Origin of the sequence: Collinsella aerofaciens, assembly GCF_005845035.1 — a bacterium.
GTDB lineage: Bacteria > Actinomycetota > Coriobacteriia > Coriobacteriales > Coriobacteriaceae > Collinsella > Collinsella aerofaciens_I.
The window spans coordinates 1-53893 of record NZ_SPFO01000017.1; the positions used below are offsets into that span (position 1 = coordinate 1).

Annotated in this window: 50 protein-coding genes and 1 tRNA gene; 4 read left to right on the top strand and 47 right to left on the bottom strand. The window is 60.4% G+C overall.

Annotated features, from left to right (window positions below; all coding sequences use genetic code 11):
- Positions 1 to 260: 260 nt before the first annotated feature.
- A complete protein-coding gene (locus FGQ67_RS07825) occupies positions 261 to 2264 on the bottom strand; it encodes a fructose-specific PTS transporter subunit EIIC (RefSeq protein WP_138341158.1) in 2004 nt (667 codons plus the stop codon).
- 272 nt (positions 2265 to 2536) lie between these two features.
- Here FGQ67_RS07825 and FGQ67_RS07830 point away from each other — a divergent pair, with 272 nt between their 5' ends.
- Positions 2537 to 3394: a MurR/RpiR family transcriptional regulator gene (locus FGQ67_RS07830; RefSeq protein WP_040358138.1), complete on the top strand. Its 858-nt coding sequence runs from the start codon at positions 2537 to 2539 to the stop codon at positions 3392 to 3394.
- A 59-nt stretch (positions 3395 to 3453) separates the two neighbouring features.
- Here FGQ67_RS07830 and recN read toward each other — a convergent pair whose 3' ends face one another.
- From recN to ileS, 25 genes are all read right to left on the bottom strand, one after another.
- Complete coding sequence (gene recN, locus FGQ67_RS07835) at positions 3454 to 5082, bottom strand: DNA repair protein RecN (protein WP_138341160.1); 1629 nt, start codon at positions 5080 to 5082, stop codon at positions 3454 to 3456.
- Positions 5072 to 5932 (bottom strand): NAD(+)/NADH kinase, encoded by an 861-nt coding sequence (locus FGQ67_RS07840; RefSeq protein ID WP_035138200.1) that lies wholly within the window; start codon positions 5930 to 5932, stop codon positions 5072 to 5074. Before FGQ67_RS07840 ends, recN begins: the two co-directional genes overlap by 11 nt.
- Positions 5929 to 6732, bottom strand: coding sequence for a TlyA family RNA methyltransferase (locus FGQ67_RS07845; RefSeq protein WP_138341215.1), 804 nt, complete (start codon positions 6730 to 6732; stop codon positions 5929 to 5931). Before FGQ67_RS07845 ends, FGQ67_RS07840 begins: the two co-directional genes overlap by 4 nt.
- A gap of 35 nt (positions 6733 to 6767) precedes the next feature.
- A complete protein-coding gene (locus FGQ67_RS07850) occupies positions 6768 to 7007 on the bottom strand; it encodes an exodeoxyribonuclease VII small subunit (protein ID WP_006233978.1) in 240 nt (79 codons plus the stop codon).
- A gap of 2 nt (positions 7008 to 7009) precedes the next feature.
- Complete coding sequence (gene nusB, locus FGQ67_RS07855) at positions 7010 to 7594, bottom strand: transcription antitermination factor NusB (RefSeq protein WP_138341162.1); 585 nt, start codon at positions 7592 to 7594, stop codon at positions 7010 to 7012.
- A 3-nt stretch (positions 7595 to 7597) separates the two neighbouring features.
- A complete protein-coding gene (locus FGQ67_RS07860) occupies positions 7598 to 7960 on the bottom strand; it encodes an Asp23/Gls24 family envelope stress response protein (RefSeq protein WP_138341164.1) in 363 nt (120 codons plus the stop codon).
- Between the two features lie 24 nt (positions 7961 to 7984).
- The gene (efp, locus tag FGQ67_RS07865; RefSeq protein ID WP_006233983.1) at positions 7985 to 8548 is read right to left on the bottom strand and encodes an elongation factor P; all 564 of its coding nucleotides are present in this window, start codon (positions 8546 to 8548) and stop codon (positions 7985 to 7987) included.
- Positions 8549 to 8708: 160 nt separating this feature from the next.
- Positions 8709 to 9839, bottom strand: a complete 1131-nt coding sequence (locus tag FGQ67_RS07870; protein WP_055309495.1) for a M24 family metallopeptidase — start codon at positions 9837 to 9839, stop codon at positions 8709 to 8711.
- Between the two features lie 132 nt (positions 9840 to 9971).
- Positions 9972 to 11081 (bottom strand): dehydroquinate synthase/iron-containing alcohol dehydrogenase family protein, encoded by a 1110-nt coding sequence (locus FGQ67_RS07875; protein ID WP_055309496.1) that lies wholly within the window; start codon positions 11079 to 11081, stop codon positions 9972 to 9974.
- Positions 11078 to 11611 (bottom strand): shikimate kinase, encoded by a 534-nt coding sequence (locus FGQ67_RS07880; protein ID WP_055309497.1) that lies wholly within the window; start codon positions 11609 to 11611, stop codon positions 11078 to 11080. Before FGQ67_RS07880 ends, FGQ67_RS07875 begins: the two co-directional genes overlap by 4 nt.
- Positions 11612 to 11619: 8 nt before the next feature.
- Complete coding sequence (locus tag FGQ67_RS07885) at positions 11620 to 12117, bottom strand: YqeG family HAD IIIA-type phosphatase (RefSeq protein ID WP_118098527.1); 498 nt, start codon at positions 12115 to 12117, stop codon at positions 11620 to 11622.
- Between the two features lies 1 nt (position 12118).
- A complete protein-coding gene (mltG, locus tag FGQ67_RS07890) occupies positions 12119 to 13552 on the bottom strand; it encodes an endolytic transglycosylase MltG (RefSeq protein WP_249934428.1) in 1434 nt (477 codons plus the stop codon).
- Positions 13545 to 13973 (bottom strand): Holliday junction resolvase RuvX, encoded by a 429-nt coding sequence (gene ruvX, locus FGQ67_RS07895; RefSeq protein WP_035138185.1) that lies wholly within the window; start codon positions 13971 to 13973, stop codon positions 13545 to 13547. Before ruvX ends, mltG begins: the two co-directional genes overlap by 8 nt.
- 17 nt (positions 13974 to 13990) lie before the next feature.
- Positions 13991 to 16648, bottom strand: coding sequence for an alanine--tRNA ligase (gene alaS / locus FGQ67_RS07900; protein ID WP_138341166.1), 2658 nt, complete (start codon positions 16646 to 16648; stop codon positions 13991 to 13993).
- 152 nt (positions 16649 to 16800) lie between these two features.
- Positions 16801 to 18210 carry an AI-2E family transporter gene (locus tag FGQ67_RS07905; protein ID WP_138341168.1) on the bottom strand — a complete coding sequence of 470 codons (1410 nt, stop codon included), beginning with the start codon at positions 18208 to 18210 and terminating at the stop codon, positions 16801 to 16803.
- On the bottom strand, positions 18207 to 18998 hold the full coding sequence (locus FGQ67_RS07910; RefSeq protein ID WP_118237452.1) for an RNA polymerase sigma factor SigF: 792 nt from the start codon (positions 18996 to 18998) through the stop codon (positions 18207 to 18209). Before FGQ67_RS07910 ends, FGQ67_RS07905 begins: the two co-directional genes overlap by 4 nt.
- Position 18999: 1 nt before the next feature.
- The gene (locus FGQ67_RS07915; protein WP_171025261.1) at positions 19000 to 19377 is read right to left on the bottom strand and encodes an ATP-binding protein; all 378 of its coding nucleotides are present in this window, start codon (positions 19375 to 19377) and stop codon (positions 19000 to 19002) included.
- A complete protein-coding gene (locus FGQ67_RS07920) occupies positions 19370 to 19960 on the bottom strand; it encodes a hypothetical protein (RefSeq protein WP_138341172.1) in 591 nt (196 codons plus the stop codon). Before FGQ67_RS07920 ends, FGQ67_RS07915 begins: the two co-directional genes overlap by 8 nt.
- 95 nt (positions 19961 to 20055) lie before the next feature.
- Positions 20056 to 21405 carry a replication-associated recombination protein A gene (locus FGQ67_RS07925; protein WP_171025262.1) on the bottom strand — a complete coding sequence of 450 codons (1350 nt, stop codon included), beginning with the start codon at positions 21403 to 21405 and terminating at the stop codon, positions 20056 to 20058.
- Positions 21406 to 21465: 60 nt separating this feature from the next.
- On the bottom strand, positions 21466 to 22713 hold the full coding sequence (locus FGQ67_RS07930) for a deoxyguanosinetriphosphate triphosphohydrolase family protein (protein WP_138341176.1): 1248 nt from the start codon (positions 22711 to 22713) through the stop codon (positions 21466 to 21468).
- A gap of 31 nt (positions 22714 to 22744) precedes the next feature.
- Positions 22745 to 23167 (bottom strand): prepilin peptidase, encoded by a 423-nt coding sequence (locus tag FGQ67_RS07935; protein ID WP_138341178.1) that lies wholly within the window; start codon positions 23165 to 23167, stop codon positions 22745 to 22747.
- A gap of 81 nt (positions 23168 to 23248) precedes the next feature.
- Positions 23249 to 24544, bottom strand: a complete 1296-nt coding sequence (locus FGQ67_RS07940; protein ID WP_022094595.1) for a glycosyltransferase family 2 protein — start codon at positions 24542 to 24544, stop codon at positions 23249 to 23251.
- An 82-nt stretch (positions 24545 to 24626) separates the two neighbouring features.
- A complete protein-coding gene (locus tag FGQ67_RS07945; RefSeq protein WP_138341180.1) occupies positions 24627 to 25640 on the bottom strand; it encodes an RluA family pseudouridine synthase in 1014 nt (337 codons plus the stop codon).
- A complete protein-coding gene (gene lspA / locus FGQ67_RS07950) occupies positions 25640 to 26167 on the bottom strand; it encodes a signal peptidase II (protein ID WP_249934429.1) in 528 nt (175 codons plus the stop codon). The genes FGQ67_RS07945 and lspA overlap by 1 nt, the downstream gene beginning before the upstream one ends.
- 294 nt (positions 26168 to 26461) lie before the next feature.
- Positions 26462 to 29239 carry an isoleucine--tRNA ligase gene (ileS, locus tag FGQ67_RS07955; RefSeq protein WP_212746025.1) on the bottom strand — a complete coding sequence of 926 codons (2778 nt, stop codon included), beginning with the start codon at positions 29237 to 29239 and terminating at the stop codon, positions 26462 to 26464.
- A gap of 509 nt (positions 29240 to 29748) precedes the next feature.
- On the opposite strand from ileS, the gene FGQ67_RS07960 reads away from it, so the two are divergent.
- Positions 29749 to 30837 (top strand): iron-containing alcohol dehydrogenase family protein, encoded by a 1089-nt coding sequence (locus tag FGQ67_RS07960; protein WP_138341186.1) that lies wholly within the window; start codon positions 29749 to 29751, stop codon positions 30835 to 30837.
- A 46-nt stretch (positions 30838 to 30883) separates the two neighbouring features.
- On the opposite strand, the gene FGQ67_RS07965 is transcribed toward FGQ67_RS07960, so the two are convergent.
- On the bottom strand, positions 30884 to 31339 hold the full coding sequence (locus FGQ67_RS07965) for a 2-thiouracil desulfurase family protein (RefSeq protein ID WP_138341219.1): 456 nt from the start codon (positions 31337 to 31339) through the stop codon (positions 30884 to 30886).
- Positions 31340 to 31420: 81 nt separating this feature from the next.
- Positions 31421 to 33313: an ATP-dependent zinc metalloprotease FtsH gene (gene ftsH, locus FGQ67_RS07970; protein WP_171025263.1), complete on the bottom strand. Its 1893-nt coding sequence runs from the start codon at positions 33311 to 33313 to the stop codon at positions 31421 to 31423.
- A gap of 145 nt (positions 33314 to 33458) precedes the next feature.
- On the opposite strand from ftsH, the gene FGQ67_RS07975 reads away from it, so the two are divergent.
- A complete protein-coding gene (locus tag FGQ67_RS07975; protein WP_249934430.1) occupies positions 33459 to 33602 on the top strand; it encodes a cob(I)yrinic acid a,c-diamide adenosyltransferase in 144 nt (47 codons plus the stop codon).
- A gap of 22 nt (positions 33603 to 33624) precedes the next feature.
- Here FGQ67_RS07975 and FGQ67_RS07980 read toward each other — a convergent pair whose 3' ends face one another.
- The 4 genes from FGQ67_RS07980 to thyA form a co-directional block, all read right to left on the bottom strand.
- Entirely contained in the window at positions 33625 to 34974 is a 1350-nt protein-coding gene (locus FGQ67_RS07980) for an MATE family efflux transporter (RefSeq protein ID WP_171025264.1), read from the bottom strand.
- 125 nt (positions 34975 to 35099) lie between these two features.
- Entirely contained in the window at positions 35100 to 36014 is a 915-nt protein-coding gene (locus FGQ67_RS07985) for a TrmH family RNA methyltransferase (protein ID WP_138341190.1), read from the bottom strand.
- A gap of 109 nt (positions 36015 to 36123) precedes the next feature.
- Entirely contained in the window at positions 36124 to 36642 is a 519-nt protein-coding gene (locus tag FGQ67_RS07990; protein WP_138341192.1) for a dihydrofolate reductase, read from the bottom strand.
- Positions 36643 to 36651: 9 nt separating this feature from the next.
- Positions 36652 to 37500 carry a thymidylate synthase gene (gene thyA / locus FGQ67_RS07995; RefSeq protein ID WP_138341194.1) on the bottom strand — a complete coding sequence of 283 codons (849 nt, stop codon included), beginning with the start codon at positions 37498 to 37500 and terminating at the stop codon, positions 36652 to 36654.
- 166 nt (positions 37501 to 37666) lie between these two features.
- On the opposite strand from thyA, the gene FGQ67_RS08000 reads away from it, so the two are divergent.
- The gene (locus FGQ67_RS08000) at positions 37667 to 38431 is read left to right on the top strand and encodes a DUF134 domain-containing protein (RefSeq protein ID WP_138341196.1); all 765 of its coding nucleotides are present in this window, start codon (positions 37667 to 37669) and stop codon (positions 38429 to 38431) included.
- Between the two features lie 116 nt (positions 38432 to 38547).
- On the opposite strand, the gene ffh is transcribed toward FGQ67_RS08000, so the two are convergent.
- The 15 genes from ffh to FGQ67_RS08075 form a co-directional block, all read right to left on the bottom strand.
- Positions 38548 to 40023 carry a signal recognition particle protein gene (gene ffh / locus FGQ67_RS08005; RefSeq protein ID WP_138341198.1) on the bottom strand — a complete coding sequence of 492 codons (1476 nt, stop codon included), beginning with the start codon at positions 40021 to 40023 and terminating at the stop codon, positions 38548 to 38550.
- Between the two features lie 10 nt (positions 40024 to 40033).
- Entirely contained in the window at positions 40034 to 40951 is a 918-nt protein-coding gene (ftsY, locus tag FGQ67_RS08010) for a signal recognition particle-docking protein FtsY (protein ID WP_138341200.1), read from the bottom strand.
- Entirely contained in the window at positions 40951 to 44487 is a 3537-nt protein-coding gene (gene smc / locus FGQ67_RS08015) for a chromosome segregation protein SMC (RefSeq protein ID WP_138341202.1), read from the bottom strand. The genes ftsY and smc overlap by 1 nt, the downstream gene beginning before the upstream one ends.
- A gap of 10 nt (positions 44488 to 44497) precedes the next feature.
- Positions 44498 to 45223 carry a ribonuclease III gene (gene rnc / locus FGQ67_RS08020; protein WP_117716046.1) on the bottom strand — a complete coding sequence of 242 codons (726 nt, stop codon included), beginning with the start codon at positions 45221 to 45223 and terminating at the stop codon, positions 44498 to 44500.
- 3 nt (positions 45224 to 45226) lie between these two features.
- On the bottom strand, positions 45227 to 45469 hold the full coding sequence (locus FGQ67_RS08025) for an acyl carrier protein (protein WP_138341204.1): 243 nt from the start codon (positions 45467 to 45469) through the stop codon (positions 45227 to 45229).
- Between the two features lie 124 nt (positions 45470 to 45593).
- Positions 45594 to 46613 carry a phosphate acyltransferase PlsX gene (plsX, locus tag FGQ67_RS08030; protein WP_055309520.1) on the bottom strand — a complete coding sequence of 340 codons (1020 nt, stop codon included), beginning with the start codon at positions 46611 to 46613 and terminating at the stop codon, positions 45594 to 45596.
- An 87-nt stretch (positions 46614 to 46700) separates the two neighbouring features.
- The gene (rpmF, locus tag FGQ67_RS08035; protein WP_022094017.1) at positions 46701 to 46880 is read right to left on the bottom strand and encodes a 50S ribosomal protein L32; all 180 of its coding nucleotides are present in this window, start codon (positions 46878 to 46880) and stop codon (positions 46701 to 46703) included.
- A 64-nt stretch (positions 46881 to 46944) separates the two neighbouring features.
- On the bottom strand, positions 46945 to 47499 hold the full coding sequence (locus FGQ67_RS08040; protein WP_138341207.1) for a YceD family protein: 555 nt from the start codon (positions 47497 to 47499) through the stop codon (positions 46945 to 46947).
- Positions 47499 to 47996 (bottom strand): ATP synthase subunit B family protein, encoded by a 498-nt coding sequence (locus FGQ67_RS08045; RefSeq protein WP_040358176.1) that lies wholly within the window; start codon positions 47994 to 47996, stop codon positions 47499 to 47501. The genes FGQ67_RS08040 and FGQ67_RS08045 overlap by 1 nt, the downstream gene beginning before the upstream one ends.
- A gap of 68 nt (positions 47997 to 48064) precedes the next feature.
- On the bottom strand, positions 48065 to 48562 hold the full coding sequence (gene coaD, locus FGQ67_RS08050; protein WP_117820276.1) for a pantetheine-phosphate adenylyltransferase: 498 nt from the start codon (positions 48560 to 48562) through the stop codon (positions 48065 to 48067).
- Positions 48555 to 49211, bottom strand: coding sequence for a 16S rRNA (guanine(966)-N(2))-methyltransferase RsmD (gene rsmD / locus FGQ67_RS08055; protein WP_138341209.1), 657 nt, complete (start codon positions 49209 to 49211; stop codon positions 48555 to 48557). The genes coaD and rsmD overlap by 8 nt, the downstream gene beginning before the upstream one ends.
- A complete protein-coding gene (gene recG / locus FGQ67_RS08060) occupies positions 49208 to 51385 on the bottom strand; it encodes an ATP-dependent DNA helicase RecG (RefSeq protein WP_138341211.1) in 2178 nt (725 codons plus the stop codon). The genes rsmD and recG overlap by 4 nt, the downstream gene beginning before the upstream one ends.
- A 10-nt stretch (positions 51386 to 51395) precedes the next feature.
- Positions 51396 to 53057, bottom strand: coding sequence for a DAK2 domain-containing protein (locus FGQ67_RS08065; protein WP_138341213.1), 1662 nt, complete (start codon positions 53055 to 53057; stop codon positions 51396 to 51398).
- Between the two features lie 27 nt (positions 53058 to 53084).
- The gene (locus tag FGQ67_RS08070; protein WP_171025265.1) at positions 53085 to 53474 is read right to left on the bottom strand and encodes an Asp23/Gls24 family envelope stress response protein; all 390 of its coding nucleotides are present in this window, start codon (positions 53472 to 53474) and stop codon (positions 53085 to 53087) included.
- 161 nt (positions 53475 to 53635) lie between these two features.
- A tRNA-Asn gene (locus FGQ67_RS08075) sits at positions 53636 to 53710 on the bottom strand.
- Positions 53711 to 53893: the final 183 nt, after the last annotated feature.

A 53893-nucleotide genomic window follows, 5' to 3' on the forward strand; every position in this document is an offset into this window, starting at 1 on the left:
ACGGTGGCCATTATTCGGTGACCGGGATTGGTCAAAATAGTTTGACTATTAGCGGCTAAAATCGCCCGGCGCTAACACTCGATAGGTAGCCCCCTCTATGCCCTTTTATAAGTTGCGGTGAAATAGGGGCTGAATTTGGGGTTGAATCGTTTAAACAGTCCTTATTTCACCGCAACTTATTTGGGGATGAAAAAGGCGGAGACCCTGGGGAGGGACTCCGCCTTATATACAGGGGGCGATGCTATTCGCGTGTTGCGGGATTAGACCAGACGGGCGTTAATCGTCTTGGCGATCTCGGCGGCGTCGGTGGAACCCTTGACGGTGGCACGGAAGTCCTCGTCCATGAGCGCCTCGGCGACCTTGGACAGGATCTTGAGGTGCGTAGTGCCGGCCTGGGCACCGGGGATGAGCAGGGCGATAGCCACGTTGACGGGAGCGCCGTCCATGGTGTCCCAACCGGTCACGCCGGACTCGTCCTTGACGACGATGACGGCAGCCTCGGTAATGGCGTCGGACTTGGCATGCGGGATGGCGAAGCCCTCCATCATGCCCGTGGTGCCCTCGGCCTCGCGGGCCAGGAAGGCATTCATCACGGCGTCGGCGTCGCTGGCGATACCGGCCTTGACAGCCTGGTTGGAAACGAAGCTCAGAGCCTCGTCACGAGAAGCGAAGTCCTCGGCGACAAAGACATTCTCGACCTTCACGAAGTCGGCAGCCTCGGCCTTGGGGGCCTCGACGGCAGCGGCTTTGGGGGCCTCAACCGGCTTGGCTGCAGGAGCGGCCTTCTGATTCTTCTCGAAGTCGTACTTCTTGAAGGCCACGAACAGGATGCCACCGACCACAGCGCCGATGAGGATCGCGAGGACCCAAAGCGGACCGTTCTCGACAACGGGCAGGACCAAGAAGCCACCGTGAGGCGCCGGATCGTGAACGTTGAACATAATGGTCAGGATCGAAGCGATAGAGGAACCGAGCATCATGATGGGCATGACGGGCCAGATGTTCTTGGTCATGAACGGAATGGCGCCCTCGGTGATGTGGGTGCAACCAAGGATGAGGTTAACGACACCGGCGTCGTGATCCTCCTGGCTGAAGTACTTCTTGCCGACAACGACAGCGAAGGTGGTGATCAGCGGCGGAACGATGCAGGCAGCGGAGACGGCAGCCATGAAGTTGGTGCCGAAGTTGTAGGTATCGGTGCCAACACCGGCGGCCAAAGCCTCGGTGAGCATAGCGGTACCGGTGACGTAAGCAGCCTTGTTGACCGGGCCGCCCATGTCAAAGGCGCACATGCAGCCAATGGCAAGACCCAGGACAACGGCGCCAGAGGCGGACAGGCCCTTGAGGAAGTCCATCATGGCGGTGTTGATGGCAGCCATGGGGCCGGAAATGCCGAGCATGACCAGACCGACGATGGCGGTAGAGAACAGCGGGTACAGGAAGATAGCCTTGAGGCCGTCCAGGTTCTTGGGCAGACCGGCAAAGACCTTCTCGAGCAGCAGGATGACATAACCAGCGAGGAAGCCACCGACGATACCGCCCAGGAAGCCGAAGCCCACGCCAGCGCCACCGGCGTCGATCATGCCGGTCTCGGCGTTAACAGGCAGGCCCTGGATAGCGATCATACCGGCAACGAAACCGGGGACGAGCGCCGGGCGCTTGCCGATGGATTCGGCGATGTAGGCGGAAAGCACCGGAACCATGAGGTTCATGGCGATGCCGCCGATGATCTTGAGCATCGCAGCAAAGCTGTTGTAGTCAGACGCCGTCGAATCGAAGGACGTAATGCCCCACAGGAACGAAACGGCGGTCAGAACACCACCAGCAACGACGAAGACCAGCATGTGGCTGACGCCGTTCATGAGGTGCTTGTAGATGATGTGGCCGATGGACTCCTTCTCCTCGACCTCGTCCTCGACATCGGCAGCAGCCGCAACCGTGTCGTCGCCCTTGGCGGCGAGCGCGCGGTCAATCAGCTTACCGGCGGCCTCAACGGACAGGGCCTTGGAAACACCAACGGAAACCATGGGCTTGCCGGCGAAACGCTCAGCCTGGACATCCTTGTCGGCTGCGACGACGACGGCCTTGGCACCAGCGATCTCACTCTTGGTGAGCTCGTTCTCGACACCGACCTGGCCATGAGTCTCGACCTTAATGGTCAGACCGCGCTCGGCAGCTGCCTTCTCCAGCGCCTCCTTCGCCATGAAGGTGTGCGCAATGCCAGTCGGGCAACCGGTCGCGGCGATGATGTCAAACTTAGCCATGTGTCCCTCCTTCTTGAGTACAGCGCCCGCGGGCGCTCCCCTACACGCGCTTCGATGCGCGTTTTTCCACAACTGAAAGATACCAACCTACCGTCCGCGTGAGAAGAGCTAAGGTGCAAATCTCCGGTGAAAGGTTCTTTCATAGCCGTAAACGGTAAGTGAAAGTTTACCATCAACACTTGAAACGGCAAGGTGTATCTTGTAATTGAAAATGCCCGTATACTATGGCATTGCAAATCAAGCTAGATTTTCATGCCAACCAGGAGCCATCCATGACCGATAGTAGCAAGAGCGCACTTTCCCTCATTAGCACCCATCAGGGATACAGCGAGTCCGAGCAGCGCATTGTCGACTATATATTGGAGCACCAGTCCGAGGCGCCACGCCTCACGGCCGCTCAGCTCTCACGCGCCGCCGCCACGTCCGAGGCGACCGTTTCGCGCTTCTGCCGCAAGCTTGGCTTTGGTAGCTTCCGCAGCTTTCAGTTTTCGTTGGCGAGGGATTTGGAAAGCCAGCGTAACGAGGGCCTGACTGACGAGGTCTCGCTCGACAATATGGAGCAGAGCCTCAAGAACATCCTGGCTGCCAAGGTGAGCGAGCTTAATGCGACCATCGACGGGATCGACCACGATACGCTGGCGGCTGTTGTGCATGCCCTTAAGCATGCAGGGGTTATTGAGTTTGCGGCTGTGGGCAATACGAACGCGGTCGCGCTCGATGCGACGTTTAAGTTTTCGCAGCTGGGCCTGCGCTGCATGGCGAGCACCATTAGCGAGACATCAATCGGCTTTGCGCTCACGTTACGCCCGGGTGACGTCATCGTGCTTATCTCAAACTCCGGCAAATCGCGCCGACTGAATCGCATGGCAAAAGCGGCTCGCAACTGCGGCGCAACCGTAGTCGTCATCAGCAGCGACAGTAAATCCCCGCTCGCGCGCCTGGCAGACTACACTTTTAACACCGTCAACCACGAAGCGCTGCTGACAACGGGCGACTTTGCGTTCTCTAAGATCAGCGCCACGATGATCATCGAAGTCATCTACAACTTCCTGCTGCCCGAGATTAAAGACGCGCGTGAGCATATCAGCTACTACGAGGAGCTCATCCAGCCGGATAAGGTCGTTGAGTAAAACGCGTAGTGGGACAAAAATTTCAGTCTATTTTGTCCCACCAACCCCACTGATACGACCTAACCTCGAGCTTCTTCGAGCATCTGCTTTGCGTGGGCCAAGCTTGCCTCGGACTGATCGCCGCTCAACATGCGGGCGATCTCGGCGGTACGCGCTTCGCCGGTTACCTCGTCCAAATGCGTCTGGGGAACATCGCCTGGTTCCTTGCTGACAACATAATGCTTGTCGGCCATGACGGCGACCTGCGCCAAGTGGGTTACGACAATCACCTGATGCGTAGAGGCGAGATCTGCCAGCACGCCCGCGAGTGCACGCGCCGTGGAGCCACCGACACCAGCATCGACCTCGTCAAACACCAGCGTATCGACACCGTCCGCGTTACCGAGGACAACCTTACTTGCCAGCATGACGCGGCTGAGCTCGCCGCCCGACGCAATGCGGCGCAGGGGACGTGGCGTCAAGCCGGCACCGCTGCGGTATAGCAGCTCGTAGCTCGAAGGACCAACGGGCGTCCACTCAGCACGGGGAAGATCGCGCGACTCCCAGACGAGCTCGGCACTACCCATCTCCAAGCGCGCCATCTGGCGGCCAACCTCGTGGCAGAAGCGCGGGGCCGCCGTATTGCGAGCGCGCTTAAGTGCCTTGGCAGCGGCAAACAACTCGCGCTCGGCGCTCCCGAGTGCCTCACGCGCCTTTTTGATCTGTTCATCGCCATCATCGACCAGGGACAGCAGCTCTTGCGAGCGATCGCGCATGGCAAAAACATCGTCCATGGTGGGGCCCCACTGACGCAACAGGCCCTTGAGATCGGAATACCGCTCACGCATGCGAGCGAGCTCGCGCGGGTCGAAGGCGATGCCATCGCGATAGGCACGAAGCTCGTTCGCGCAATCCTCAAGGGAGATACAGGCATCCGAAAGTGCATCGGCAATGTCGCCGAGTTTGCGATCGACGGTAGCCATTCGGGAAAGCTCTGCCACGGCGCTGTTCACGGCATCGAGCGCTCCCCCTTCGGCGGCAAGCGATGCATGGGCATCGTTAGCCGTGGCAACCAGTACCTCGGCATGTTCGGAGCGCGGCAGCAGCTTCTCGAGTTCCTCATACTCACCCGGCTTGGGGTCGACCTCGCCGATGCGCTCGAGGGCAAAGCGCGCCTCCTCGACGCGGCTCCCCTGCGCACGCGAGGCCTCTTCGACACGTTGAACCTCCTTGGCGGCAGCGCGCGAGGCTTTAAAGCAGGCGCGGTACGCATCCAGCGCCTCGAGTGCCGGGCGCCCTGCCCATGCATCGACCATCGCAACGTGATGCGCCGGATCGAGCAAGCGCTGGTGCTCGTGCTGGCCGCACAGATCCATCATCACACCGACGCGCTCCGAAAGCTCGCGCACGCTGGCAATGCGGCCGTCAATTTTTACGCGGCTGCGGCCCTCGGCAGAAAGGCTGCGCTGTACGGTGAACCCCTCCGTGTCGTGCGGCCCGTCGAAGAGTCGCGCCTCGACGCTCGCCAGTGCCTCGCCCTCGCGCACCGTCGACGAATCCGCACGCTCGCCCAAAATAAGCTTGAGGGCCGAGAGCAGCGCGGTCTTGCCGGCGCCAGTCTCGCCAGTCAGGACAGTCAGGCCGGCACTCGGCACCAGCGTCGCATCGCGAATGAGTGCAATGTTATAAACCTGCAGCTCATCGATCATGACGCACTCCGTAGAACACACGGCTCACCGAGTTATAGAAGCTCTCGGGGCCGTAATCCAGCAGCAGCACATCACCGGGACCGCGACGCACGGCCACGCTCTCAACGGTACCATCGCAGGTAATAAACTGTCCATCGATAGCGATCGCCGGAACACTCGGACGGTCATCAGACATAAAGATCTCGACGACATCACTCGGCGAAGTCAAAAAGGCACGAGCCTGAATGGTGTGCGGCGCAATGGGTACGCAGACCATGCCCGTATAGTCAGGGCTCACGATGGGGCCACCGGCGCTGAGCGCGTAACCCGTAGAACCAGTCGCCGTCGAAACGACGACACCGTCACCGCGTAGGCGGTCGATATGGTGACCGGACACCGTGATGTCAAACTCGACCATATCGGACAGGGGGCCGCGCGTAAGCGCCATGTCGTTGAGGGCGAAGGTGCGCACGACATCCTTCGTACCGTCTTCGCGCACGGACACGATATCCGCGGCGATGGTGGCGCGACGGCTCACGTGCAGCTCGCCGGACAGGGCGTCACTCACGACCTGCAGAATGTCGCGCTCCTCGGGGCTCGCAGCAGTTAAAAAGCCCAGGTGACCATAGGAAAGACCGAGGATAGGAATCTCGCGATGGTTGAGGATGCGGGCAGCGCGCAGCAACGTACCGTCGCCGCCGAGCGTAATGACCAGATCGGAGCCGTCAATATCAGGCGTGCTTTGAATCTTCGATCGCTGGTCGGCAGCCCATGCGACTTCATAGCCCTGGCGCGTCAGCCAAAGCTCGAGCATCAGGCCGCTCTCGACCGCCTCTTGCTTGTAGTAATTGGGAACCAGAAAGACCTTCATAGCGTTGCAGCTTTCTCGCTCAAAACCGATACCTGGGATTGCAGCTCATCGTCGGCGCGCTCGCCGGGGGCAAACCTCGTGCCGTACAGGAAAAACTCAACGTTTCCCTTGGCACCATGAATGGGCGACACGCAGACATCGACCGGGAACAGGCCCTTGGCAGCAAAGAGTTCAACCGCCGCCACGAGTGTATCGTGGCGCACGGCGGGATCGGTCACAATGCCGCCCTCACCCACCAGCGCAGCCGGAGCCTCAAACTGCGGCTTTACGAGCGTGCAAAACGAACCCGAAGGCTTCAGGCACGACAGCACGGCGTCGATGATATTCGCGATACTCGTAAACGATACATCGCACACGGCCAGATCGATAGCACCGCCGTAGCCGAGCTCGGGCAACTGCGTCACATTCGTGCGCTCGTGGAGCGTCACACGATCGTCTTGGCGCAGCGACCAATCGAACTGGGCGCGACCCACGTCCACCGAGACAACGGTCGCAGCTCCGCGCTTGAGCAGGCAATCGGTAAAGCCGCCGGTAGAGCAGCCCACATCCAGACAGGCAAGGCCCGTCGGATTGATGCCAAACGCATCAAGTGCGCCTTCGAGCTTAAGACCGCCGCGGCCAACATAGGGAATGCGCCCCTTCACGTGCAGCGGCAGGCCCGGGGTCACCTTAAGGCCCGGCGAAGTCAAGCGCTCACCGCCACTCGAGACCAAGCCGGCCATAAGAGTGCGAAGGGCATCCGCGCGATCGGCGCAGATGCCCTGTGAAATCAGTTCGTCATCAAGACGCACGCGTTTCATGAATGCCATCAACCATTCGTATCCGGAGATGCGGCCTAGCTATCCTGGGATTCGTTTGCCGCATCCTCATCGTATTCCTGCTCGAGCTTGTCGGCCTCACGCGGCGTCAACTCAAACTTGTCGACCATATCGACCGCGCGGGAGCCCAGCTCAATCGCTTCGTCAAACAAATCGAGCGAACGCTCCAAGGAGGTATCCTTGGAGCGAACGGTAGCGATGATCTGATCCAGACGGTCCGAAATCTCATCAAAGTTACGGACAGAACCCTCTGGCATGGCTACTCCTCGACGGAGTCGATGTCAGCCTCGGCGGCGTCCGCATCCTCGGCCAGCACGCCAGCCTCAGCCTGAGCAACCGCAACCTTGGCGGCAGCCTCGGCAGCCTGCGCCTCCTCGCGAGCGCGATCTTCGGCCAGCAGCTCCTGGTACAGGCCCTCGCCCGGCAGCTCCTCGCTGCGAGCGATCTTGCCCAGCACGCCGTTGACGAACGACGCGGACTGGTCGGTGCCATAGGCCTTGGCAAGCTCGACAGCCTCGTTGATCACGATGGCGTCCGAGACCTCCTCGTCGGTGAGGAAACGCATCTCGTAAACAGCGATACGCAGCAGATTGCGGTCGGCGCCGGGCATGCGCATAAGATCCCAGTTCTTGGCAACGGATCGCAGAGCGCAGTCGATGCGGTCGATATGCTCGTAGGCACCGCGGCACAGCTCCAACGCATAGGGGTCGAGGGGACCCTTCGAGATCAGGAAATCACCCTCGAGGACGCGCTCGAGCGGGCTGTCCGTGGCCTCGGCCTGGAACAGCAGCTGCAGCGCCTGACTGCGGGCAAGCGTACGCCCGCGATAAACCTTAAGGCTCAAAGGTTACTCCTTGGGGAAAACGAGGCCGTCAATGCAAACGTCAACGCGCTCAACCTCGACGCCCACCTGAGCATCGATGGCGGCGACCACGGCGACGCGAACGGCCTCGGCGAGTTTCTTGAACGGATAGCCAAAGAACACCACGACACGCACGGTGAGTGCGAGCTTGCCGCCAACGACCTCGGCCTCGACCGCCGGCTCGGAAGCCGGGGCCTTGGACGAGAGCATCATGGAGACAAGGTTGGTGGCAAGGTCCTTGACGCCAACGGAGGCGATGCCCTCGACATCCGACACGGCGCGCGAGACGATGGCGGTCAGAACATCGGGCGAAATGCCGATGCCGTCAATCTTGATTTCCTGGGGCATGAGTCCTCCTAGAAGAGTTGGTTGCTAGACGCGGGAGACGAACTTGCCGTCGCGGGTGTCAACCTTGATGACCTCGCCCTCGTTGAGGTACATGGGGACCTGGATGACAGCGCCGGTGTCGATCGTGGCCGGCTTGGTGGAACCCTGGACGGTGTCGCCCTTAAAGCCCGGGTCGGTCTGGACGATGGTGGTCTCGATGAACATCGGCGGGGTCACGCCCATGAGCTCATCGTCGGCGAAGAGCAGCTGGCAGATGTCGTTCTCGCGCAGCCACTTGGAGTTCTCGCCCACCATGTCCTCGGGAACGGGAACCTGCTCATAGGACTCGTTGTCCATGAAGATGTAGTCGGTGCCATCGTTGTAGAGGTACTGGAACTCACGGGTGGTGAGCATGACGCTCTCGAACTTGGTGCCGGCGTTGCAGGTGTTCTCGACGACGCGGCCGCTCTTGATGTCGCGGGTCTTGTAGCGCACAAACGCGCCGCCCTTGCCCGGCTTGACATGCTGGAACTCGACGATGGTGTAGACCTTGTCCTTGATGCGGAGACCGAGGCCGTTCTTGAAGTCGGCGGTGGAAATGGTAGGCATAGCGACCTTTCTTGTTATGGGCAGAACGCACAAGCGTCCAAATTACATACGACAGAAATTATACACTTGCAGACGGCGCCTGCGGCGAGCGCATAAAAAGAGAACGCGGGGCGTCCGAATCAATCCGGACGCCCCGCCCCAAACTATCTACTGAAGTAAACTAGCAGTCGATAACGTGCAGGTCGTGCGGGGTCTTGGTGAAGGGCTCATAGCCGTTCTCGGTGACCACGCCGTAGTCCTCCAGGCGCACGCCGCCCACGCCGGGCAGGTAGACGCCGGGCTCCATGGTGATAACCGAGCCGACCTCGATGATATTCTTGCTGCGGTTAAAGTTGGGCAGCTCATGGATGTCGATGCCCACGCCGTGACCCAAGCCATGGTTATAGTAATCGCCATAGCCGGCATCGCCGATGATCTTCTTGGAGAGCTTGAAGATGTCGTTGCCCTCAACGCCCGGATGGATGGCGGCGACGCACTCCTCGTGCGTACGGCGCACGAGTGCGTACAGGTCGAGCTGCTCCTGGGTGGGCTCGCCCATCACGACAGTGCGCGTCATGTCGGAGCGGTAATCGCAATAGCCCGCGCCGTAATCCATAAGAACGAAATCGCCCTTCTCGATCACGCGGTCGCTCGGCACGGCATGCGGGTTGGCGGTGTTGGGGCCGCTCGCGACGATGGAACCGAAGGCCAGGCTGTCGGCACCGTTGGCGAACATAAAGTTCTCGAGCTCGTTGCGTACCTGCTTCTCGGTCATACCGGGCTTAATAAAGCCGAGCATGTGCTGGAAGGCGGCATCGGTGATCGACTGCGCATGGCGCATGAGCTCAATCTCCTCGGCGTCCTTGATGGCGCGCATCTTGCGGATATCGTCGTGCATCAGCGGCAGCATACAGGCGACGGAACGGTCCTCCAGGCCGCGCTGAATACCCTGGTAGAAATTAATCTGCATATCGTCCTCGACAGCGCAGACGCGGCATTTGTTGGCCGCGATCTTGCCGGCGACCCAACCGGGGATGGTGCCCTCATCCATGTCGTAGACCCAGGGGCTGCCGGCTGGCGTGTTCTCCTCAAAGCTGTTGAGGTAGCGCGAGTCGGTGTGGAACAGGCACTGGTCGGCCGTAATAAACGCAGCGTGCGGGAACTCGAAGGTGTAGTCGAAGACGCCCTTCACGCCCGTAAGCCAACGAAGGTTGGCCTCGTCGCGCACCACGATGGCGTCGTAGCCACGCTCGACCATCAGGGCACGGACACGCTCGATACGACCGGCAGGACCGGCAGCAAACTCAGACATGCAGATTCCTTTCTTGTTGTCTCAATATAGACGGGACGGGTCTCAACCGAACGACGGAATCGCATGCGATCCGCAACCGATTGAAAACCCGCCCCTCAACATGATACGAAAGACGATGGAAGTCAATAAATCTTAGAGAAGTTCTTTACGAGAAGCCAAGTAGGCGTGAGCATGGCGCTCAAGAACCTCGTCCTCGACGCTCGTTAGGCGAATGGCGCCGAGCGCCGCGGGCAGCGGCAGCATGCTGCGGTTCGAGCGGACAAACTGCTGTCTGCGGAACTCCTCGATATATGCGGCAGGCTCCAAGTCGAAGGCAAGCTCCTCGATGCCAAAGTCCTCCAAGCAGTCATCGAGATCAAACACATAGTCGATATCGAAGTCGCAGGCATCGTGTGCTAGGCGCGCCTCAAAGCGCATGCCCTCGGACAACAGCTGGTAGGCAGGGACCTGCGAAGCGGCATCGCCCAAGCAAGCGCGCAGGGTGCGCTCCCCCGTCTTGCCAAAATCGAGCGCATGGCGAGCGCTCGGGTTCGTGGCCGTCAGCACGTCCTTGCGGGCAGTCTGAGACCATTGAACGGCATTGACGAGTGCGACCTCCTCGCCCGCGAGAATCTCGGGGACGGTCTCAGTAAACTGATTCCAGCGGGACTTGCTGCTCGAAAGCATGGTGCCAACAAGTACCGCATAGCCGAACTTGAGGTCCTCGGGTTCCGCCTCGCGAACAAGGTCGAGATCACACACAACCAAGCCCGGTTCGGGACGGAACGCGATAGCGGGAAGCGCATTGGCCAACGAGGCGACGAGCGGCTTCATGGTCGTCGCGACCGTGAGCATGGCGTCGAAGGTCGTCGGCAGCAGCGCGCACTCGGTTCGGCCACACCACTGGTTGGCGCACCAGCCAACAACCGAACAGGTTGCGGCATCGCCAACAGCGACAACCAGATCGTCGCAGGTGATGCGGTTGGCAGACAGGGCGCCAAAGATAGCATCGGCGTCGGCCAGCGTGGCACCAGCAGGCGAAACCTCGAGGACGAGCAGCGACACGGCAAAACCGGCGTCGACCAGCGCATGCTCGACGACCTCACCAAAACGCTCGGATGTGGCGTCGTTCCAAACCACCATCGCGCGCTTAGGCTTGCCCACGGCCGAGGCAAACATGCGCGGCAGCTCATCGAACGCGCCCAATCCGACGCGGACATCGACACTGCGGTTTTGGAAATTGATCAGTTGACGGCGAATCATAGCAGTCCACGCTCCAAAAGCATCTCGGCACAAAGGTAGGAAACGTCCTCGAAGGACTTGTTGCGAATATCAAGGGTAATATCGGCGGCCTGGCGATACAGCGGACGGCGATGCTCAAACAGGCGCGCGGCATGCTCGGGCGAACGGAAATCGGGGCGCGTGTCGGACCGACGAATCTGGCGAATCGAATCCTCGAAGTCGCCCTCGAGGTACACGCACGTACCCATTTCGTGCATCAGCTCAATATTCACCGGCGTCTCGACGATACCGCCCCCGCACGAAACCAACAGGCTGCGCTCGCTTTGGAGCGAACGGAGCGCCGAGGTCTCGAGCTCGCGAAAACGATCCTCGCCCTCGGTCTCAAAAATCTCGGTTACCGACTTGCCGCAACGGCGCACGACCAGGCGGTCGGTATCGATAAAACGCCGCTTGAACATAGTGCCGACGTTGCGCGCAAGCGTCGATTTGCCCGCGCCCAAAAAGCCGATAAAGAAGATATGGTCGCAGCCGTGTTTGATGTGCTGAGACATGGCGAAACCTATTCCTCGCAGGGAAGGTCGCGCAGGGCCCGGCGCTCAAAGATACGGAAGATCTGCGTGTACCACAGGTCCTGGGTTGCCTGCGGCTTAACCAGGATAGTATCGACGCCGGCAAAATTGCCGCTCCACACGTCCGTGTAGAGCTGATCACCGATCAGCACCGCCTCGTCGGCCGTGGCGCCGAGGCGCTTAAGACCCGCCTTGAGGGCAAACGGCGCCGGCTTCATGGCGTGGCTGATGGCCTCGAGTCCCAGCTCGCGTGCAGAGCTCATGACCTGGTCGCGATGCCAGTTGTTGGACACCATGCACAGCTTAAAGCCTTTGGCGCGGGCGGCATCGAGCCAAGCGGAAACCGCGGCGGGAACCTGCTCGGTGTCGCGCGGCACCAGGGTGTTATCGCGATCGAGCAGAATGGCGCGTTTGCCGTCGGCCCACAGGGCATCAAGGTCGATGCGATCGACCGAGGCAACGTATCGTTTGGGGCTAAAAATCCTCATGCTAATTCCAAGACTGTTGATGCTCTTCGTAGGTTTGCGAGAAGTACTCCTCGTCCTGCGTAATGTAGAAATACAGGTCATCGGAGTCGGTCGGCTCAAGCGTGGCCTTGAGTGCCTCGAGCGACGGAGAGCAGATGGGCGTGGGCGGCAGGCCCTCATGCTTATAGGTGTTATACGGACTATCGCTCTGCAGGTCGTCGGCGGTAACCTCGCCACCGGTGACATACATCATAGTCGCATCGCTATTGAGATAGCGCAGGCCATCGAGCTTGCCGGCAAGGCGGTTGTAGAAAACCGAGGCCACATGCGCACGTTGATCGGCGTTGAGGCACTCGCGCTCAACGATAGAGGCCAAGTTGACGATGTCGTAGTCGGACATCTCCACACCGTAGCGTTCCTTGATCTTGGCTTCGCAGCTCGCAAAGTCAAGCGACTTGTACTCGGTCTTAAACTGATCGAGCATAGCGCGAATCACGCCATCGGCCGTCGGCGAATCACCCAACGAATAGGTCTTGGGGAACAAGAAACCCTCAAGCGAGTCGTTGGCGGCGCCCTTAAGGAAGCTATAGTCGTCCACGTAGTTGGAGGCCTTAGCCTGGTTGAGGAAGTCTTCCTTAGAGATGCCATCGTAGGCCTGGGCCACACGGTCGGCGACTTGATCGACCGTCAGGCCCTCAGGGATAGTAAGCGCATTGGAGCCCGCGTTGGGACCTTCCATGAGCTGCTGAACAACCTTGGTCGCGTCCATGAGTGTGGTGAACAAATAGGTACCAGGCTTGAGCGACATATCGGCGTTGAGCTTTTTCACCGCCGCATAGTAATCCTTGGGATTCTCGACGATATGGTTCTCGGAGAGAATCGAGGCGATCGTATCGCCCGAAGCACCGTCGGGAATGGTTACCGTAACCTGCTGACCAGCCGTGACCTTCGTATCCTCACCGGCAAAGAAGCCCTTGACGGCCGGCACGACAAAGAAAACGATCGCGACAAGCGCAAGCACCGCCACCACAACGCCGATGATCATGGGAACCGGAGAGCTCTTCTTTTGAGCACCGCGACGAGTATGCGTGTTGTAGCTCGAGCGGGTCGCCGGAGCAACGCCATGCGAACCGCGGGCGTGATGAGAATGCGATTGGGGGGCCTGCGTTCGCTGGGTAGGTGCCTGCTGCTTAAAGCGGGTACCGCCTGCAGGCTGGGCCGTACGAGCAGTGGGCTGCTGAGCCGCGTGAGAAGCCGGATGCTGAACCGAACGAGCAGAAGGCTGCTGACCCGTCCGTTGAACAGGTTGGGCCGAACGAGAGAAGGACTGCACCGGGCGCGCGGCAGGCTGAGCTGCGCGCTGCGTCGGCTGTGCCGGACGCTGGCCAGGCTGGGCAGGGCGCGACGCCGGCTGCCGTGTACGATTCGGCTGGCGCGGATCGGAAGCACTAGGCATGCGAAACCTCCTCGTTTTTACGATCGAGCCACGTCTGCAAAAAAAGGCTGGCGGCAATCATGTCGATCTTGCCCCTCATCTGCTTTTCGTTGAGGCCCTGCTCGCGCAGGATACGCTTGGCCTCTTGCGAGGACAGACGCTCGTCCTCAAACTCCAGCGGAAGATCGAGCTCGTCGGCAATCTTTTGCGCCACGGCGGCAACGCGCTCGGCTTGGGGGCCGGGCTCACCGGCCATGGTCAGGGGACGTCCGCTTACCAGGATGTCGGGCTCATAGTCTTCGACCAGGTAGCGGAACGTCTTGGCCATACCGGTGACCTCGGCGGCCGGGAGCACCTTGACGGGCATCGCCATCTTGCCATCACGGCTCGAGACGGCGATGCCAATCCTGGTCTCCCCTATGTCCAGCGCGAGCGCAACCACAGCGACTTCTTAGATTCTTAGGCGCCGAGCGCGGTATTAGCGGCCGCGAGGGCATCGGCGATGCCGGCAGCGTTCTTGCCACCGGCCTGGGCCATGTTGGGACGACCGCCACCGCGACCGTCGACCAGACCCGCGATCTGCTTGATCACGTTACCGGCGTGGAAACCGGCCTTGACGGCGTCATCGGAGCCGGCAGCGAGCAGGGCCGGAGTGCCCTTCTCAGTCACGCTGGCAACAACGCAGGCGACAGGGCCGGCGACCTTCTGGTGCACGGTATCCCAAACGTTGCGCAGGTCAGCGGCCTCGAGACCCTGAAGCTCAGCAACAACGAGCTTGTAGCCATTCAGCTCGACGGCGCCCTCGATGGCGCTGGAGATGGCGTCGGAGGAGCCACCGGTCAGAGCCTTCTTGAGCTTATTGGACGTCTCGCGCAGCTCGGCCTGCAGGTTCTCCACGCGAGCGGGAACCTCGTCGACGCGGCACTTGAGCGCAGTAGCAGCGGCGTCAACGAGTGCCAGGCGGTCGGCCATATAGTCGAGGGCACCCTTAGAGGTCACGGCCTCGATACGGCGGACATTGGAGCCCGTGGAGGACTCGGAAATGATCTTGAACAGGCCGATCTCGGCGGTGTTGGCAGCGTGTGTGCCACCGCAGAGTTCGCGGGAGAACGGCTGGTCCTCAGCGCCCACGGAGACAACGCGGACGACGTCGCCATACTTCTCGCCAAACAGGGCGACAGCGCCGGCAGCCTTAGCCTCGTCGATGCCCATGACACGGGTCACGACCGGCTTGGAAGCGAAGATCTGCTGGTTGACCAGGTCCTCGACAGCCTTGAGCTGCTCGGAGGACAGGGCCTCGAAGTGTGTAAAGTCAAAGCGCAGGTGCTCGGGCGTCACCAGCGAGCCGGCCTGGGAGACGTGCTCGCCCAGGACCTGCTTAAGGGCAGCGTCGAGCAGGTGCGTGGCGGTGTGGTTGCGGCGCAGGAAGCCACGGCGCTCGGCGTCGAGCGCGGCGGTCACAGCGGCACCGACGGTCAGCGTGCCCTCGGCAACGTGCGCGACGTGGGCATACAGGCCGTTGTGGTTCTTGGTATCGGAAACGGTAAGAACAACGCCCTCGGCGGAAAGCTTTCCGGCATCGCCCTGCTGGCCACCCATCTCGGCGTAGAACGGGGTGCGGTCGAGCACGACCTCGACGTCCTCGCCGGCGGCAGCGGACTCGACGGACTCGCCGTTGCGCACGATGGCGACAACCTTGGCGCCCTCGATCACATCGTTGTCATAGCCGTCGAACTCGGTCGCTGCGACCTTGTCGGAAAGCTCGACCCACACATCGTTGAAGCTGCCCCAGGCATCGCCCTTTGCGTTAGCGCGGGCGCGGGCCTTCTGGTCCTCCATGCAGGCGGTAAAGCCGTCCATGTCGACATCGTGGCCAGCGGTGCCGGCGATCTCGACGGTCAGGTCGATGGGGAAACCAAAGGTGTCGTGCAGCTTAAAGGCAACATCGCCCGGAAGCACAGCACCCTCGGCAAGCGCTGCCAGGGCCTCATCCAGGTAGACGCGACCGTTGTCGAGCGTCGTGGAGAAACGCTCCTCCTCGGAGGCGACGATACCCTTGACGAGCGCGACGTTCTTGAGCAGCTCAGGATAGGCCTCGCCCATCTGAGCGTTGACCTCGTCGATGAACTTGGTCAGGAAGGCACCCTCGATACCCAGCAGGCAACCGTGGAACACGGCACGGCGGAGCAGACGGCGAAGGACGTACTCGCGACCCTCGTTACCGGGGAGGATGCCGTCGGAAATCATAAAGTCGACGGCACGGGAGTGATCGGCGATGATGCGCAGCGAGCGGCTGGCGCCGGAGTAATCATCGGCGTCATAGGTCTTGCCGCTGATCTCCTCGCCCAGCTTGATGAGATGCTGCATCAAGTCGCCGTCGTAATTGGCGGTCTTGTGCTGCATGATGGCGGCCATGCGCTCCAGGCCCATGCCCGTATCGAGGTTGCGGTGCGGCAGCTCCGGCATGGAGCCGTCCTCCTGACGGTCGTACTGGGTAAACACAAGGTTCCAGAACTCAAGGAAGCGGTCGCAGTCGCAGCCAGGCTTGCAGTCGGGGCTGCCGCAGCCGACCTCCTCGCCCATGTCAAAGTAGATCTCGGAGCACGGACCGCAGGGGCCGGTGGGGCCAGCGGCCCAGAAGTTGTCGTCCTCGCCCAGGCGGGAGATGTGGTCCTCGGCAACGCCCAGAGAACGCCACACGTCGTGGGTCTCGTCGTCCTCGGTAAAGACGGTAAAGTACAGGCGGTCGAGCGGCAGCTTGAACTCCTTGGTGATGAGCTCAAAGGCCCATGCGCAAGCCTGCTCCTTGGAGACGCCGCCAAAAGAGAAATCGCCGAGCATCTCGAAGAACGACAGGTGACGACCGTCCTCGCCGATGCAATCGATGTCGTTGGTGCGGACGCACTTCTGGCAGGAAATCGCGCCGATCTCCTTCATGGTCTTCTTGCCCTGGTAGTACTCCTTAAACTGGTTCATGCCGGCGTTGGCAAGCAGCAGCGAGGGATCATCGGGGACGAGGGACGAAGAAGGATAGAGCTTAAGACCGCGCTCCTCAAAGAAGTTGAGGAACTTGGAGCGGATCTCGGCCGTAGTCATTGACGGGTAGTCAGCACTCATAGAGGGAATCTCCTCGGTTTCACATCGAAACAGTTCAAACGTAACGATATTACCATCCCGCCGCGCAAGTGCAAAAAAGAGGGCCGGCACAATGCCGGCCCTTCAGCGAAATTGCATGTTAGCGCGTATGAATATTAATCCGAATTACCCCGCTAGTTGTCATCATCGTCCATGGAGCCGTCGATGCCGGTTTTGGTGTCGTCGTCCGAGGTGGAGTCATCGTCCTTGGCAAAGGGGTTCTTGAAGAAACCCGTCGCATCGGGCTGCATGCCCGAGAGCTTGATCCAGGGATTATCAAGCTCGGGCTTGGGCATTGCCTGGGCCTCGGGCGCAGTCTCGTTGCCGATGAGCTCGGACTCGTAAATGAATGTATCGTCTCCAAGCGCGTCATAGGCGGCGACCGGGTTGCCCTCGGCATCACGATACGGCGTGCCCTTAAACACGGCGCCGTCGTATGCCACAAGCTGGCGGCCGGTCTCATTCTCAAAGTAGTAGACGAAAATGCCCTTAAGGGCTGCGCACAGCGGAATGGCAATGATCATGCCAATGGGACCCATGAGCGCCGAACCAATAACGAGCGCCGTGAGGCTCATGATGGGATGCACCTGCACCGAGCTCTGCATAACCTTAGGCGAAATCACGTTATCGGTGACGTTTTGCGCGACCATCGTCACGACGAGCGTCCATAACGCCAACATGGGGCTGAACATGAAACCGAGCACTGTAGCGATTGCGGCGCTCACCCAGGGGCCGACGACCGGAACCAAATGCATGATACCGGTAAAGATGGCCATAAGCGCCGCATACGGATGACCGATGATCATAAAACCGATAAAGGCGAGGAAACCGCCGCAGATGGACGTCACGACCATACCGCGCATATAGCCGCCCACTGAGCGCGACAGAATGGCGACCATAAAGCGGTACGAGGTCTCCTTTTCCTGTCCGATAATGGTGCAGATCTCGTGGTGCATGCGAGGGTAGTCGCAAGCCATCCAATAGGCAAGCACCAGGCCCAGGAAGATGACGAACAACTGCGAGGCCGTGTTGGTAATGAGCGGAAATACACCGCGACCGAGCTCGGCAGCGATTTGCGAGACATACTTCGACGCCACGGTAACCAGCGAAGAAAGATTGTCGTCCAGATACTCCTTGAGCGGCGTGTTGTTGAGCGTCTTGGCGTGTGAGATCATCTCATTGAGGTCGCCGCCCGCAACGCGAAGCTGCGCGGGCAGACGGCTCAGGACTTCCATAATCTGGCCGAACAGAATCGGCGACAGGATGCAGACGACGCCGACGAGTACCGCCACAACCACGATGAGCGCGACAAGCGAACCGATGCCACGACCGACGCCGTGATGCTCGAGCCAGTTAGTGATCGGCGACATCACAAAAGCAATGATAGAACCGACAGCGAGAAACTCGATAACCGGCGCCAGGATGCCCATAAGGTTAAAGATGACAGCGGCGATAACGATGCAACCGACGACGGCCCAAATGCGAAGCGTCAGAATGCGGGTATCGCGCAGTATGCGGTCGGATTGTTGGGGGTGCTCATTCATGAACGAACCATCACTCCGTCGGGGTCAATCTTGTCTTGAATCTTCTTAAGGGTACGACGAAGCAGGCGCGAGACCTGCACCTGCGAGATGCCCAGCTTCTTGGCAATCTCAATCTGGGTCATGCCCTTCACAAAGCGCAGCTCGATAACCTCACGCTCGCGCGGCGAGAAATCGCGAATGGCCTCCTCGATCACCAGGCGGTCATCGGTAAAGTCGAGCTCGTTGTCATCATCGGCATAGCGGTCGAGAATCGAAGGCGCATCGTCGGAATCGGACGCACCGGGGGCCTCGATGGGCACCGAGGTGTAGGCCGAGGACGATTCCATAGCTTCGAGCACCTCGTCGACGGTCACGCCCAGGTACTCGGCGATTTCCTCAACCTTGGGCGAGCGCTGCAACTCGTTGGTAAGCTTGTCGGTGGCCTGGTTGACCTTAGCCGAGAGCTCCTGAAGACGGCGCGGCACGCGCACGCTCCAGCCCTTATCGCGGAAGTGGCGCTTAATCTCGCCCAGAATGGTGGGCGTGGCAAACGTGGTGAACTCGAGGCCACGCTCGGGGTCAAAACGATCAATCGCCTTGAGCAGGCCCAGATAGCCAACCTGCATCAGGTCGTCGAGCGGCTCACCGCGATTCTTAAATTTGTTGGCAAGAAACCTTACCAGGTTCATATGGGACATGACGAGCTGCTCGCGAGCATCCGGATCACCGGTCTCTTTATAGCGACGAAACAGCTCGCGGGTTTTCTCCTTGTCCCAAGCGGTCTTACCGCTCCGGGAACGTTCGGTCATATTAGATATCCGCCTTGAGGTCGAGGGAAAGCGTCAGGGGCGCCGAAGTCTTTTCGTAGGAATCGCACACGCTCGCCAAAATGAGCTCGGCATATACGGCAGCCTGGTCATCTTCGTCGACAGTTGCCTGATCACCAAAGGTAAAGGTCATGCCAACGTGAGACTCGTCGACATCGAACCTGATCGTAATGTCATCGGAATCAACCGCCGTGCAGCCAAAGATGAAGGCTTCCTCGGCAGCCATACGGATGTCCTCGATGCGATCGACGGACATAGAGCACAGCGCGCCAACGTTGGCGGCCGTCATACGCACCAGGCGCGCCAGACGTGGGTCACCGGCAACGGTCAGCGTAATGGGGCAGGTTGCTTCGCTACTCATCACAGGACTCCTCGGAAGTCTGGGCGGGTGTGTAGGTGTAATACTGAGTCGGCTTGCCAACAGGCTTCTGGCCATCATCGTCGTCCGCGGCGGCCTCGTCCCCGGCTTCGCCAATCAGGACGCGCTCGGTCGACTGCTCGGCTTCGGCCGCAGCGGAAAGCTTGCGCTCGGCGTCGGCTGCGGGGGCTTTCACCTTATTAAAGAGCTTTTGCACGGCGCCTGCCGCAGAATCAGTCACGCTCGACACAGCATTGCTGGCCTCGGCCATGCTGCCCGTAACCTCGGAAATATCGCGGACAACCGCCTCAACCTCGACGAGATTGGAGGTAAGGGCATCAACTGCCGTCTTGCTCGACTTAAGCAGCGGCTCCATCCTGGCAAGTGCCGGCGTAAGCTCGTCGACAGCGCCGTCGAGTTTTGCCACCACCGGCTGTGCCTCGGCAATGGTGTTGTTGAGGTCGTTCACGGTCTTATCGAGCGAGTCGACAACGTTGCGGGTCTTGCGCAGGGTAAGCGCGAGCTCAACGATGGCCCACACGCCGGCAATGGCAAGCACCAGCAGGGCGATTTGAATGGGACTCATACAAGCCTCCCGGAAAAATCGAAATACAGACGCTGTTCATGGTACCCCAAAGAAGGGGAAAGATACCCAAGGGGAATGTGGGTGGTGCCAATGACCTACTTGGGCGAGTTACCGCTCCGGTCGCGTTCGCTTTGCTCCACACGCCATTCTTCCCAGCCGCGGCCCGCAGGCTGCCAGAACGCGCCGCGCTCCAACCCCTCGGGCAAATAGCGTTGATCGACCCAGCCTTCGGGATAATCGTGCGGGTATTTGTATACACCGTACTCGTCGCTGCCGGGACGGTGACGATCGCGAAGATAGCTGGGCACCTCGCGCAATCCGCTGTTATGGATATCGGCAAGCGCCGCATCGATCGAAGCCTCGCACGCGTTGGATTTTGGCGCCAAGCACACATAGAGCGCAGCCTGAGCCAGGTTAATGCGGCACTCGGGATAGCCAATGACCTCGGCAGACTTAAACGCGGCATGTGCCACCAAAAGCGCCTGCGGGTCGGCGTTGCCAACGTCCTCAGAAGCATGAATCATAATACGGCGTGCAATAAACTTGGGATCCTCTCCCGCGTCAATCATGCGCGCAAGCCAGTAGACCGTGGCATCGGGGTCGCTACCGCGCATGGACTTAATAAACGCACTGATGATGTCGTAGTGCATGTCGCCGTTTTTGTCATATGAAAACCCGCGACGCGGGTTGGCAATCTTTACGTCATCCACGGTGATGGGATAGCGCTCCCCCGCCGCCGGCGCCGGCGTTCCCTCGGTATCGGGACGCGTAACGGCAATCTCGCTCGCCAACTCGAGCGTCGTAAGCGCCGAGCGAGCATCGCCCGCAGCCAACGTGCAGATGGTCTTAACCGTATCCTCATCGGCCGAGAACTTACCGTTCAAACCCTGCGGCGCCTCGAGTGCACGCTCGATCAGCGTGGCGATATCCTCGTCCTTAAGATGCTCAAGCTCCACGACGCGACCGCGCGACAACAATGCCGAGTTGACCTCAAAGTACGGGTTCTCCGTCGTGGCGCCAATCATAATGACGGTACGGTTCTCAACCGCATGCAGCAAGGCATCCTGCTGCGACTTAGAGAAGCGATGAATCTCGTCGATGAAAAGAATGGTTCGACGGTCATAGGTATTCAGACGCGACTTGGCCTCGTCAATCACGCGGCGCAAGTCCTTTACGGTGCCCGTCACAGCGCTGACCTCGACAAACTCACTCTTAGTATGGTTGGCGATAATGTGGGCCAGCGTCGTCTTGCCCGTACCGGCCGGCCCATACAGAATCACACTCGACAGCACGTCATGCTCAATCGCGGCACGCAACCATGAGCCCTTACCGACGGCCTTTTGCTGGCCCACGTACTCATCGAGTGAATTGGGTCGCATGCGCACCGCAAGCGGTGCATTCTGAAAGGAACGCTCGCGCGTCGAAGCAGAAAAAAGGTCGTCCATAGCCATCCCGTGCATCAATCAAAAACGTTTTCCACGAACAGTATACCGAATAAATACGAACTACCGTTCGTTAATATAAGTACGGTGCGGAAAATTCAGACCGGGGAACAGCTTGCTTGTGAGCTCGCAGAAATAGCCATCCGTCATGCTCGCAATGTAATCCACCACGGTTTGGTCCTTATCGTCCTGCCATGCATAGGTACGGTCGTAGTAAGAAAGCTGCTGCTCAATGCGCGAAATGTGGTGCTTAAAGACGTAGGAGGACTCGTCTCCTTCGTTTATATCCTGCAGGCAACGGTCGTAAAGCTTTTCGAAGGCTTCGCGCAGCTCCGCCTCGGAGTCGCCTTCGATACCGCCCTTGCTATAGATCTTCTCGTAGTTCTCGCGCTTGGCACGGCGGATCTCCTCAAACAGGTCCTCGCTCATCTCGATGCGCGGCTTACCATAGCTATGCTCAACGATATCGATGGAGGCATGCGTGAGGATCCAACTATTGTAGGCACCGCCCCGGCCATCATCAAAAGCGTCGGGCGAAAGCAGGCCCGCCGCGATCGCATCCTGACGGTCACGACCGACGTAGGCAAGGATATCCGAGATGCGGACCACACAGCCTTCGAGCGTCATGGGACGCAGGTGCTCAATAGCGCCATAGCCCGTGGCGATACAGTCCTCAACCGTCTGATCGAACTGGTCAAAGGAGCCCATGTCCGAGAGCTCAAACACACGCTGCTCGTACTCGCCGTTATGGCATAGCACGCCGTCGAGCGTCTGGAGCGACACGTTGCGGCCGTACAGCGCGTCGAGCACGCGGACCGACTGCACGTTATGGAAAAAATAACGCCCCGTACGCTCATGATAGATATCGTTGAGGAAGCGCTCGCCCGCATGGCCAAAAGGCGTGTGTCCCAAGTCGTGACCCAGGCCAATCGCCTCGATCAAATCGCAGTTGAGCCCCAGGGCGCGACCGATATCGCGTGCAATGCGCGAGACAAGCTGCACATGCAGACCGCGGCGCGACAGGTCATCGTTACTGCGAAAGCTAAAGACCTGCGTTTTGCCTGCATAACGCGTGTACGCCGGAAGATGAAGAATCTTTTCGGTGTCGCGCATAAACGCCGGACGCATAAGCGTGCCTTTGTCGGCGGCGCGATCAATACGACGAATGACCTGGTAGCCGTTACAACGATACGGGTTGACATAGCCCGAAGCGCGATCGGCGGCAATGCGCTCGACAAGTTCGGGCGACAACGCCGAGGGAATACGGTCCATGCGCGCCTTAATGACGGCCGTTTCTTGATTAGTTGCCATGGCATGCTCCTTAAGAAGGATGCGCAATCGGTTACAAAGTGCAGCCCACAACCTCGATTATGGCAAAAATCGGCACCAAAAACGGGAGCAATGGCAGGGAGCGCGATTTTGTGATGACGCAGGAGAGGGCAAGGACCAGGAGCGCGACGGCAAATGCCACGATGCCACCCATAGGGTCGAGCGTGCAAAGCGCGAAGAGTGCTTTGGCGTCCCCCATGCCAATGCCCGAGGTTTGGCGAAAACGACGCCAGAGGGACTCAGTCAGAACAAGGGCAAGGTAGACGATGACCGCAAGACCGGCATGGTCAAGCGCCGTGTTAACGCCTTTGTCGAGCCAAACGCCCACTAACGCCGTCACCGCACACGCACCGGCAAGCTCATTGGGAAAACGTCGCTGACGGGCATCAATCGCCGCGCCGGCAAAGATGCAAATCCAAAACGGGATATAAAACATCGAGTACCTCCTCGAGTTACATCGCAAAAACAAAAACCACCACACAGGTGCCTGTCCCCTTTGTGGTGGTTTTGGTGGTGATTATTTGGCGCCTTGCATGACCTCGTCAAGGGTGACGTTGACGGCGTGCTGCGTCGGCACCCAGTCGACCTTCAGGAACAGCGCAGCCACCGTGATGGGGATATAGCTGAACATAAAGATCGGGAAGGTAAACAGGTTAGTCACCAGACGCCACTTTTGCGCGCAGTGAATGTGCTTGTACTCAAAGATAGTCGTGAGCAGCGCCAGGATAAAGAACGTCTGATACATCATGGCGAAGGTCATAATGAGCGAAGCGGCGCACGCCTGCATCTCGACTTCGGTAGCCAAGAAACCATGCGAAAGCCCGCCCACGATCAGGAACGTCGCGTTGGCGAGCATGGAAATCAGGGACAGCAGCATGCCCGGAGCGATAGTCATAAACATGTCATAGGCGGCAAAGCGATGATAGCGGAACGTCGATTTGACAAGATGCTTGCCATAGGTAAAAAAGACCTGGTAGAAGCCCTTGGTCCAGCGCATACGCTGCTTCCAGGATGCCTTGAAAGTCACGGGTTGCTCGTCAAAGAACTCCGCAGGCGCATAACCGATGCGAATGCCGTGAATGGCGCAGAACGTGGTGAACTGAATATCCTCGGTCAGCGTATGGAACTGCCAACCGTGCATGCCCTCGATAACGCTGGCGGAGATGAGGTAGCCCGAACCAGAGACAGCGCAAGAAGTCTTGCAGATGTTGCGCGCGTTATTGAGAAAGCGCGCCTCGCGCAGGTACCAGGTAGCATTAGCTGCCGAGATCCACGAGCTGCCAAAATTCTTGGAGTTACGATAGCTCGTGACCACATGGAAGCCCTGGTCAAAGGCATCGTTCATCTTGGAGACGTAATCGCGGGAGATGACGTTATCGGCATCGAAGATAAAGTAGCCCTCAAACGTGTCGGGATACTCGTTGAGAATGCGATCGAAACCAAAGTCCATGACCCAGCTCTTGCCCTTTCGGGCCAGGTCATTGCGCTCGTAAACAATGGCACCGGCCTCGCGTGCGAGCTGCGCGGTGTTGTCGGTGCAGGCGTCGGCAACGACAAAGACCTCGATAAGCTCGGACGGATAGTCCTGGTCCTTGATGGAGCGTACGAGATTGGCAATTACGGCTTCCTCGTTATGCGCAGCAATGAAGAAGGCATAGCGGTGAAGTTTTTTGGCCTTGGGAGGCGCGACCTCGCCACGAAGAGCGCCAATGACAAAGAAGACCACCTGGTACAGAAAGCAGACCGTGAGCAGCGTGACAACAATCTGGTTGAAGATCACGATGGGTGTGTTGGTTTGTAAAAAGGCGAGCATGCAGGCTCCCGAGAACGCGTTACGTAAACAACCGTATATCTTACCGCAGGCTTACCGAGTTCAAGAAACCACCTAATACTGGCTAGGCTTCGAGCAGACCGAGCTGCGGAACGATTTCGTCGCCGGCAGCGGTGCGGCCAAGCGAGCGCGGGGCCAGGTCGTCAAGAACCGCGGCGAGATCCCACGGTAGCTCGTCGCGGCACTCAATGCGCTCCCCCGTCACGGGATGGTCGAATGCAACACGCCAGGAATGAAGGAATTGCCTGGTCAGACCCTGATCGGCGCGTACATCGCACTTGCCGTAGAGCGGATCGCCCACGCAGGCGTGGTTGATATGGCGCATATGCACGCGAATCTGATGTGTGCGGCCCGTAAACAGGTGGCACTCGACGAGCGTATAGCCGTCGTCAAAACGCGTGGAATCGAAGCGCTCGAGGACCTTAAAGGTCGTAATGGCCTGGCGCGCGAAAGGATCGTCCGAAACCGCCATCTTGACACGGTCACGCGTAGAACGGGCAATGCCGGTGTTAATGGTGCCCTCATCCATAGCGATATGTCCGTGAACGAGCGTGATATAGCGACGATCGAGCGTGCGCGTGCGAATGAGATTTTGGAGCGCGCGCTGCGTGTCGTCGTCCTTTGCCGCAAGCATGAGGCCCGAGGTATCTCGGTCCAGTCGATGCACGATCCCGGGGCGGTCCTCACCCTGCACGGTACCAAGATGGTCGATGCCACAGTGGTAGACCAGAGCGTTCGCAAGGGTGCCGCTCTCGTGGCCATGGGCGGGATGGCACACCAGGCCGCGCTGCTTGGAGAGCACGATGAGGTAGTCGTCCTCGTAGCGGATATCGAGGGGAATGGCCTCAGGACTCACGTCAGTCGGATCGTGAGGCTCGGGCAGGTCAACCGAGATGCGGTCACCGGCGCGTACGGCATACTTTTTTGACAGACAGGTCTCGCCGTTCACGATTACGGCGCCGCCCTCGATCAGATGCGCGCAGGCAGAGCGCGTGGGGCAGCCGTCGTTGGCACCCAGAAAGGCGTCGAGACGCTGGCCAGAGCAATCGTCGGCAACAAGAATATGGATGTCGGCCATTAACGCTCATTCCTTTCGCGAATCTTGCGGGCACGCTCCCCACGCTGCTTGGCTTTGCGCTTGGCGCGGGCCTCATCACGTGCATTGAGCTCGGCAGTCGCATCGACTTCGCGGGCCGCAGGGCTCAAGAACATGTAGCCGATGAGGGCAAGCACAACGCCTACGGTGATGCCGATATCGGCCACGTTAAAGACGGGAAAGTCGATGAAGGTGGTGGCAATAAAATCGGTCACAAAGCCAAAAGCCAGGCGATCGATCGCGTTGCCAATGGCGCCACCCACGACCATAGCCATGCCCACAACCTCCAAGCGAGCAAGCTGGGGCGTGCGAAGCAAGTACACGGCAATGGCGACAATGACCGCAAGCGCCAGCAAAGCGAACGCAACGCCATGCCCCTCGCCCATGCTAAAGGCAGCACCGATATTACGGACAAACATAAAGTCAATGACACCGGGGATGACGGTCACATGCAAAGCGTCGCCCACGGCACGAACCGCAAGCTTGGTCAGCTGGTCAAGAAGCAGCACAACCAGCGCCACCCCACCAGCAACACCCAACCGCCAACGCAAAGGCGGCGTCATATCCCCAGCACGACCCAAATCAATCCCCTACCCTCAAGAACATCGAATTCCGTTTAACGCAATTAACCATCTTATATTGCCACACGCAGAGCGCACGACATATTCGCTAACGCCAGATAAATAACCAGCATAAAAAGAAAGCGGCATTCCGAAAAACAGAATGCCGCTTTTATTCAGCGGAGCAATTGGGCCGAAGGCGTCCAAATTCTCCCAATAACTAAAATGCCGAGTTACCGTGCCTTAAAGGGCATTCGCGCAGCGTTTGCAGATATGCGCGTGGCCGTTGTACTCGCCGACGGTGGTGCGATAGTTCCAGCAACGGTCGCAGCACTCGCCCTCGGCTGCCTCGATGGCAACGGAGAGTTCCTCGCCCTGGGTCAGCTCAACATCGGAAACAATGTAGAACTCGGCCAGGTCGACAGCCTTGTCGCCGGTCAGTAGCGCGTACATCTCGGCGGGAACGACCGCCTTGACGCGGACCTGCTGGCTCTTGGTGAAGGTACCGGCGGAGCGGGCATCCTCAAGGGCCTTGGTCACGGCGCTACGGAGCTCGAGTGAAGCCTCGAGCACGCCCTCAAACTCATTGGCCTCGTCGAACGTGATGGGCGACTTGTACCAATCGAGCAGCGCGGCGTACTTCTGGTGATCGACGCAGCCGGCGGGCGCATAGGCCATGGCCTCGTCGACCGTGTAGGACAGGATCGGCTGAAGGTCGCGCATGAGCATCGAGAAGAGCTCGGCCAGCACGGTCTGGGCGCTGCGGCGCTCGAGCGAGCCGGGCTTCTCACAGTATAGACGGTCCTTCAGGGCGTCGAGATACACGTTGGAGAGCTCGGTAACCACGAAGTCGTAGAGCGCACGGTAGGCGCGCGGGAACTCGTAGCTGGCGTAGGCATCGTCGACCTCGGCCTGAACCTGGGTCAGACGGGCAACCATGAGCTTGTCGAGCGGCAGCAGGTCGGCAAAGGCGACGCCGTCGGACTCGGGCTCAAACTGACCCTCGAGCTCGGAGAGCAAGAAGCGCAGCGTGTTGCGGAAACGGCGATAGGCATCGGACGTACGAGCGAGAATCTCGTGGTCGATGGAGACGTCAGAGCTGGTGTCGACGGAGGCAACCCACAGACGGATGATGTCAGCGCCCATCTCGTCGCAGACCTTGTTGGGGTCGATGACGTTTCCGAGCGACTTGGACATCTTGCGGCCCTGGCCATCGAGGGTGAAGCCCTGCGAGACGACCGCCTTGTACGGAGCATGGCCGTTGGCACCCACCGAGGTGAGCAGCGAGCTCTGGAACCAACCGCGGTGCTGGTCGGAGCCCTCGAGGTACACATCCGCCGGATACTCCAGCTCGGGACGGTACTCGCAGACGGCCTTCCAGGAGACGCCGGAATCCCACCACACGTCGAGGATGTCCTTATCGGCCTTGAGGTGATGGCCGCCGCACTTGGGGCAGACGCAGGCCTCGCCCAGGTAACTCTCGGGAGCGTCGGTGAACCAGGCGTCGGAGCCCTTCTCGTGGAAGAGCTTGATGACGGCGTCGAGCGTGGCGTCGTTCATGACCTTCTCGCCGCAGTCGGCGCAGGTGTAGCTGGGGATAGGCACGCCCCAGTTGCGCTGGCGGCTGATGCACCAGTCGGGACGCTGCTCGACCATGGCGCCGATGCGGTTGGCGGCGTGGGCCGGATACCACTTGACGTTCTCGCGGACCTCCTTGCCAGCCTGCTCGCGCAAGCCGGTCTTGTCCATCGAGACAAACCACTGGTCGGTAGCACGGAAGAGCACCGGGTGCTTGCAGCGCCAGCAGTGCGGATAGCTGTGCGTGATCTTCTTCTCGAGGACCAGGGTGCCGCGCTCGCGCAGGAACTCGATGATATGCGGGTTGGCCTCGTCGGTATCCATGCCGCTGAAGGGGCCGCCGGTACCAAACTCCTCGCCGGTGTAGAACTTGCCGTCGTCATCGACCGGCATGCAGATGTCGGTGATGCCCTCCTTGAGGCAGGCGAAGTAGTCGTCGACGCCGTGGCCGGGCGAGTTGTGGACGATACCGGTACCGTCATCGACACCGACGTAATCGGCCAGCAGCGCCACGCCCTCGACACCGTCGAAGATCGGCTGCTTGTAGTGGATGTGGTGGAAGGTCTCGGCGGGAACCACGTAGGGCTTGCCGTCGACCATGACCGGGGTGTACTCCCAGCCAAACTCCTCGCAGCACTTGGGAGCCAGGTCCTCGAGCATGACCTCGGCGCGACCGTCGTGCTCAACGGCGACGTAAGCGGCGCCGGGCTTGAGGGAAACTGCCTGGTCGGAGGGGATGGTCCACGGCGTAGTCGTCCAGATGATGAAGTCAACCGGGCCGTCGAAGTTCTCGAGGCCGGCGGGCTTGGAGGTCATCTCAAAGCGCACGAAGATGGACGGGCTCGTTTCGTCGGAGTACTCGATCTCGGCCTCGGCCAGCGCGGTGTGGCAGTGCTTGCACCAGTGAACCGGCTTGTGGCCGCGATAAATCATGCCCTTATCGAACATGGCCTTGAAGACCTCGATATCGGCGGCATCGTGCTGGTGATAGAGCGTCAGGTAGGGGTTGTCCCAGTCGCCAAGCACGCCCAGACGACGGAAGCCGGCCTTCTGCAGCTCGATGTTCTCGACAGCGAACTCATTGCACAGCTCACGGATCTTAGCCGTGGAAGTCTGGTTGAACTTCTCGGTGCCGAGCTTCTCCTCGACCTTGTGCTCAATCGGCTGGCCGTGGCAGTCCCAACCGGGGACATAGGGGACTTCGCAACCCTGCATCATCCAGTAACGGTTGATCATGTCCTTGGAGATCTTGTTCATGGCGTGGCCGATGTGGATCGGACCGTTGGCGTACGGAGGGCCGTCGTGCAGCACGAACTTCTTGTGACCCGCGTTCTTCTTCAGAACCTGCTCGTAGACCTTGTTGTCCTGCCAGTCCTTGAGTCGCTTGGGCTCGGACTTGGAAAGACCGGCACGCATGGGAAAACCGGTCTTGGGCAGATTCATCGTCTGCTTGTACTCGTTTGCCACGGTACCCCTTTCATGTCGTGGGCGCGCACGCCCGTTGGGCACCAAAAAAGCGCCCGTCCCTACAAGCTGGGACGAAGCGCCACAAAACGGGCAAGTGCCCGCAAAAGCTCTTCGCTTAACCACCCAGCTTAGATGCCCTCGCCCGCGTCGCCGCGCGCTCGCATCCGTTACTCGGCTGGCCTGTATCGACGACCATCTCGGCGATGTCTACTAAGACGTGCCTGTGCGGCATATCCGTTGGGACCGCAGCTCCGGGGTGATTTTCATCGGTCGCATGCACGGGCTCTCAGCACTCCCCGCTCTCTGTGGCATGCGGATGGCCGACTACTCGTCCCCATCAACGCTTATGCGGAGTATGCTAGCACGTTCCGCGCCAGCGAAAAACCCTCAACATTGGTTTTATACGTTCGAAATTTCTCGCGGCTGTGGACCTTCTCTTGGAGCAAAATACCTGAAAGCACTTTATCGAACGAAAGAAGGCACCTATGCGCACGATTGGAATGAGCGACTACACCGTTGGCGAGGATTGCTTTGACGAGCTGCCCGGCGCGCTTGCCGAATACGGCGCGACCAAGGTCGCAATCATCGGTGGCAAGCGGGCACTGGCCGCAGCACTGCCGGGCATCGAGGCGGCACTTGAAGGTACCGATGTCGAGATTCTGGAGACGCGCGTCTACGGCACCAACAGCACGCGCGCCAATATCGCCAAGGTCGTGAACTCCCCCGCTTGCCAGCAGGCAGACGTGCTTATCGCCTGTGGCGGCGGCAAGGCGCTCGACACCGTCAAGACAGCGGCCATCGAGCTCAAGAAGATCGTCTTTACGGTGCCGACGATCTGCTCCAACTGCTCCGCCGCTACCGCCATTGCCGTTGTCTACAACGACGACGGCTCGCTCGAGGGCTATTCGTACCCCAACCGACCGGCGCACATCTTCATCAATCCCAAGATCATCGCCGAGGCTCCGGCGGAGTACTTCTGGGCCGGCGTGGGCGACGCCCTGTCCAAGCAGCCCGAGGTCGAATACGCCACGAGCGCCGGCAACCTGGAGCACACCGCCGGCCTTGGCCTGGCGCTTGCCCACACCTGCTCCGAGCCGCTGTTTACCTACGGCGTCCAAGGTCTTGAGGACGTACGCCAGAACCTGTCGAGTGAGGCCGTCAAGCAAATCGCGCTCGATATCGTGGTCAACACGGGCTATGTCTCGAACCTGACCAACCAGAACGATTACTACTACAACTCGAGCGTGGCACATGCGTTCTACAACGCCACGTGTAGCATTCCGCGTGAGGGCACCTACCTGCACGGCGAGGTCGTAAGCCTGGGTGTGCTCGTGCTGTTTGCCTATACGGGAGACACCGAGAACCTTGAGCGCTACGCCGCCTTTAACAAGCAGATGGGCCTGCCCGTGACGCTTGAGCAGGTCGGCCTTACCGAGAGAGATATCCCGGCCCTGTGCGAGTTCGCACACGCCACCAACGAGTGGAAGCAAGGCAACCCGGAGCCCTTCACCGACGAAAAGTTCGCCGCCGCCATCAAGGCCGCCAACGCCTACGGCCACTCTATCCTGGCCTAACCGACCAAAACCGCCACAAAGGGTACAGTACCTTTGTGGCGGTTTTTTATTGCTGTAACATGCTCGAGTCGAATTCGCTTGCCGGGATCACGCGGTAGCCGTGGCGCAGGAGCAGGTCAACGAAGACACCGTTACCCGTTGTGAGCGTGCCGCTGAAGGATCCGTCGTAGATATGGCCCACGCCGCACGACGGACTGCGATCCTGCAAGACGCACGCAGCAATCTCGGACGGGCCGCCCGCCTGCTCACACATATCGAGCGCACGTTGAGCACCCAGGCGAAACTCGCGATTAACCGAGATGCCCTCGCTGGTACGAACCTCGCCGTTAACGATCTCGGACGGCTTGCGCGGGGTGGGCAGACCGCCAAAAACCTCGGGGCACACCAACAAGACCTCAGTCCCCGTGCGTTCGCAGGCCTCGACCAACGCGCGATGATAGTTGTCGAGCCCGTTATACTTGCAGCTCTCACCCATTAAGCAGGCGCTCACCACGATCTTCATTTCCATCCCTCTCAAGCAAAACGCCCCATTTGAGAAAGCTGCTCAAATGGGGCGTCGGCGTTTACTGGCTCGACCGCGGCTTTACTGTTGCTTGGGCATCAGCGGATTCTCGCGCGTGAGGAGGTTCATGAACTCCTCACCCGTGATGGTCTCCTTCTTGTACAGATAACGAGCCAGCTCATGGAGCTTGAACTTGTTCTCCTTGAGGATCTGCAGGGCGCGATCGTGCGCGTCCTCGATCAGCTTGGCGACAATCGCGTCCACACGCTCGGCCGTACCGGGGGCGCAGGTGAGCGACGTGTCCTGGTTAAGGTACGCATTCTGAACGGTACCGAGTGCCATCATGCCAAACTCATCAGACATACCAAAGCGCGTCACCATGTTACGGGCGAGCTTGGTGGCCTGCTCGATATCGTTGGCGGCACCGGTCGTCATCTCGCCAAAGATGAGTTCCTCGGCCGCACGGCCGCCGCAGTAGACGGCAAGCTTGTCCAAGACCTCCTGGCGTGTCGTCAGGAAGCGCTCGTCCTCCTCGACCTGCATGGTATAGCCAAGAGCACCGCTCGTGCGCGGCACGATGGTGATCTTGGTAACCGGCGCGGAACCCTTTTGGCGGGCAGCGACGATGGCATGGCCGATCTCGTGGTAGGAAACGACCTGCTTCTCGTGGTCGGAAAGCACCGTGGACTTGCGCTGCTGACCGGCGATGACGACCTCCGCCGACTCCTCAAAATCGTCCTGGGTTGCACGCTTGCGACCCTCGCGAACGGCGCGCAGGGCGCCCTCATTGATGATATTGGCCAGGTCGGCGCCCGAGGCACCGGGCGTGGCGCGGGCAATCGCGGTCAGATCGATCGGCGGCTCGATCTTCACGCTCTTAGCATGCAGCTCAAGAATGTTCTTACGGCCGGTCAGATCAGGCAACTCGACGGGGATGCGGCGGTCAAAACGACCGGGGCGCAGTAGAGCGGGATCGAGACTGTCGGGGCGGTTGGTTGCGGCAAGGACAACGATACCCTTGTGGTTATCGAAGCCATCCATCTCGGTCAGCAACTGATTGAGCGTCTGCTCGCGCTCGTCGTTGCCGCTAAAGCCGCCGCCATCGCGCTTCTTACCGATGGTATCGATCTCATCGATAAAGACGATACACGGGGCCTTTTCCTTGGCCTGCTTAAACAGGTCACGAACCTTTGCAGCGCCGCGACCAACAAACATCTCAACGAACTCAGAGCCCGAAATGCTAAAGAACGGAACACCGGCCTCGCCGGCAACAGCCTTGGCAAGCAGGGTTTTACCGGTACCCGGAGGGCCGACAAGGAGAGCACCGCGCGGCAGCTTTGCGCCGATCTCCTCGTAGCGTTGCGGCTTCTCCAGAAAGTCGACGACCTCCTTGAGGGACTCCTTTGCCTCTTCCTGGCCGGCGACGTCCTTAAAGGTCACGCCCACGTCCTTGGAGGCGATCACGCGCGCGCCGGACTTACCCAGTCCGCCGCCGCCAAAACCGCCGCCGCCAAAGTTCATCGACGGGCCGTCGTCACCCATGGCCTTCTTCATGCGGCGGTTGAGCCACCAACCGATGAGGAAGAAAATCGCCATGGGAAGAATGAGCGTAAGCAGGTAGTAGGTCATCAAACCCGAGTTTTTATCGGGAACGACCGACTCCAGCGAAGCGCCAGACTCAAGCACGCGATCGGTAAAGCCCGCATCATTCGGCACACCGGTCGTCTTATAGGCGATGTTCTCGTCCTCGCCCTTCTTGGTGTAATAAATCGAGTAATCGTCCGTGTTGTACTCTACCTTGTCGACGCTCTTCTTGTCGAGCGCTTTGACAAACGTCGAATAATCGGTCTTCGTAATCTGCTGCGTGTGACCGATGTTAGGGAACAGAACGGTCGAGAGCACGAGGTAGACGACGAAGGCGATGAGCACGTAGAGGATCATATTCCGTCTACGTTTGTTGTCATCCATCTCCATCTGCTTAAACTCCATCTACTGGGGTTGATAATGCTAACTAGAATACCCAACCCGGCCGGCGATAAACCGACGCCGGGCACGAAAGGATAGAGATGGCATCACTGGAAGTCGGCAAGGTTCAAATCTATACGGGCAACTGATCGCGATGAAACCCGACACCACAGAGCTCATACTGACCGGCCGCGGCTTGCTGCCCCTCGCCGACCTTGCCGACCTGGTCACCGAAATGCGCCCCGTCAAACACTACTTCGACGAAGGCCTCCTAGCCCGCCAAGGCATCGAATACTAATCATTGGGGACGTCCCGAATGGCTAGGCGGTGGCGCGGCCTAGCCAGTTGCCGCTGTGGTGGTAGATGGTGAACATCGTGGCCGTAATGAGCCACGTTACGGGGTAGACCAGCAGTAGATGCTCGAGCGACGGATCGAAAGGCATGATCGCAAACACCCAGATCACCCTCAAGACAACGGTGCCAAAGATGGTGAGCATCATAGGCTGCAAGCTCACACCGGCACCGCGAATGGAACCCGACGCGTTTTCGATAATCGAGAAGATCGCGTAGAACGGCGCGATGAAATGAAGAATCGTCGTGGTGTACGCCGAAATCGAAGCATCGTCGACAAACAGACGCGACAACGGACCCGAGAACACCAGCAGCACGGCAGACAGGCCACCAATGAGCATAAACGACAGCACGAGCGACGTATGGTAGCCCTTGCGCATGCGCTCGTAGTTGCGCGCGCCAAAGTTCTGTGCCGAGAACGTGGTGATCGACACGCCGAGCGCCTCGGTAACCATCCAGATAATGCCATCCAGGCGCCCAGATAGACCCCAAGCAGTCGTGACATCGGCGCCAAACGAATTAACCGACACCTGGATCAACACGTTCGAGATCGAATAGGCAGCCGATTGAAAACCGAGTGGCAGACCACACGAGATCATACTCTTGCAAATACCGCGATCGATGCCGAGCCTAGACAGCGAAAGACGCCATGCACCCGGAGCGCGCATCATGCGCAACACGATCATCGTTGCATTGGAGCAAATGGTCAGCGCCACTGCGATGCCACAGCCCAGCGCCTCCATATGCAACACAGCGACAAAGATGATATCCAGCACCACGTTAACCAGGCAGCCAGAGGCAATGATCACGGCGGGCCCGCGTGTGTCGCCCACGGCACGCAGCAGTGCGGTTCCCATATTAAGCAGCAGTGCCGCAACCATCGCGGCAAAATAACAGCGAGCATAGGCCACGCCCTCGGCCAATAGTTCATGAGGCGTGTTCATAAGCACCAGCATGGGCTCAACGAACACTATGCCAAGAATCGAGAAAACGATACCGCCCACCAGCGCAAGCGTCATGGCCGTATGGACCGAACGGCTCAGACGCTCATCATCGTGCTGGCCAAAAAACTGACCCGTGATAACGGCACAACCAGCGCCAACGCCAACGCAAAAGCCAATGCAGAGCTCGGTGAGGACCATCGTGGCTTGAATGCCGCCCAGCGCGAGCTTGCCGCCAAACTGACCGACAATATAGGTACCGATAAGCGTGTAGGCCTGCTGAAAAAACGAACTAAAAAAGATGGGAACGCACAGCGAAAGCAGCTGCTGCCAAATAACACCCTGCGTTACATCGATAGCCGTAGATTTCTTAGCCACACGCCCTCCCCACACGCATACGTCAAACAACAAAACAGCAATTTAAAACCAAAGCCAAAACCAGCTTAGCACCGACTGGCGGCGACCGAAACACCCCGAATTAGAGCGCGGTGCGAAATATCTGCCTAGTGATACAAACCCGGCTGGTAGTGATACTCATTGCTCACGTGCGGGCACAGCTGCCAAAAGGCGACGGCGCTCGCCGCGGCCACGTTGAGCGAATCGACCCCGTGCGCCATCGGAATGCGCACGGCGCGGTCACAGCCCTCAATGGTCTTGGCTCCCAGGCCGGCACCCTCGGTACCCATAAAGATCGCCAGGCGATCAATCTCCTGCAGCACGGGATCGTCCAACGACACCGAATCATCCGTCAACGCCATGGCGGAACACGAAAAGCCGGCATCGTGCAGCGCCGCCAGCCCATCATGCGGCCATACGCGCGCCTCACTGCCAATACGCGTCCACGGCACCTGAAACACGGTGCCCATGCTCACGCGGGCCGAGCGACGATACAGCGGGTCACAGCACGTAGGACTCACCAAAATGCCATCGACGTTCAGCGCAGCCGCCGAGCGGAAAATCGCGCCGACGTTGGTGTGGTCGACAATGCCCTCGAGCACGCACACGCGCACCGGGCGCTCCCCCGCCGCCTCGACGACGCCGCCCAAGAACTCGGCTACCGGAATCTGACGCGGGCGACGGAACGCCGCGAGCGCACCGCGCGTCACGTTAAAGCCCGTCAGCTGCTCCATAAGCTCCATCGAGGCCACGAACACGGGAACCGGGCCCGCACCTTCGCGTACCGCCAGGCGCTCAAACAGCGGCATCATCTGGTCGAGCCAGCGTTCGCCCAAAAGAAAGCTCACCGGCTCGTATCCGGCGCGCACTGCACGCTCGATGACCTTGGCACTCTCGGCGATAAAAATGCCCTTCTGCGGCTCCAGCACGCAGCGAAGCTCACGCTCGGTCAGTCGCACGTAGGCATCGAGCCGCTCGTCCTCGAGCGAATCGATTCGCAGCACCTCAACGGCATCAGTCATAGCAGCCTGCCCGCACCTTTCTTTACAGCAGATCTATACCAAACGAGACGACGCTAAGCGCCGCCCCATGCATTCAAATAACCCGATGATACCGTTCACGCCAGACGATTTACGCCTCAACGCGACGATACGTCACGAACTCATAATCGAGACCCTCGTCACCCTCGCCCGCGGCAATCGTGGCAACACCGCCACGCCTCGCAATCTCCCACGCGGGATCGGCATCCAGATCGGGAAAGTACGTATCCACGTCATGCACGCAATGGTTATGCGTAACCTCGGCCTCGACGCAATACGGCAAGAACTGTCGATACACCTCGCCGCCGCCGATCACCCACGCAACGGGTTCATCGGCTACCGCGACGAGCGCTTCGTCAACGCCATGCACCACGTCGACGCCCTCGGCAGCAAAGCTCTCGTCGCGGGTGAGCACGATATTACGGCGATTCTTGAGAGGACGCCCGCCGGGAAAACTCAACAGCGTCTTGCGCCCCATAATGACCGGGCAACCCTTGGTGCATGCCACAAAATGACGCATGTCGGCACGGTTGGACACGACCATGTCGCCCTCGCACCCAATACCCCAGTCATCGCACACGGCGACAATGGCAGAAAGCTTACACGTCATGCGCGTCACCTACACCGCGATGGGAATGTTCTTGACCTGCGGGCCGTGCTCGTAGCCCTCCACGATCAGGTCGTCGGTCGTAAACGCATAGAAATCGTGCACGTCGGGGTTCAGCGTTACCTTAGGCGCCGCAAACTGCGGGCGCTCGATAAGCTCACGGACGATATTGACATGACGGTCGTAAATGTGGGCATCGGCAATCACATGCAGCAGCTCACCGGGGATCATATCGACCGACTGCGCGACCATCATCAGCAAGATGGCGTACTGACAAACGTTCCAGTTGTTCGCGGCCAAAATGTCCTGGCTGCGCTGGTTGAGAATCATGTTGAGTGTGGGCTTATCGTCCTGCGGGCGCTGCGTGACGTTATAGGTCACGCTGTAGGCGCACGGATACAGGTGCATCTCGGACAGGTCGCTAAACACATAGGTGTTCGTCATAATGCGGCGGCTGTACGGCGTGTGCTTAAGATCGTACAGCACGCGGTCCATCTGGTCGAAATCACCCTCGGCATAATGGCTCTTCTGGCCAATCTGATACCCGTAGGCCTTGCCGATGGAGCCGGTCTCGTCGGCCCACTCGTCCCAAATATGGCTGTTGAGGTCATGGACGTTATTGGACTTCTTTTGATAAATCCACAGGATCTCGTCCATCGCAGACTTAAGCGCCGTCCGGCGCAGGGTAAGCGCGGGGAACTCCTCGCGCAGGTCGTAGCGTGCCGTAACGCCAAAGTTTTTAATGGTATAGGCAGGGGTGCCGTCCTCCCACACCGGACGGACCTTTTGGCCCTCGGTGGTGGTGCCATGGTCCAGAATATCGCGGCACATGGATACAAACTGTTGATCAGCCTTGCTCATTGACCCTCCTGTCAGTCGCCTACAAGCGAGATTCATTGTAGCCCAGGCGCACGCGGCCCCACAGCCCAAACATAAGCCCTCATTTTCTGACATATGCCAGAAATTCATTGCGCAAATCTGCACGTTCGCTATTCTATTGTTGACATATGTCAGATAAGGAGAGTGCATGGCAGGAAGACGCGAAAAATTGCGCCGCGTCGGGATCATCCCCGAATATCGCGGTTTTACCCCCGATGGCCTGGCGAGCGGCGATGCCATCAACATGACGGTCGACGAGCTCGAGGTCCTACGCCTATGTGACCTGGAAGGACTCAATCAGGAGGAAGTCGCCCAGTGCATGGGTATTGCCCGCGCCACGGTGGCGGCAATCTGCAGCCGCTCGCATCGCAAGGTGGCAAACGCGCTGGTCAATGGACGGGCAATCGTCATCGAAGGCGGCAACATCGCGTACTCCCCCATCACCACGACAACGACCGCATGGCCAGCAAAGGAGGTCGACACCGTGAGGGTGGCAACGACGTACGACAACGGCAACATCTTTATGCACTTTGGCCGCAGCGAACAGTTCAAGATCTACGACATCCAGGACGGCAAGGTGCTCAACGAGCAGGTCGTGGGCACCGGCAGCACCGGTCACGGCGCCCTGGCGGGCCTGCTCGCCAACGGCGGCGTGGACACGCTCATCTGCGGCGGCATCGGCGGTGGCGCTATCAACGCGCTTGCTCAAGCCGGCATCACGGTATACGCAGGTGCCCAGGGCAGCTGCGATGCCTGCGTCGAGGCCCTCATTGCCGGCACACTCGCACAGAACGGCGAGGCCACCTGCGACTGCCATGGACATGATCACGAGCACATCCACGAGCATGGCGAGTCCTGCGGCTGCCACGGTCACCACGACCATGACGGGCACGAAGGCTGCGGCTGCCACTAGCGGCAAGCACCTCGTCGAGAACGCGCTTCCACGCGTGCGACAACCAGCGAACAAACGGCGAAGGCCGCCTGGAATACCATCCAGGCGGCCTTCGCCATACACGACGCAACTAGTCGTTACTTCTTGTTGCGCATCTGCGCTTCCATCTGGCGCAGCAGGTCCATATCAGACTTGGGGCCGCCCGTTCCCAGGCCGCCCATGCCGCCCAGCTCCATGGCATCCAGACCGGGAATATTGGGCATGCGCATCTTTTTGCCCTTCTTACCCTTCTTGCCCTTCTTGCCGCCGGCCTGTGCCTGATTGGCCATCGTGCGCATGCGGCCCATCATCTTGTTCATCTCGCCCCACTGCTTCATAAGGCTATTGACCTCGGTGGGGGTCACGCCGGCGCCCTTGGCAATGCGGGCACGGCGCTGGCCGTTGATGATGGAAGGACGCAGACGCTCCTCCTTGGTCATCGACATGATGATGGCCTCGTTCTTATCGAAGATACCTTCGTCCAGGTTACCACCCATCTGGTTAAGCGCACGCTGGCCACCGGGGAGCATGCCCAGAATGCCCTTCATGCCGCCCATCTTCTTGACGGCCTTCATCTGGTCGAGCATGTCGTTCATGGTAAAGCCCTCGCGCAGCATACGCTCGGCAGCCTCGAGCTGCTCGGCGTCGGCCGCCTCCTGGGCCTTCTCGATAATGCCGACAACATCGCCCATGCCCAAGATTCGCTTGGCCATACGATCGGGATAGAACGGCTCCAGCGAATCGGGCTTCTCGCCCATGCTCACGAACTTGATGGGCTTACCGGTCACCTGGCGCACGGAAAGCGCGCCGCCGCCACGGGCATCGCCGTCGAGCTTGGAGATGATCACACCGTCAAAGTCGGTGCGCTCGGCAAAGGTCGAGACGACGTTGACGATATCCTGGCCGGTCATGGCATCGACGACCATCAGCACCTGATCGGGCTTGACGGCCTTCTTGATGTCAACGGCCTCCTGCATCATCTGCTCGTCGATCTGAAGACGTCCGGCGGTATCGACGATGACCACGTCACGCAGGTGGTCGACGGCCTCCTGAATGGCGCCCTTGGCGATGTCGACCGGGTGCGCACCGTCGCCTCGGAAGACCGGGACACCGATCTCTCCGCCGAGCGTGGCAAGCTGGTCGGCAGCGGCGGGACGGTAGACGTCGCACGCGGCGAGCAGCGGCGAGCGGCCCTGCTTCTTGAGCAGGTAGGCCAGCTTTACGGCCGCCGTGGTCTTACCGGAACCCTGCAGGCCCACGAGCATGATGACATTGGGAATGCGGTTGCTAAAGACGAGCTTGCTCTCTGTGGAGCCGAGCATCTCGGTGAGCTCGTCGAGCACGATCTTGACGACGTTTTGCGCCGGCGACAGCGACTCCATGACCTCGGCGGTCATGCAGCGCTCCTTGGTCTTGGCGACGAACTCCTTGACGACCTTGAAGTTGACGTCGGCCTCGAGCAGCGCCATGCGAATGTCGCGCATAGCCGAGGTGATATCGGCCTCGGTCAGCTTGCCCTTGCCGCGCAGGCGGTCAAATGTGTCGTTGAGGCGATCGCTCAGGGAATCAAACACTAGTCACTCCTTAATTGGACTCGCCCACCAGGGCGCGGCAGAAATCTTTGGCATTGAACTCCTGCAGGTCATCGACCTGCTCGCCCACGCCCACGCGCAGGATCGGGAGCTTGAGCTTCTCGGCCACGGCCATGGCGATACCGCCCTTAGCCGTGCCGTCGAGCTTAGTCATGATAATACCGTCCAGGCCCAGTGCCTCGTTAAACTCAAGCGCCTGGTTCAGACCGTTCTGGCCGGTGGCGGCATCGATCACGAGCACGACTGAGACGGGCATGGGGCCGGCGGCCATATTGGCGGCGCGCTTACGCGTTACGTTAACCACCTTGGCAAGCTCGCGCATGAGCTCGGGGCTCGTGTGCAGACGACCGGCGGTGTCGATAAGCACCAGGTCGCTGCCGCGCTTGTCGGCCTCGTCGAGCACGTCGTAGCAAACACTTGCCGGATCGGAGCCGCGGTCACGCTTGATGACGGGGACGCCGGCGCGCTGGCCCCACACATCGAGCTGCTCGATGGCGGCGGCGCGGAAGGTGTCGGCCGAACCGATCACCACGTTCTTGCCGCGGGCGGCCATGGCGCTCGCGATCTTACCGACCGTCGTGGTCTTGCCGGCGCCGTTGATGCCCACAAACAGCACGCAGCTCGGCGTATCGGCGAACGGATCGCGCTCGATGGGCACAAAGTGCTGTTCGAGCTGCTCGGCTAGGGCACGACGGAGCTGCGGGGCGGTCTTGAGATTCTTCTTGGCCGCGGCATCGCGCAGGTCATCGGAGACCTTGATAGCGACCTCGGCGCCCATGTCACCCATGACGAGGGTGTCCTCCAGGTCCTCCCAAAAATCCTCGTCGACCTCGCCGCCAAAGTAAAAGACCTCGTTGAGGGCCTCGCGACTGCGCTCAAGTCCGCGCGAGAGAGCGTCAAAGAATCCCATTATGCATTCACGACCTTTCCGGTTTCGCGATCGAGTTTTTGCGAGACGACGCGACTGACGCCGTCGGCTTGCATCGAGACGCCATAGAGAACGTCAGCGTCCTCCATAGTACGGCGCTGATGCGAGATAACCAAGAGCTGTGTATCGGAACGCAGTACATCAAGGGCACCAATGAGCTTGGACAGGTTGGCGTCATCGAGCGCCGCCTCGACCTCGTCCAGCACATAGAACGGCACCGTGCGCGTGCGGTACACGGCAAAGAGCAGGGCGAGCGCCGTCAGGCTCTTCTCGCCGCCCGACATGAGCATCATCTTGGTGATGCGCTTGCCGCGCGGCTGCGCCACGACCTCGATACCCGTCTCGGCAGGATGCTCGGGATCGGTCATCTCCAGATGAGCCTGACCGCCCGGGAAGAGCATAGCGAAGATCTCGCGGAAGTTCGCGTCGACCTTCTCAAACGTCACCAGGAAGGCCTTCCGCATCTTGCGATCAATGGCCACCGTGATCTTGGTGAGCGCCTTGCGCGCACTCTCCAGATCGGCCAACTGCTCCTCGATGTAGTCGGCGCGGCGCTTGAGCTGCTCGTACTCCTCCATGGCGACCTGATTCACAGGGCCCAGGTTGTTGATCTGGCGCACAAGCTGGTTGAGTTCGCGCTCGGCGGCATCGCGGTCCGTGGGCGCCGGAAGCATGAGCGCTTCCTCGAGCACCGTCGTGCCATCGGCGGTAATGGCCTTGATGGCAGCCTCGACCTGCACCTCGAGCTTGCCACGCGCGACCTTGAGCTCGTTTTGCGTGGCGGAGGCGGTATCGACTCGCTCCTTAGCGCGGGCAACCTCTGCCTTGGCATCCTCGATGGTCTTCTTGAGCGAAGCGGAGTCCGCCTCCTCCAGAGAGGCCTGGTCACGCAGGCGCGCTGCCCAATCCGACGCGCGTTCCAACAGGGAAGAATAGCGTTCGTGCATGGGGTCGACGCGCAGGCGCAGCAGCTCGAGCGAGCGCGAAGCCTGGCGTGTTCCGAGGATACGACGGTCGATGCCCTCAAGACGATGCTCCAGGTCGGGCACGCGGCCCTTCAGCGAACGCAGGCGTTCACTCGTCTGGGCTAGGCGAACCTTGGCGTCGGCGAGCTTGCCGGCAGCCTCGGAATCGTCACGGCGAACGCGGTCGAGTTCGTCGTTGGCCTCGGCAATCTGCAAGCCCAGATCGCTTGCCTGCGCGCGGGCCTCATCACGCGAACGGGTGAGCTCATCAACCCGCGGGCGCGCAGCGCGAACGGCTTCGGAGGCCTGCTCGCGGCGCTTGGAGATGCGCACGCGCTCGACCTCGGCATTGTTGGCGCTTTGCTCCAAGCGGCCGATCTCGGAGAGCAGCGAGCGGCGCTCGCCCTCAAGACGGGCGATCTCGCCGGCGGCATCGCCCTCAGCGGCACGCGCTTCCTCAACGGCCGCATTGGCCTCGACGACCTGATCCGACACATGCTCAAACACAGCGGCCAAATCGGGCTCAAGCCCCTCCAGCTCGCGAATGCGACGCTTACGCTCCAGAGCACCCGACGCCTCGCCGGCATCGAGGCCCACACGCACCAGGCCGCCACAGCTTACGCGGGCGCCATCGGGAGTCACATAGGTCACACCGTCAACGACAGGCGCGGCCAGCGCGGCAGCCAAGTCATCGACCACGTAATATCCGCCGAGCAACGCCTCGACGACGGGACCGTAGCCTGCGCGCACGGACAGACGATCAACCAGACGGGTACCGGCAGCGCCCTCAGCGGCGGTAGAGCCGCTCACGCCGCGCGCCACCAGCAGCGCCTCGCCCGAGGCCTTCTTCTGGTCCAGAGCGGCACGACCGGCACGCTCAAGCGCGGACGTATCGTCGAACAGCAGCGCATCGATATCGCCGGCGAGCAATTGCTCAACCAAGCCCTCAAGCTCGCGCGGGGCCTCGAGCACGTCGCCCAGACGACCCGAGACATCGTCGCCCAGCGCACCCACCAGACGGCTCACGAGCGGCGAGCTGTCGGCCATGCGGGCATCGAGTTTCTTTTGGCTGGCAAGCTCCGAGCGCACCTCGGAGAGCTTGTTACGCGCTTCACTCTCGCGGGCACGCAGGTCCTTCAGGGCCGCGCGTGCGGTCTCGGTGGCCTCACGCGCATCGACCTGAGCCTGGCGCGCTTCCTCAAGAGCGCCCTCAAGCTCCTCGGCGCGGTCACGACGGCTCTCGAGCGAGGCCGTGACCTCCTCGAGCTGCTCGTCAATCTGCTCCAGGCGCGAGGCATACATGTTATCCTCGACCTCGGCATTGCTCAGCGAGTCCTTCACCTTGGCGAGCTCGAGCGCGGCGTTATCGGCCACACGCTGCACATCGCGCTGCTCGCGCGTGAGCTGCGAAATCTGATTATCGAGCGCCACGCGGCGCTCGTGGAGCTCGGCGGCGGCAGGACCGGCGGCGTCAACGTCCTCCTGGGCCTGCATATGCGCGCCGGTCACTTCCTCAAGCTGCGCACGTGCGTCCTCGAGCTCCTCGACCACGCGACGACGCTGATGCTCGGAGCTCGAGATCTGACCGCGCATGTCAGACAGGCGCGACACCATGTTGTGGCCCTTTTCCTCGAGCAGGCGCATGTCGGAGTTAATGCGGCCGACCACATCTTGCATATGGCGGCGCTGCTCGCCCAGATCGCCCACAAACAGGCCCTTTTCCTCGAGCATAACCTGGAGCTTCTCGAGCTCGCGCTCCTTTTCGCCCAAGCGGTACTGCGCAAGCTCAAGCTCGGCCGCGCCCTCTTTGGAGCGGCTCTCCAGGTCGTTCCACTGCGACTGCAGCGAACGCAGCTCGTCGACGGCTAGCATCTGCGTAAGCTCGTTCGCGCGCGAGGACAGCTCTTTGTACTTGCGCGCGCGATCGACCTGACGCTCCAGCGGTCGCAGTTGACGGGCGATTTCCTTATTGATGTCGCGGGCACGCGTCAGGTGCTCGTCCATCGACTTAATCTTTTTGAGCGCACGCTCTTTGCGGCGCTTGTGCTTGGAGATGCCGGCGGCCTCCTCGATGAGGGCGCGGCGCTCCTCGGGGCGGCTCTGCAAAATGGCGTCGAGCTTGCCTTGGCTAATAATGGAATGCGTATCCTTGCCCAGGCCCGAATCGTGCAGGATGTCCTGAATGTCCATCAGGCGGCACGGACTCGAGTTGATGAGGTACTCGCTTTCGCCCGAGCGATACATGCGACGGGTGATGGCGACCTCGTCAAAATCGACGGGCAGCATATGGTCCGAGTTATCGAGCACCAACGTGACCTCGGCGACACCCACCGGCTTGCGCGCTGACGAGCCCGAGAAGATGACATCCTCCATGGCCTGGCCGCGCAGCTGCTTGGCGCTCTGCTCGCCCAGGACCCACAGAATCGAGTCGGAGATGTTCGATTTTCCCGAGCCGTTGGGACCGACGATGACGGTCAGGCCCGGCTCAAACGTCATATGGGCGCGGTCGGCAAACGACTTGAACCCTTTGAGCGTGAGGGATTTGAGATACACGGTTCCTCGCTTACACGTGCTTCTTGTTCAGAATCACGCCGTTGGTGGTGTAACCCATGCGGTCGAGCGCTTCGAGCGCGGCGGCTCCCTCGGCTTCCTTCTTTGAGGAGCCGGAGCCGCGACCCTGGCGAATACCATCGATCAAAACCACGGCGGTAAAAGTGGGCGCATGCGCCGGGCCCTCGGAGCCAACGAGCTTGTACGCCGGGGGTTCGTGACCGTCGGCTTGCACGCACTCCTGCAAAAACGACTTGGGGTTCGCAGGATGCTCGGCACGCTCGGAAGCCAAATGCGGCTTAAGCGTACGGTGAATGAACTCTGCCGCGGCATCCCAGCCGGCATCCAGGTACAGCGCGCCCACGAGCGACTCATAGACGTTCTCGAGGGCCGAATGCAGGCCGCGCGCACCGGTACCGGTCTCGGAGGCACCAAAGATGATGATGTCGTCGATGCCCAGCTCGTGGGACACCTCGGACAGCGTAGCGCCCGAGACAAGCGACACCTTCAGGCGCGTGAGCTTGCCCTCGTCAAACTCCGGATAGGACTCAAACAGGGAGCGTGCGACCACAGCGCCCAAAATGGAATCGCCCAAGAACTCAAGACGCTCATAGCTGGCAGAAACCGGCTGGCCCTCGACTGCCGAGGGATGCGTAAGGGCCGCGCGCAGCAGCACCTTATTATTGAACTCATGGCCCAGGATTTCCTGGGCGCGCGTAAGTCGTTCAGACAAAGCCAAGACTTAGGCCTCCCTGGCATTTTCGATCGCGTCGACGGCGTCGGCGACAGAGTTGAGCGAGAGCAGAGTCTCGTCATCGATCTCGAGGTTAAACTCGTCCTCGATAGCCGTAACCAGCTGCAGGCGCTCGAGCGAGTTGGCATCGAGGTCGTCAAAGGTGGTCTCATCGCTAATTTCGGCAACATCGACGCCCAGAACGTCAGCAGAGACCTCGGCGATCTTGTCGAAGATTTCGGAGCGGTCCATAGCGCTTCCTCTCATAGTGCATGAATACCAAAAGAATGGTACCGCCCGGGCGGTACCAAGACACGGTTCTGATTCTACCCCACGGCGTGCACCGCGAAGCACATAACAGCGCTCTAACTCGCTCTTATAAAACGATACCGTCCATGGAGTTGGCGACGTTCTCGACCAGCCCGGCGCGCACGGCTTCGGCCGCCGCGAGCGTACCGTTTTTAACAGCCTCGACCGAGGTGGCGCCATGGCCGATCAGGACCACGCCGCGCAGGCCCAAAAGAATCGCGCCGCCCTTGGCGTCGCCCGATAGCTTGGCCTTTATCTCGCGCATCTGCTTTTTAATGAGCAGCGCGGCGATCTTGGTGCCAAGCGAAGACATAAAGGCACCCTTGAGTTCCTGCAGCAAAAACTTGGCAGCGCCCTCGGTGGCCTTGAGCGCAATATTGCCCGACATGCCATCGGCAACGACGACATCGAAGTTACCGGAGGTGATGTCCGTTCCCTCGCAGTTACCAACAAAGCCGGGAACGGCGGCTTTCATGGCCGGGAAGCAGGCCTTGGTAAAGTTGGAGCCCTTCTCGTCCTCGGTGCCGTTAGCAAGCAGGCCCACGCGGGGATGCTCGATGCCCAGGACGACGCGAGCATAGGCGCTACCCATCTGAGCAAAACGCACCATGTCATCGACCTCGACATCGGGGTTGGCGCCCATATCGCACAGCACCGTCAGACCGCCGGCACGATTGGGCAGCGCATTGGTCAGACAGGGGCGCACCGGCTGCTTCTTGCCTTCGGCCTGATACCTAAACGGCGTCACATAGGCGGTGGCGGCAGCGGTCATGGCGCCGGTGGAGCCGGCGGAGAAGAACGCGTCCGCATTTCCCTTCTTGATGGCGCGGCACGACAGCACGATCGAAGACTTGCGTTTGGTCATCACGGCGCGAATGGGATCGTCATCCATGGCGATAACGTCGGGTGCCTCAAGGGCCTCAACACGTGCGTGGGAAGCAGCAAAGGGATTGACGATTTCGGCGGGGCCAGCTGCCAAGACCTCGATATCGGGATCGGCGGCAAGTGCAGCCTCGATACCATCGAGAACGACCTGAGGTTTCTCGTCTCCACCCACAACGTCTACACAAACGCGAACGTTACTCATATACATGCTCCTTATACAAAAATGGCCGACTCATTGAGCCGGCCATTGTGGTTCCATTTGGAACGGCATCGCATCCAGAGTATACCGTTACTCGGTAACGATAACCTCGCGGTCCTTGTAGAAACCGCAGCTGGGGCACACGTGGTGCGGAAGCTTGACAGCGCCGCAACGGGGGCACGTGGACTGAGCCGCAGCCGAGATCTTCATGTTGGCGGAACGACGGGTGTGAGTGCGGATACGACCCTGCTTTTGTTTAGGTACGGGCATAGTGACCTTCCTTATGAACTATCCAGTGTGGCGATTACGCGCAAGTAGCGATACTACCACAGTTTTACTCATCGAGCTTGAGATTCTTCAATGCTGCAAATGGATTTTCCGTGGCAGCGGCCCATTCCGCCTCTGCCTGGGCGGCGCAATCGCATTGCCCGACGTTGAGATTGCAACCGCATGTGGGGCACAGACCACGGCAATCGGGCTTGCAGAGCACTACAAACGGCGTGTCCATAACGACCGCGTCATTGATGGGCTCACCCAGATCGACGAGACGGTCCTCACCCAGGAGCTCGTAGCCGTCCTCGTAGGCCTCGGGATCCTCGGGCTCCTCAAAGAGGTAGAACTCCTCGATCTCGCCGGCGATATCAAACGAGGCGGGCTCCAGGCAACGGTCGCACTCGCCGGTGGCGTGCGCGCGGACCATGCCCGTGAGCAAGACACCGGTACCGGCATTGGTAAAGACAACGTCGTAGTCGATGCCGTCCTGAAGCTGGTACTCCTTCTCGCCCACCGTGTAGGTGGCGACATCGACCTTACCGGTCAGCGGATACGAATCTCCAGGAAACTCGAGCTGCTCGGAAAGATCGACGGTAACGCTCGGGAACTCAGCCATTACCACTGACCATTCTGTTGGGCGGCACCCTCGTTGAGCTGCTGACGGCAACGGGTAACGGTGCCGGTCAGGCTCTTGAGGTTCTCCTCCAGGTGCGTAAAGACCTGCTCTGCATAGTCCTCGGCAGCATAACGCGTCTCGCGCTCGTACTGCTGGGCACGATCGCGGATGTCGTCGGCCTGCTGCTGCGCAAGGCGGACGATTTCCTGCTCACCGGCAATGGTGAGGGCCTGCTGCTGAGCGTCGGCGATGATGGAATCGGCCTGAGCGGCGGCGGAAGCCATAAGCTCCTCGCGCTCCTTAAGGATACGGCGGGACTTCTGCCACTCCTCGGGATAGCTCATGCGGATCTCGTCGAGGATGTTGAAGAACACGTCGGCGTCGATGACCTTGAACTGAGCGTTCTTGCCGAAAGGCGGCTTGGCTTCCTCGATCAGCCCTTCGAGCTCATCGACCAAGCTGACGATCCTATCGCCAGGAAAATTCTCGCCCGGCATCCGGTCTCCTTTCATAGGTAACATATCATCGTGCTAGTTTACCACATGCCACCAGGCAATAAGAAACGTCACGAAAAGCGATGTTTGAGCGCTTCGACCACGTTGGGCGGGACAAACGTCGATACGTCACTACCGAGCGAGGCGATCTGGCGAACAACCGAGCTCGAGATATAGCCGTACTGCGGCGCGCTCATGACAAAGATGGACTCCAGCTCGTTATCCAAGCGATAGTTGAGGTCGGCCTGCTGCAGCTCGTACTCAAAGTCGGTCATGGCGCGCAGGCCCTTGACCACGGCCCCCGCCCCCTGCTCGCGAGCGAAGTCGACCAAGAGGCCGGTAAAGGGCAGGACCTCGACGCCGTCGATATCACCAAGCGCCTCGCGGGCCAGCGCCACGCGCTCATCGAGCGTAAACGTGGTGCCCACGCCGTTTTTACCCTGCGACTCGGCAACAGCGACGATCACGCTGGGAAAGATGCGGCGGGCGCGGCGGATCACATCGATATGGCCAAACGTGATGGGATCGAAGGTGCCCGGGACAATCACGCGATTGATGGTGTCACTCATGAGCATCCTCCTGAAACGTCGTGGCATCGTTGTTGTCAGCATCGGTGCCGGCGCTATCGCCCTCACCATCGTCATCGCCGACCCAAAGAAGCAGGTCGACCGAGGTAATGCCGTAGCGCTTCTCACGTACAGTCTCAAAGTCTGCCGGATGCGCGCCCGCATCGGCGGCGGCATGCTCAAACAGGGCATAAGCGCCAGGTGCAAGTAAACCCTGCTGGGCCAGGTTCTGCAGCAGTTCCTCGACCGGCTCGGCACCAAAAGCATAGGGCGGGTCGAGCAGGACCAGATCAAAGGGGCCGCCCGGCACCCGGCCGCGCGAGGCGCTCGCCAGCACGTCACCCGTGACCACGCGCCAACGCGCACGGTCACGGCAGAGCGACTCGATATTCTTGGTAATGAGCCGCGCGGCGTTGCGATCGATCTCGAACGTCGTGAGCGAGCGGGCCCCACGAGAGAGCATCTCTAACCCTAAGGCACCGGAGCCGCCAAAGGCGTCCAGCACGCGGACCTCGTCCAGATCGAAGTCGAATGCCGACATGACCATAGATGCGCACGACTCGCGCACGCGATCAGTCGTGGGGCGGGTGACATCGCGACCACGGGGCTCCTCGATCTTACGACCGCGCCATTCGCCGCCGATGATTCTCATCCTCCGCTGACCTCCTTAAAGATATGTCGATAACGCATGGCGACCGCGTCGCGCAAGGGACGCGTCGCCACAGAATCAAGGTTGCAAGCATACCGCAAGAGCTCGACCGCGTCCAAATGGGCCCATTCGATAAGGTCCTCATCGGCGTCCAGGTCCACAAAGCGCAGGGTCACGCCGCCATGCTGACGGTAGCCCAGGATTTCGCCCTCATGGCGCAGACGCAGGTCCATCTGGGCGAGCGTAAAGCCGTCCGAGGTCTTTTCGAGCGACTGGAGACGGTCTTGCGCCGCCGATGCGCCGCCGTTGCCCTTGGAGTGCGTCATGACCAGGCACGTGCCCGACACGCTGCCGCGGCCCACGCGACCGCGCAGCTGGTGCAGGGCAGCCAAACCAAAGCGCTCGCCGTTCTCGATGACCATGACGGTGGCGTTGGGCACGTCGACGCCCACCTCGACCACCGTAGTCGAGACGAGCACATCGATCTCGCCACGCTTAAAGGCGTCGATCACGCGATCCTTCTCCCCCGCTGGCATACGGCCGTGAAGGCGCTCGATGGCAAGACCCGGCAACGCCAGACGCAGGCGATCGAACTCGGTCGCCGTATCGTGCAGCGGCACGGGGACGGTTACGCGGCCCTCATCGTCGCGGGCAATACCGGGCACGTCTTCCAGTTCATCGGCCGAGTCACTCGGCTCCACGAGCGGGCAAATCACGTAGGCCTGCTGACCCTTTTCATGCGCCTCGCGGATGGCGCCATAGGCGAGGTCGCGGCTCGACTCGGTGAGCACGCGTGTCGTCACGCCAGCGCCAGGGACGGGTCGATGGCGGATGATACTCGTGTCCAGATCGCCGTAGACCGAAAGCGCCAGCGTACGCGGGATGGGCGTTGCCGTCATAACGAGCAGATCGGCACCGGGGCCCTTCGCGCGCAGGGCGTTGCGTTGGCCGACGCCAAACCGGTGCTGTTCATCGATGACCACGAGCGACAGATGCTTGAACGTAACGTCATCCGAAAGGACCGCGTGGGTTCCAAAGAGCACATCAAGCTCGCCCGATTCCAGCTGGGAATGGATCCGCTCGCGCTCTGAGGCCGGCGTGGCACCCGTCAGAAGCGCCCAGGACATGCCGGCCTGCGAGAGCAGAGGGCCGGTCTTATCGGCATATTGGCGCGCCAGCACGCCCGTGGGCGCCATAACGCAGGCCTGGGTGCCGCTATCGGCAGCCACAGCCAGCGCGCAGGCAGCAACGGCGGTCTTGCCGGTACCGACATCGCCCAGCAGCAGCCGGTTCATCACGCGCCCGCCGTCGCACATATCATGCAGGATGTCTTGGAACGCGGCGTCCTGCTCGTCGCTCAGCGAAAACGGCAGGGCTTGCTTGAGCGCGGCCAGGTGCTCGCCCGCGGTGTGGGCATAGGGCACCACATCGACCAGGCCGCCGTCGTTGCGCAGGCGCAGCGCCAGCTGCAGGTAGAGGCACTCCTCGTAGGCAAGCCGTGCGCGCGCAATATCGCGCTCGGCCATGCTCGAGGGAAAGTGGATCGAACGCAACGCGCGGGCATTGCTCATGAGCTTCCGCTTTGCGCGCAGCGGCGCGGGAATGGGATCAAAGGGATTGCCGACGACCTCGAGCGCGCCGCTTACGATGCGGCGCATCCACGCCTGGCTCACGCCATCACTCACGTAATGGACCGGCAGGATAGTGCCCGCGGCACGCCCTTCCTCGAGCTTTTCAAAGTGCGGCGAGGCCATCTGCTTAAAGCCGTAGGCAAACTCGACCTTGCCCATCACGGCCAGGCGGTCGCCCTGCTTAAGCTGCTGGGCAATCCAGGGCTGACGGAAAAAGGCGACCTGCAGCACGCCCGTCTCGTCAACGAGTGAGACCTCGGTCACCTGCATGCGCGGACGAGGCTGCTTTTGGACGATACGGTCGACCGTGGCGATGATGGTGCACACGGTACCGATGGGCGCCATCTCGATGGACCACGAACGGGTAAAGTCGAGGTATCGATGAGGGATATGGAGAAGGAGGTCCCCCACCGTCCGAATTCCCAGACGGCGAAGGGCCTCCTCACGTTTACCCGAAACATATTTGAGTCGCGCGATATCCTCGTCGAGCGCATTGCTCTGGGCAAAGCGCTCCGAGACGCGCGGCACGGAGCACAGCTCGGACATGGGCAGTTGCCTACTCGATCGAGAAGATCACGGGATAGAGCGGCTGCTCGCCACGATGGGCGTCAATCTCCAGATCGGGCTGAGCCTCCTCGATAGCGTCGACGATCTCCTGGAAGGCCTCATCGGACAGTTCCTCGCCGGCCAGAATCGTCAGCGCGTCACCCTCCTCTTCCTCCTGCATGCGGTTGATGCAATCGAGCGTGACCTGCTTCACGTCGGAGCCGACCACATCGATGGAGCCGGCAATGATGCCCATGACGTCACCGGAGTGAATCGGCGAGCCGTCGGAGGCGCTGGAGTCGCGCACGGCGCGGGTGACCTCGCCATCGCGAACCTCGCTGATGGCGTCGACCATAGCGGCGACGGCGTCCTCGAGCTCGGAATCGGGCAGGACGGCGAACAGCGCGGAAAACGCCTGGGGAACGGTCTTGGTGGGAACGACGGCGACCTTCTTGTCGGTGCAGGCTGAGGCAGCGGCCTCGGCGGCCATGCGGATGTTGCCGTTGTTGGGCAGGATGATGACCGAGGTCGCGTTGACCTGGTCAACCGCGCCCAGCAGGTCTGCAGTCGAGGGGTTCATGGTCTGACCACCCGACACGATCACGTCGACGCCGAGAGACTTGAGGATGTCTGCCTCGCCGGACCCAGCGGCAACGGCGACAAAGCCCAGGGCCTTCGCGGGCTCGGCGGCCTTCTCCTGGTCCTCGTGAATCTTAGCGGTACGGTCGTGGGCCTCCATCTCCATGTTGTGGATAAAGACCTCGTAGATCTGACCAAGCTGCAGCATGTGCTCGAGCACCAGGTTGGGGGTGTTGGAGTGCACATGGATCTTGTAGTCGGGGTAGGCACCCACAAGCAGCTCGCAGTCGCCCATGGAGCCCAGGAACTTAAGGCACTCGTCCTCGTCAAAGGGAGCGTCGGCCTTAAAGAGGAACTCGTTGCAGTAGCGGAACTCCGAGCCCTCCCAGTCGTCGTTCGCCTCGATCTCAACGCGACCGAGGGCCGCGTCGCGGGCAGAGCCAGCGGAATCAAACGTAGCGGAGAAATCCTCGACAACGGTGCTGCGGCCAAGTGCTGCGGCCACGAAGTTCTCAAGGAAGATGGCAAAGCCAAAGGCGCCGGAATCGACCACGCCGTTCTCCTTCAGAACGGGCAGCAGGTCGGGCGTACGGGCGACGGACTGGTAGGCCTCGACGACGATGGCGTCGAGCGCACCCTCGGCAGAGAACTTCTTCTTCTCGCACTCGTCTGCCTTGGTCGAGACATCGCGCAGGACCGTGAGGATCGTGCCCTCGATGGGCTTACGAACAGCCTGGAAGGCGACCTTGACGGCGCGACGGAAGGCGAAGGCGATGTTGGCAGACGTAATGGGCTCATCGGCAGAGACGAGACCCTCAGCCACACCGCGTAGAATCTGCGAGGTGATGACGCCGGAGTTGCCGCGGGCACCCATCAGGGAGCCGTGGGTGATAGCGCCGGCGATGGCTTCCATGTCGGCGTCGGCAGGAAGAGCAGAAAGCTCCTTGGTCACCGAGGCGAGCGTGAGCGACATGTTGGTACCGGTGTCGCCGTCGGGTACGGGGAAGACGTTGAGCTTGTTGATCTCCTCGGCCTTGTCGGAAACAGCAGCCGCAGCGATCGGAAAACAGGTGCGAATGGTCTTTGCAATCATGAGTGGTGAAATCTCCGTATTCGGATGCTAGTTCAGACGGCTCTTGAGCGCGTCGATGTGAATGCCGATCTTAAGGCTGGCGGGATCGATCTGGGCGATCTCCTGCAGGGTGAAGGCAACGGAGCTCGAAAGATTGTGGCAGACGGACTTCATGTTGACGCCGTTCTCGAGCACGACGTGAAGATCGACCGTGAGGCCGTTCTCGTCGGCGGAGACAAGCACGCCCTTGCGGAGGCGCTGACCGGCAAGCAGGCGCACGCTCCCGGCGCCCTGGAGCTGTTCGGCCATACCGACGACGCCATAGCACGTCATCGCGGCATAACCGGCAATATCGGCAATAACGTCATTCGAGACGCTCAGGCTGCCGTTAATGGTCTCAGACACAAGAATCTCCTTATCTGGTGCTCGCGGCACCATGTCGTGGGAGCAATCACTGCAATATTTTACAACGAGCGCGCCATGTTGAGGTGGTGGGTCGCGGGATTACATCCTCGACACGAAATGTTGATATGGCAACGTTCGCTCTAGGCGATCGTGACATGAAAAAACCCGCCGCATAAGCGACGGGTTTTACAACCTGGCTCCCCGGGTAGGACTCGAACCTACAACAGCGCGGTTAACAGCCGCGTGCTCTACCATTGAGCTACCGAGGAATAGGTGCGTGCTCTCAAGCAACGAAGTTTATTATACGGACGATTGGGCGAAGGGCAAGAACTTTTTTAAGAAATTTTCCGACCTAGTCATTGGCCTTGATTATCAACTTTATCCGAACACCTCCCACATTCATCCGCACATGTGCGGATGAATGTGGGAACCCGATACCCTGAGGGCCGGAT

Bases quoted from the DNA above. Each gene is read 5' to 3' on its own strand.
- FGQ67_RS08065 (WP_138341213.1), bottom strand. From the start codon at position 53,057: ATGATTGCAAAGACCATTCGCACCTGTTTTCCGATCGCTGCGGCTGCT.
- FGQ67_RS07915 (WP_171025261.1), bottom strand. From the start codon at position 19,377: ATGAGTAGCGAAGCAACCTGCCCCATTACGCTGACCGTTGCCGGTGAC.
- ftsH (WP_171025263.1), bottom strand. From the start codon at position 33,313: ATGGAGATGGATGACAACAAACGTAGACGGAATATGATCCTCTACGTG.
- alaS (WP_138341166.1), bottom strand. From the start codon at position 16,648: ATGAGTGCTGACTACCCGTCAATGACTACGGCCGAGATCCGCTCCAAG.
- FGQ67_RS07880 (WP_055309497.1), bottom strand. From the start codon at position 11,611: ATGTCTCAGCACATCAAACACGGCTGCGACCATATCTTCTTTATCGGC.
- FGQ67_RS07905 (WP_138341168.1), bottom strand. From the start codon at position 18,210: ATGAATGAGCACCCCCAACAATCCGACCGCATACTGCGCGATACCCGC.
- FGQ67_RS07975 (WP_249934430.1), top strand. From the start codon at position 33,459: ATGAAACCCGACACCACAGAGCTCATACTGACCGGCCGCGGCTTGCTG.
- rsmD (WP_138341209.1), bottom strand. From the start codon at position 49,211: ATGAGAATCATCGGCGGCGAATGGCGCGGTCGTAAGATCGAGGAGCCC.
- thyA (WP_138341194.1), bottom strand. From the start codon at position 37,500: ATGAGCAAGGCTGATCAACAGTTTGTATCCATGTGCCGCGATATTCTG.
- FGQ67_RS07960 (WP_138341186.1), top strand. From the start codon at position 29,749: ATGCGCACGATTGGAATGAGCGACTACACCGTTGGCGAGGATTGCTTT.
- FGQ67_RS07870 (WP_055309495.1), bottom strand. From the start codon at position 9,839: ATGTCTGAGTTTGCTGCCGGTCCTGCCGGTCGTATCGAGCGTGTCCGT.
- FGQ67_RS08040 (WP_138341207.1), bottom strand. From the start codon at position 47,499: ATGGCTGAGTTCCCGAGCGTTACCGTCGATCTTTCCGAGCAGCTCGAG.
- FGQ67_RS07910 (WP_118237452.1), bottom strand. From the start codon at position 18,998: ATGACCGAACGTTCCCGGAGCGGTAAGACCGCTTGGGACAAGGAGAAA.
- FGQ67_RS07840 (WP_035138200.1), bottom strand. From the start codon at position 5,932: ATGAAGGTCTTTCTGGTTCCCAATTACTACAAGCAAGAGGCGGTCGAG.
- mltG (WP_249934428.1), bottom strand. From the start codon at position 13,552: ATGCCTAGTGCTTCCGATCCGCGCCAGCCGAATCGTACACGGCAGCCG.
- coaD (WP_117820276.1), bottom strand. From the start codon at position 48,562: ATGAGTGACACCATCAATCGCGTGATTGTCCCGGGCACCTTCGATCCC.
- FGQ67_RS07990 (WP_138341192.1), bottom strand. From the start codon at position 36,642: ATGACGTGTAAGCTTTCTGCCATTGTCGCCGTGTGCGATGACTGGGGT.
- FGQ67_RS07930 (WP_138341176.1), bottom strand. From the start codon at position 22,713: ATGGCAACTAATCAAGAAACGGCCGTCATTAAGGCGCGCATGGACCGT.
- FGQ67_RS07830 (WP_040358138.1), top strand. From the start codon at position 2,537: ATGACCGATAGTAGCAAGAGCGCACTTTCCCTCATTAGCACCCATCAG.
- FGQ67_RS07885 (WP_118098527.1), bottom strand. From the start codon at position 12,117: ATGAGGATTTTTAGCCCCAAACGATACGTTGCCTCGGTCGATCGCATC.
- ileS (WP_212746025.1), bottom strand. From the start codon at position 29,239: ATGAATCTGCCCAAGACCGGTTTTCCCATGCGTGCCGGTCTTTCCAAG.
- rpmF (WP_022094017.1), bottom strand. From the start codon at position 46,880: ATGCCCGTACCTAAACAAAAGCAGGGTCGTATCCGCACTCACACCCGT.
- ftsY (WP_138341200.1), bottom strand. From the start codon at position 40,951: ATGGGATTCTTTGACGCTCTCTCGCGCGGACTTGAGCGCAGTCGCGAG.
- FGQ67_RS07825 (WP_138341158.1), bottom strand. From the start codon at position 2,264: ATGGCTAAGTTTGACATCATCGCCGCGACCGGTTGCCCGACTGGCATT.
- FGQ67_RS07965 (WP_138341219.1), bottom strand. From the start codon at position 31,339: ATGAAGATCGTGGTGAGCGCCTGCTTAATGGGTGAGAGCTGCAAGTAT.
- FGQ67_RS07860 (WP_138341164.1), bottom strand. From the start codon at position 7,960: ATGCCCCAGGAAATCAAGATTGACGGCATCGGCATTTCGCCCGATGTT.
- FGQ67_RS07945 (WP_138341180.1), bottom strand. From the start codon at position 25,640: ATGGCCGACATCCATATTCTTGTTGCCGACGATTGCTCTGGCCAGCGT.
- FGQ67_RS07845 (WP_138341215.1), bottom strand. From the start codon at position 6,732: ATGAAACGCGTGCGTCTTGATGACGAACTGATTTCACAGGGCATCTGC.
- FGQ67_RS07985 (WP_138341190.1), bottom strand. From the start codon at position 36,014: ATGACTGATGCCGTTGAGGTGCTGCGAATCGATTCGCTCGAGGACGAG.
- FGQ67_RS07850 (WP_006233978.1), bottom strand. From the start codon at position 7,007: ATGCCAGAGGGTTCTGTCCGTAACTTTGATGAGATTTCGGACCGTCTG.
- FGQ67_RS07925 (WP_171025262.1), bottom strand. From the start codon at position 21,405: ATGGACGACCTTTTTTCTGCTTCGACGCGCGAGCGTTCCTTTCAGAAT.
- FGQ67_RS08000 (WP_138341196.1), top strand. From the start codon at position 37,667: ATGGCAGGAAGACGCGAAAAATTGCGCCGCGTCGGGATCATCCCCGAA.
- FGQ67_RS08045 (WP_040358176.1), bottom strand. From the start codon at position 47,996: ATGCCGGGCGAGAATTTTCCTGGCGATAGGATCGTCAGCTTGGTCGAT.
- efp (WP_006233983.1), bottom strand. From the start codon at position 8,548: ATGCCTACCATTTCCACCGCCGACTTCAAGAACGGCCTCGGTCTCCGC.
- FGQ67_RS07875 (WP_055309496.1), bottom strand. From the start codon at position 11,081: ATGATTCGCCGTCAACTGATCAATTTCCAAAACCGCAGTGTCGATGTC.
- plsX (WP_055309520.1), bottom strand. From the start codon at position 46,613: ATGAGTAACGTTCGCGTTTGTGTAGACGTTGTGGGTGGAGACGAGAAA.
- FGQ67_RS07940 (WP_022094595.1), bottom strand. From the start codon at position 24,544: ATGCTCGCCTTTTTACAAACCAACACACCCATCGTGATCTTCAACCAG.
- FGQ67_RS07920 (WP_138341172.1), bottom strand. From the start codon at position 19,960: ATGAGTCCCATTCAAATCGCCCTGCTGGTGCTTGCCATTGCCGGCGTG.
- recN (WP_138341160.1), bottom strand. From the start codon at position 5,082: ATGATCGATGAGCTGCAGGTTTATAACATTGCACTCATTCGCGATGCG.
- FGQ67_RS07935 (WP_138341178.1), bottom strand. From the start codon at position 23,167: ATGTTTTATATCCCGTTTTGGATTTGCATCTTTGCCGGCGCGGCGATT.
- FGQ67_RS08070 (WP_171025265.1), bottom strand. From the start codon at position 53,474: ATGGTGCCGCGAGCACCAGATAAGGAGATTCTTGTGTCTGAGACCATT.
- FGQ67_RS08025 (WP_138341204.1), bottom strand. From the start codon at position 45,469: ATGGACCGCTCCGAAATCTTCGACAAGATCGCCGAGGTCTCTGCTGAC.
- recG (WP_138341211.1), bottom strand. From the start codon at position 51,385: ATGTCCGAGCTGTGCTCCGTGCCGCGCGTCTCGGAGCGCTTTGCCCAG.